This window comes from Pelomicrobium sp. P1, assembly GCF_052805615.1.
Window position 1 is genome coordinate 64,171 of record NZ_JBRBEM010000012.1, and the last position, 54,300, is coordinate 118,470.

The window sequence follows — 54,300 nt, forward strand, 5'->3', positions numbered from 1 at the left end:
TACGCCTCCGCGTGGGCCAAGGTCAAGGACAAGCGAGACCTGCTCGAGCGCTGAAAAGGTGGCGCGCGGAGAGGCGCAGGTCAAGGATCGGCGCGGCCGTTTCGCCCCCCCGAGTCGTCCTCCCGAGCCCCTCGTGACGTATCTGGGCTAGCCCCCTCCTGACCGGTCTTGGCCTCTTCCATGGGCGGTGCCGCGGATTTCCCTTCCCTTTCCCGGGAGGCGCTATGGGATCGGCTCGAGGCGGGGGGCGTCGGGCTCACCGTCAACCGGCGACTCGCCCGATTTCTCAAGGGCGAGTACGACCGCCGGCAGCGGGCCCGGGGCCTGGCGCTCTGGCCGACGCCCCAGATCCTTCCCCTGTCTGCCTGGCTGGAGCGGACCTATGACGAGGCCTCCCTGGACGCCGCCCTCCTGCCCCTCTCTCCCCTGCAGGAACAAGCCCTGTGGGAGCGGGTGATCGGCGAGTCCGAGGCGGCGAGCCCTTTGCTCGAAGTGGCCTCCACCGCGTCCCTGGCCCGGGAAGCCTGGCAGCTTGCCCATGCCTACCGCCTCTGGGAGTCCTTGCAGCGGCAGCCCCTCAACGAGGACGGCCGCGTCTTCCTGGGCTGGGCCAGCCGCTACCGGGAGCTGACTGAGGCGCTCACCGCCCTGGACGCCGCCCGGCTGCTGGACATGCTGGCGGCATGGATACGTGAAGGGCGCGCCACGGTGCCGCGGCAGGCGGTGTTGTGCGGCTTCGAAGAGGTGACGCCCCAGGAGCGGGAGCTGTTCGCGGCCCTCGCGGCGGCGGGGTGCACCCTGGCCGCGCTCTCCTCCCCCGCCCGGGCCGCCCGGGCGGTGCGCGTGGCTTTTCCCGGCACCGGGGAGGAGATCGAGGCGGCGGCCCGTTGGGCCCGGGCCCGGCTCAGCGCTAACCCGCAAGCGCGCATCGGGGTGGTGGTGCCCGATCTCGCGAGGCAGCGCCGGCGGCTGGAGCGGGTATTTGTCCAGGTGATGCGGCCGGCTTCCGGTTTGCCAGGGATTCCCGCTGGAGCGCTGCCGTTCAACGTTTCCCTGGGGGAGCCTCTTTCGGCCTATCCCCTGGTGGACACCGCGCTCGCCGTGCTGGAGCTTCTGGAGGGCGAAGCGGACCTGGAGCGGCTGGGCAGCCTGTTGCGCTCGCCCTTCATCGCCGGGGCAGAAGACGAGCAAGGGCCCCGGGCGGCGCTGGATGCTGCTTTAAGAAGCCGGGGGGAGCTGCGTGTGGATCTGCACAGGCTCCGCCGCCTCACTGGCGGGACGGACTCCCGGGGCGGACCGGCGCCCCATGCGCCGGTCCTCGCCCAGGGGATCGAGGCCCTTCGGGTCATGGCCGGGGAGAATGCGGGAGTCACCCGGACGCCCTCCCGGTGGGCGGAGGTTTTCTTCGCCGCCCTCGCCGCCCTGGGTTTTCCCGGCAGCCGCCCCCTTACCAGCGAGGAATACCAGACCCACGCAAAGTGGCGCGAACTGCTCGCCGCCCTTGCCGCCTTGGATGAGGTCACGCCGCACCTCTCCCTGGCGGCCGCCCTAGCCCGGGTCAAGGGCATGGCGGCCGGCACCCTGTTCCAGCCCGAGTCCCCCGAGGCGCCGGTGCAGATCCTGGGGGTGTTGGAAGCGGCGCCCCTGGCTTTCGACCACCTGTGGGTGACGGGGTTGACCGACGAGAGCTGGCCCCCTTCCCCCCGCCCCAACCCGTTCCTGCCGTTTTCCCTCCAGGCGCGGATGGGGCTGCCCCACGGCTGCGCCGAGCGGGAGCTCACCTTCGCCCAGGGGTTGACGGAGGGTTGGTTTCGCGGGGCAAAGGAGCTCGTGCTTTCCCATCCCCAGCGGGAAGGGGACCGGGACCTGGCCCCGAGTTCCCTGATCGCCGGTGTTCCTGCTATCGATCCTGGTAGTCTGGGACTGACCCGCATCCCCCTTTACGCCGAGGTGATCCACGCCTCGGGACGCTTAGAGCGCTTCGAGGACCTGACCGGGCCGCCCCACCCGCCGGAGCTGCCGGTGCGGGGCGGCACCCGGGTGTTTCGGGATCAGGCCTCCTGTCCTTTCCGCGCCTTCGCCGTCCACCGGCTGGGTTCCCGGGCCCTGGACGCGCCTCAGGCGGGCTTGAGCCCGGCCGAACGGGGCCGCCTCCTCCACGGGGTGTTAGCCCAGGTGTGGCGCACGCTGGGCTCCCGCCGGGGGCTGGAGGCAACGAGCCCGGAGGCCCTTTCCGACCTCCTTCGCGCGGCGGCGGACCAGGCGGTGGAGGCGGCCGCCCGGGAGCGGCTCCAGGCCCTCGGCGGTCGTTATGCAACCCTGGAGAGGGAGCGTCTCGCCCGCTTGGCGGGGGAGTGGCTGGAGATGGAGCGGGGGCGAGGGGACTTCGAGGTGGAGGCGGTCGAGGCCTCGCAAGAGCTCGCCGTCGGCGGGCTCTCCCTCCGGGTCACCCTGGACCGGGTAGACCGGCTGCCGGACGGCCGGCGGGTCATCCTCGACTACAAGACCGGCGAGACTCGTCCCGGCCAATGGGAAGGCGAGCGCCCCGAGGAACCCCAGCTCCCCCTCTATGCCTTAGGCATGAAAGAGCCGGTGGCGGCCGTGGCTTTCGCCCGAGTTCGTCCCGGGGATATGGGCTTTCGGGGCGTGGCGGAGGGGGAGGTGGGTATTCCGGGGGTCGTGGCCCATCCGGACTGGGAAGCCCTCCTGGACGGCTGGCGGCGCACCCTGGAAGCCCTCGCGCAGGCCTTCGCCGCCGGCTTCGCCCGGGTCGATCCCAAGCGCTATCCGGCCACCTGCCGGCATTGCGATCAGGGTCCGTTATGCCGCATCCACGAGCGGGTGGGTCTTGGGCCCACGGAGCCGGAGGAGGGGGATGACTGAGGCGCGACCCATCCCCGACCTCCCCCAGCGCACCGAGGCCCTGGACCCTCAGCGCTCCTTCATCGTCCAGGCCCCCGCCGGATCGGGCAAGACCGAGCTCCTGATCCAGCGCTACCTGGGGCTGCTTGCCGGGGTGGAGGCGCCGGAAGAGATTGTCGCCATCACCTTCACCCGCAAGGCCGCCGGCGAGATGCGCAGCCGGATCCTGAGAGCCCTGAGCGCCGCGCGAGGCCCCCAGCCGGACCCGCCCCACGAAGCCCTCACTTGGCGGCTCGCCCGGGAGGCCATGGCCCGGGACGCCCGGCTCGGCTGGCGGATCGAGGACCACCCCGCGCGGCTTCGCATCCAGACTATCGACGCTTTGTGCGCGTCGCTCACGCGCCAGATGCCCGTATTGTCCCGCTTCGGCGCGCCGCCCGCCATCGTGGAAGAGGCGAGCCACCTCTACCGGGAGGCAGCCCGGGCGACCCTCGCCCTGCTGGAAGAGGACGCTGAGGGCGCGCCCCTGGTGGCGCGGCTTCTCGTGCGCCTGGACAACGACGCCGCCCAGGCGGAAAAGCTCATCGCCTCCATGCTGGCCCGGCGCGATCAGTGGCTGCGCCATGTGGCCTCTGGCGCCCTGGACCGGGCCGGGCTGGAGGCGGCCCTGGCCCGGGCCCGGCTGGAGGGTTTGCGCCGGGTACGGGCCCTGGCCCCGGCGGCCTGGGAGGCGGCCCTTGCCGCCCTGGCCCGGGAAGCGGCGGCGAGTCTGGCGCAAGGGGGCGCCGCTTCCCCCCTCCTCGCCTGCGAAGGGTTGAGCGCCTACCCCCCCGCCGACGAGGTGGGGCTTCCCGCCTGGCTGGGCCTCGCCGAGCTCCTCCTCACCCAGCGGGGCGAATGGCGGCGAAAGGTGACGGAGACGAACGGCTTTCCCCCGCCCGGCAAGGGGAAGAACGCGGACGAGAAGGCGCGGCTGAAGGCGGCCAAGTCCCGCATGGAGGAGGCCCTCGCCGCCTTGGTCCCTTTCGAGGCGTTTCGCCTCGCCCTGGCCGATCTGCGGGCGCTGCCCCCGCCCCGCTACACCGATGCCCAGTGGGAGGCCCTGGAGGCTATCGCCCGGCTGCTGCCCTTGGCGGCGGGAGCCCTCAAGCTGGTCTTCCAGTCCCGGGGGGAGGTGGACTTCACCGAGGTGGCCCAGGCGGCCTTGCGGGCCCTAGGGGACGAGGAGACGCCCACCGACCTGGCCCTGGCTCTGGACTACCGGGTCCGACACCTGCTGGTGGACGAGTTCCAGGACACCTCCCTCGCTCAGTTCGAGCTCCTGCGCAAGCTCACCGCCGGGTGGGAACCCGGCGACGGGCGCACCCTGTTCGCCGTAGGGGATCCCATGCAGTCCATCTACCGTTTCCGGGAAGCGGAGGTGGGTCTCTTCCTTCGCGCCCGCCGGGAGGGGATCGGGTCCCTCATCCTCACGCCCGTCACCCTGTGCACCAATTTCCGAGCGAGCCCGGGTCTCGTGGAGTGGGTCAACCGGGCCTTCGCCCAGGTGCTGCCGGACGCGGAGGATCCGGCGACCGGGGCGGTGCCCTTGGTCCCTTCCGTCCCTCGCCCCGACTGGATCGCCGGCGCGGGCGGAAATGAAAACCGGGAGCCTGCGGTCACCGTGCACCCCTCCTTCAGCCCGGATCGAACCGAAGAAGCGGCCAAGGTGGTGGCACTGGTGCGCTCGGCCCGGACGGAGGATCCCGCCCAGACGGTGGCCATCCTGGTGCGCAGCCGGGGCCACCTGAACCGCATTGTGCCAGCCCTGCGGGAAGCGGGGCTGCGCTTTCGCGCCATCGAGATCGAGCCGCTGGGGGACCGGCCGGTGGTGCAGGATCTCTTCGCCCTGACCCGCGCCCTGGTCCATCCCGCCGACCGGGTGGCGTGGCTGGCGGTGCTGCGAGCCCCCTGGTGCGGCATGACTCTCTCGGATCTCCACGCCCTCGTTGGTGACGCTCCCGAAGCGGACGTGTGGTCCCTCCTCCAGGACCCGGCACGTCGAGAGAGGCTCTCCCCGGACGGCCGCCGGCGGCTGGAGCGGGTGCTCCCGCCTCTCGCCCACGCCAGGGCGAACGCCCGTCGGGGCAGGTTGCGGGACCGGGTGGAAGCGGCCTGGCTCGCCCTGGGCGGGCCGGCGTGTCTGGAAGCGCCGGCCGACCTGGAGGATGCCCAGGCCTACCTGGACTGCCTGGAGGGGCTGGAGCAGGGAGGTGATCTCCCGGACCTCTCCTCCTTGGCCGAGGCCTTGGACCGGCTCTTCGCCGCCCCTGACGTGGCGGCCGACGAACGGCTCCAGGTGATGACCATCCATAAGGCCAAGGGGCTCGAGTTCGACACGGTGATCGTGCCCGGATTGGGAGATCCTCCCCGGCAGGAGGAACGGCGGCTCATGCGGTGGATCGTGCGGCCCCAGCCCGCGGGCGGGGCGGATCTGCTCCTCGCCCCCATCCGGGAGGCGGGGGCCGAGCAGGACCCGATCTATGCCTACATCGCCCGGCTCGACCGGGAGCGAGAGCTGTTCGAGGCGGGCCGGCTCCTGTACGTGGCGGCGACCCGGGCGAAGCGCCGGCTCCATCTCCTGGGCCGGGCGCCGCTCAAGGGCCGGGAAGGGGTCTGGGAAGTGGGGGAGCCGGCCCAGGGGAGCCTCCTCGCCCGTCTCTGGCCGGCGGTGGCCCAGGAATACCGGCGTGCCGCGAGCCTCCTCCCGCCCCCGGCGCCGGGAGAGGACCGGACCCGAGAGGCAGGGGCTTCCGTGCCCATCGATCCCCTGTCTCGGCGGCTTAAGGCGGAGTATGTCCTGCCGCCGCCACCCCCCGCCGTGGCTTGGGAGCGGCGGCCGGCCGCCCATGCCGTGGTGGAACCGGTGGAATTTTCCTGGGCGGGGGAAAGCGCCCGCCACGTGGGCACGGTGGTGCACCGCTGGCTCCAGCGCATGGGAGAGGAGGCCCTGCAAGGCTGGAGCGAGGAACGGGTGCAAGGGCTCCTCCCCGCCTACCGGGCTGAGCTCGCGCGGCTCGGGGTGCCGCGGGAGGATCTGGATCGGGCCGCCCAGCGGGTGGCCGCCGCGCTCACGCAAACCCTCGCCGACCCGCGGGGCCGCTGGCTCCTGGGCCCCCACCGGGAGGCCCGCTGCGAATACCGGCTGACGGGTCTGCTGGACGGGGAGCTGGTGGACATCGCCATCGACCGCACCTTTGTGGACGAGGAGGGGGTGCGCTGGATCGTGGATTACAAGATCGGGGTGCACTTGGGCGGAGACGTGGAAGCGTTCCTGGACCGGGAGCGGGAGCGCTACCGGCCCCAGTTGGAGCGCTACACACGGCTTCTGGCGGCGGCAGGCCTCGCGCCCATCAGGCGGGGCCTGTACTTCCCCCTGCTCAAGGGATGGCGGGAGTGGTGAGCGGTCCGGAAAAAAGCCCCCTTCGCCCCCGGGGCATGCTCCGGATTTCCCGCGAGCTCGCCGTTCCTGAGCAGGAGATCGAGTGGAAGGCGGTACGTGCCCAGGGAGCGGGCGGGCAGAACGTGAACAAAGTGGCCTCCGCCGTGCATCTGCGCTTCGACATTCGCGCCTCTTCCCTTCCCGAGCCTTGCAAGGCGCGGCTGTTCCAGCTCGATGACAAGCGCATCACAAAGGAGGGGGTGATCGTGATCAAGGCCCAGCGGCACCGAAGCCGGGAAAAGAATCTGGAGGAGGCCCTGGACCGGCTCAAGGCCCTGATCCGCGGCGCGGCGGTCCCGCGCCGCCCCCGCATCCCCACGCGGCCTCCCTTGAGCGCCGAAGCGCGGCGCCTCGAAGCCAAGAAGAAGCGCTCCCTCGCCAAGGCGCTGCGGAAAAGAGTGACGGAGTGACTTTAGGCTTGGGCTCCAGCGCCGGCGCACCCATATAACCAAGTGGAAAGGAGCCAATTGCCATGAGAACCCATCTTTCCTTTCATCGCATCGGGGAGCCGAGCCGCCCCCGGTTGCAGCAGATGTTCGGCGAGCGGGCGGCGGAACTCGAGGGCCGCCTCAAGGATTTTCCTCCCGATCTGGTCCATCTCGAGGGGCGGGTCGAAAAGAACCCCAATCACCAGCTATACCGGGCGAGTTTGCGGCTCAAGCTGCCTTCCACGGTACTGGCCGTCGCGGAAGAGGGGCACGATCTTGCGGCCGTGATGGCCGAGGCGTTCGAAGAGCTTTTCCGTCGCACCGACAAGCACCTGGCCCGACTGCGACGGGAGCCCTTGTGGAAGCGTCCAGAGCGGCGCGAACGGCTGCGCTTGCTGGTCAAGAGCCCTCTGGAAGCCGAGGAGCAGGAGCGGCGACGACTATATTTTGACCTGATCCGATCCCACCTGGACGCCCTTTACGGCTTTGTCCAGCGGGAACTGCTCTACCTTGAGAGCACGGGGGCACTGGGGCCGGGAGAGCTGAGCGTGGAGGACCTGGTGGACGCGGTGGTCCTGCGGGGGCTGGAGGTGTTCGAGCAGCGGCCCCACCGCCTGACGGTTTCCCAGTGGCTCATTTCCCTCGCCGTGCAGGTCGTCGCCGAGGAGGTGGAGCGGTTGCGCCGGGAGCGGGCGGTGGAAACCTTGTCCCTGGAGGGGCCACCGCCCCAGCCGGCGGAAGAGCCGACCCGCCGGGACGAGGAGCGCTTCGATTACTGGGAGCCGGAAGAGCGGCTGCGGCTGGAGGACCTGGTGCTCCTCGAGGACGCGCCTACCCCTGAGCAGGCCCAGGTGCGCCGGGAAATGCAGCTTGCGCTGCAGCGGGCCATCGCCGCCCTGCCCCGGGCGTGGCGGCAAGCGGTGGTGCTCACCACGCTAGAAAGCTTGACCCCGGGGCTGGCCGCCGAGGTCCTGGGAATAAATGAACTCGCCCTCCAAGAGGGCCTCGCCCACGCTTACGCGTTTCTGCGGGAGAAGCTCAAAGACGCGGGTTTTTCTGCGGAGGACGCCGGTCCGACCCTGGAGGAGATGATCGCCCCTACCGCGCCGCTGCCCATGCCAGCGTCCCAGCGGGAAGCCATCGCCGAAGCCTTGACGGAGGAGGCGACCGGAGCCCCCGGGGCGGGTGAAGCCGGGTAGGACAGGCCGCTTCTCGAATCAGGGAAGCTGGATTTTCCCGCCACCAGGAAGACCTCCTGGGAAGCCGCCGGGACCAAGGCCGCCGCTTCCCAGCCCCCCGCCGCCGAGCCCGCCTGCTCCGCCCCGAGGAATGACCAGGGAAGAAGCGGCCTGGCGGCGCAGCTCTTCCAGCTCCCGCATGGCCTGCTCCAGGGCCTTCTTGGCCGCGGGTCCGTAGTGCTGGACGGCCTCGGCCAGGGTGGCCGCCTCGATCTCGAAGCTCAAGGGAAGGGCGCCCACCGAGGTGAGAAGCTGGGCTTCTCCCACGTAAGCCACTTTGCGTGCGAGATCCGTCGAACCGTCGCTCTTGATGGGGGTCAGCACTCGGATCGTTCCAACCTTGCGGTCGGTGACAATCTCTTCCCGGTAGAGGTTGGCCCCGTCCATTTTCGCTTCCGGGAGCCTGTCGTCGTGTCTATCAGCCATGGTAGTCAGATAAGATGTTGATCCAAGATGAAAGGTTAACAGAGAAAGCCTTCCGCTTGCGAGCTTGCATGCTGGCGCTTTTTGGCGACAAGGAGACTTCATGTGTCGTTGTTCGGCGACGGTTTGCGGGCGGCAGCGCTTCACCGAGTCGGGGAGACCTGGAAGTAACGATGTGTTCCAATAGAGAATTGTTTTCATCGGCACAAACATTGCATTCTTTCTTTCAAGCCGGCCCGTTACGCCCCACTTTTGGCGAGCGGAATCCGAGCGAGGAGCTTTGCCCAAGCGTAATTGTTAGCTGACCATCGGAGGAGTTGCCATGAGCAAGTCCCTGCAGCACAGACTCCTGCTTGCCACGTCCGCGAGCGCCCTTGCCTTGACCCTGAGCCTGGCGCCGCTTTCCTTCAACCTCTCGACCCTGTCCCTGGATCACGCCCTGGCCATCGCTGATGGTGGCGGAGGCGGTGGCGGTGGCGGCGGTGGCGGAGGCGGTGGCGGTGGCGGCGGTGGTGGAGGCGGTGGCGGCGGTGGAGGAGGCGGTGGCGGCGGTGGAGGAGGCGGTGGCGGCGGTGGCGGCGGTAGTGGAGCCGGCACCGGTGCCGGAAGCGGCTCCGCCGACGGAACCGCTGCCGGGGGTGGAGGTGGCGGCAGCGGGGGCGGTGCCGGCGGCGACGGCGCCACGTCTTAAGCCCATTTCCCGTCCCTCACCGATACGCTTGAAATCCCCAGAGTTCCGGGCGGGAAAGAGCCCCGTCCGGAGCGCTTTTCCTTCTTCGCCGAGGAGGCGTTTCGCATGGCGTTGCGCTCGGCAGTTTTCCTCTCGATCGTCCTGGCCGCAGCCGTCCCCCCCGGATTGGCGGCCGAGTTCCTGCTGCAAGTCACGGGCGGCGAGTCCACGAGTTTCAGCGGCGCCTACGAGCTGGTGGAGGCGGACGGGAGCGTCGCCTCCGTGCGGATCGAAGGGACGGTGCCCGCCCATTACCGTTTCAACGGGCGCGCCGTCTCCCTGCGCCTGAACGCGGCGGGCGGTTCGTTGACCGCCCACCTCTACCAGGATGGCCGCCTGGTGGGACAGGGCATGGCGAGCGGCGACCGGGGACACGTGGCCCTCTCCGCCGGGGCGGCCCCCGGAGGCAAGGGCCGGGGCTACGGCTACGGCGGAGCGCCCGGGCGCTGAGCGCGGCCGTCTTTTCAGCCCGCCGCCCGCCGGTAGGACACCAGCTCCTTGCGCCCCGGATCCTTGCCCGTGGTGATGCGCAACACGTACAGGTCGATGCTGGGGGCGTAGAAGTAGGTGCGCAACTGCCCCGCGCGGTAGCACATTACCCGGTAGGTATCGAACGTGCCCGCCGCCACGGTGATGCGCTCTTCGGAAGGCACGGTGCAGGTCCAGTGCACGGTCCAGCCCCCGGACTCCCGGGAGCTTTCCCCCCTGGCCGTGTAGCGCACCACGTTGCCCACCCGCAAAGGGAAGAGGCTTCCGTAGTTCCCCGTGAAGGCCTGACGGCCCGAGCCGTAAGCGGCGGTGTCGCTCCACTCCGCGGTGTTGAACATGGTCCCGCTCACCGTGGTCCAGGTGGCGCCGGTGGGCAGGCGCCAGGTCACCTGATCGCCCCGCACCTCCGTGACGGTCTCGCTCTGCTGGACGCCGGTCCCGAAGCGGAAGAGGTAGACGTCCCCCGGACGCAGCGACGGCGGCCCCGCCGCCGGCAGACGCTCCGTCAGGGGCGCCGCGTTGAGCTCGGGATTTCCTCCCAGGCCGAGATCGGTGCGCAGGGTTTGTACGGTGGCGCACCCGGCCAGGATGACCGCTAGCCCGTACGCGGGAACGAACATCAGGCGTTTCTTCGGTTTCACTGAGCCTTCCTTGCGTCGTAACCCGGTTTCCTGTCGTTCAGATTCCGGCTTTCGAGTCATGCATCAAGCGGGGAGAGCCGCTCCAGCAGGGTGGGTAGCAGTTCCGCCACCGTCGGATGGATGCCCATTGCCCGCTGAAGCGTCGTGTAGGGGATGCCTACGTTCATCGCCTGGATGAATACGTGGATGACCTCGTCGCCCTCGATGCCGAAGATGGCGGCGCCCAGGATCCGCTTCGACTCCGCGTCCACCAGCACCTTCATGAATCCGTCGGTCTCGCTCCGTTCCCGGGCCCGGGCGACCCGCTTCATGGGCATGGTGGCCATGAGCGCCCGGCGTTTCGAGGCGCGTACCTCCGCCTCGGTGGCGCCCACGCGCCCGAGGGGCGGGTCCACGAACAAGGCGTAGGCCGGCACTCGGTCGCTCACCCGGCGCCGCCCGCCGTCGAGTACGTTGGCGGCCACGATCTCGTAATCGTTGTAGGCGGTGTGGGTGAAGGCGCCCCGGCGGTTCACGTCGCCCAGGGCCCAGACGCCCGGGGCGGAGGTTTGCAGGCAGTCGTCCACCTCGATGTAGCCCTGGGCGTCGGTGCGAACGCCGGCCCGCTCCAGCCCGAGATCGTCCGTGTTAGGACGCCGCCCGGCGGCCACCAACAGGTGGGAACCCGTGATCCGGGGGCCCTCCCCTTCGCAGCGCACGCCGAGCTGGACGGCGGCCCCGCGCTTCTCGACCGCGACGCATTCCGCCCCGGTGTGGATCGTGACACCCTCCCGCTCCAGCACGGCGCGGATCGCGTCCGAGACATCGGGATCTTCCCGCGGCACGATCCGCGGCGCCATCTCGATCACCGTCACTTCGGCGCCGAAGCGCCGGTGCACTTGGGCGAACTCCAGGCCGATGTAGCTTCCGCCCACGATTACCAGGTGCTCGGGCAGGAAGTCCACGTCCATCATCGACGAGCTGGTGAGATAGGGGACCTGGTCGAGACCTTCGATCGGCGGCGCGGCGGGGCGGCCTCCCACGTCGAGGAAGACGCGCTCCGAGGCCAGGCACTCGCCGTTCACTTCGAGGGTGCGCTCGGCGACGAATCGCGCGTGACCCCGGATCACGGTGAGCCCTTTCGTTTCCCCCAGCCACCCGGCGAGCCCCTGGCGCGACTGCCCCACGACCGCGTCCTTGCGCGCTTTTACCGCCTTCATGTCCACGCCGATGGGGCCGGCCTGTACCCCGAAATCGGCGGCCCGCCGGGCGAGGTAGGCGACCCGGGCGCTCGCCACCAGCGTCTTGGTGGGCGTGCAGCCCGTATTGACGCAGGTACCGCCCAGGTGGCCCCGTTCGATGATGGCGGTTTTGTATCCCGCCTGGGCGAGGCGCACGGCGAGGGACGGGCCCGCCTGGCCGGCCCCGACCACGATGGCGTCGAAATGGGTGGACATGGTCTTTCCTCCCTGTGGGACCGAGGCGTTTCCTTGGACAAAACCCGGGCAAAAAAGGGCGCGCGCCGGGCTCATCCGGGCGGAAGCGCCCGGGCGTCATAGGCGGCCCGTGTAAGCGGAGGGCCGCGACCTCCGCCTCGTCTAGAAGGCCGCCGTGGAGAAACGGGCGTAGCGGGCGTGGGGCAGGAGCCGCATGAAGTCCTCCCGCCGCACGTGGATCAGCTCCTCGTGGTCGCCCGCTTCGAAATAGATGTCCGATTCGCCCATCAGCTCGTCATCCACCACCACGGTGAGGCCGTAGGCTTCGCCCAGGGGCGGGATGGCGCCCACGTCGCAATCGCGGAACAGGTTCGCGATCTCCTGCTCCGTGGCGAGCCCGAGCCGGCGGCCCAGCTCCCGCCGCAGAGTTCCCAGGTGCACGTGCCGGTCGGCGGGCAGCACCGCCATCACGTAGCCTTGCTCGTCCTCCAGCAGGACCGCCTTGGCGACCCGGTGGGGGGATACGTGGGCGGCGGTGGCGGAGCGGATGCTGGACCCGGTCCGCATGTGAGGCAGCACGTCGTAGGGAACATGCTGCTCTTTCAAGTACTTCTCTACGGTCGTGGCGATAGCCATGGGGGGTCCTCCTCTCGGGACTCGGATGCTCTCAATATAGCCCGGCCGGCGGGCCTTGGCAGGGTCCCGGGCTTAAACTAGGGCCCCCGCCGGGGTTCTCATTGGGATTAGAATTGGGAAAATCGCCACTGCAGGTTCTTTCCCCCGGCCCGTTTTGGGCCCTTTGTCCGTTCACCGAGACCGACTGGAAAGGAGGCTCCCATGGCAGGAAAAAAGATCCTCATGATCGTGGGCGACTTCAGCGAGGATTACGAGGTGATGGTGCCGTTCCAGGCCCTCAAGATGGTGGGCCATGAGGTCCACGCGGCCTGCCCCAACAAGAAGTCCGGAGAGACCATCGTCACCGCGATCCACGACTTCGAAGGCCAGCAGACCTACAGCGAGAAGCGGGGCCACAATTTCGCGCTGAACGCCACTTGGAGCGAAGTGAAGCCGGAAAGCTACGAGGCCCTGCTGCTCGCGGGGGGACGGGCGCCGGAGTACCTGCGGCTGGACCCGAGCGTGATCAAGGCAGTGCAGCATTTCGCCCAGGCGGGCAAGCCCATCGCTGCCATCTGCCACGGCATCCAAATCCTGACCGCCGCCGACGTGGTGAAGGGTAGAAAGCTCACCGCCTACCCGGCGGTGAAGCCGGAGGTGGTGAGCGCCGGCGGCACTTGGGTCGATACCAGGATCGACGGCGCCTGCGTGGACGGGACCCTGGTAACCGCGCCGGCATGGCCAGCTCATCCGGCCTGGCTCGCCGAGTTCTTGAAAGTACTAGGTACCCGCATCGAGCACGGCGAGCTGAAAGCGGCGGCGTAGCCCTTGCGCGGTTTTTCCTCCTCGAGGCGCTCTCCTGGATTGCGCCGCGGAAGGAGAGCACCGACCGGGAGCCGCTTCTAGGATGGAAGACTGCGCTACGCACGTCGCGGGTAAACCTATGGCCGTGAGGGCGCGCTCTTGTCCGGTATGGCGAGGGCGCGGGACAGTTGGCCGCGCGAGACGTATCCTGCCCGAGGCTGAAGGATGCCAGGCTTGCCTCCGCTATGGAACGCTTTGTCCTTGACACCAGCGTTTTTACCAACCCGGAAAGCTACGCCCAGTTCTCGCCGGAACCGGGGGAGGCGCTCCGGTTGTTCCTGGCCCTCGCGCGCCGGACTGGCGCCGAGTTCTACATGCCGGTGTCGGTGTACGAAGAGTTGCGTCACCTGCGCGCCGTCGACGCGATCGCGCCCCAGTTCGAACTGGCGGTGCGCATCCGTAGTCCGCGCAAGCACGAGCTGCAGATTCCGGCCAACGTGCTCTACGAGTTCATCGACGAGGTGCGGCACCGCATCGACCGGGGTCTGCGCATCGCCGAGGAGTACACGCGGCGCGGTCGCGAGGCGCTGACCGCCGAGGACGCGGGTCTCATGATCGCGCGGCTGCGGGAGCGTTACCGGGAGGCGCTGCGCCGGGGGATCATCGACAGCCGGGAGGACGCGGACTGCCTGCTTCTTGCCTACGAGCTGGATGCCAGGCTGGTCTCGGCGGACGAGGGCCTGAGGACCTGGGCCGACAAGGTGGGTGTCAAGTTGGTGCTGCCCCAAAACCTGCGGGGCATTCTGGACGCCTTAATCGAAGGCGAGTCTCCCGCCTAGCAGGTTGTTGAGCGTGCCGCTAGTGATCGGGTAGATCCGGTCGAACTCCAACACCCAGTAGACTCCTTCCCGGCGCAGTTCCCGCGCGAGCACCTGGACCTGGCGGCCCGACTCGCGAGCCAGGTGTTCGATCAGCCGTTCGGCGACGTCGGGGCTGCGCAGGCGGCAGCGGTAGCGGCGCAGCACCTTCTGCTCGCTCCGCTGCAGGCGGATGGCTTCTTGAAGCCCGTCGAGCAGCGACGCGCCGACGGCTTCGCCCAGGCGCTTCGCCTGCTCGAGCCCGTGTTCTTCAACGAATACGGCGAGTTGCAACAGGCGGTTCACGAAATACTCAGGCGGCAGATCGAGCAGCACCCGGGCGCCAAGGCGCAGGTCCTGGATACAGGCGGCGGCGGTGGTGTACTTGGCCCGGTGATCTCGGGGGGAATCCTCCTTGAACACCACGCCTTCGCGCCCTTCCTCGCTCAGGCGCACCAGGATCGCGCCGATTGCCTCCAGGTCGCCAGCGGTGTAGCGCCCGAAGCGTTCTACCGCCGGTAGCCCATAGTGCTCGATAAGGGTCTGCTTTTCCCCGTAGGGGACGAAACCGGGCGAGCCGACCCGCATCAGGTCGAACACGAACAGGCGCACGTCCTCGCCGACGAACGGCGGGCTCGCTTCGTTATATGGGTTTTCCGGGCCGGCCACTTCGGCGCACACCACCAGCTCGGGGTGATCCTCGAACACGGCGAGGCTCATGAGGTCCGGCAGGCGATCGGTGGTGAACGGGCACACGAAGCCACCTCGGGTCAGGGCGACGACGCGATCCCGCACGCGCACGATCCGCACGTTGTAGCCGTCGATTTTTTCCTCGATCCAGAAGGGCGCCTGGAACTGCTGTCCCAAACCGGGGCCCAGGGCCACGACCCGGCCGATATGGGGATAGCCATACACCACGATGTTCCCGTCGAACATCACGGTCCCGCGCGGTATCCCTTTCAGGTCGTCGTAGACCCGAAGGTAGCTGAGTTCTCCGGTGCTCACCTCGACGGCTTTGCCTTCATCGAGGGCTCTTTGGATCTCGGGATTGGACATGACGCGACCGATACGGGCTTCAATGGGATTTTAGGGCAGGGCTCGGTCCCCGCGCTGTCCCTCGCTTGCCGGACTACCAGTCGCTGCGTCGGTTCAGCGCCCGGAGCCAGGGGGCGAAGGCGGCGCTCCAGGGATTTGGGTTAGACTTCTAAGCTTGCGCAGCCCCCGGGGCTTCCCTGGGTTTAAGAGAACGGTCTTATTGCCGTGTTCATTCCCGTCGGCGATTATCCCAATCCTCGCGGCTTGCCGGTGATGACGATCCTGCTCATCGCCGCCAACGTGGCTGTGTTCGTCCTGATCTCCCTGCCCCTCTCTGTCTCGCCGGTCTCCCTCCACGATCCGCGCCTGCCCGAGTATCTCGACCTGGTGGCGAGGGCCATGCCAGGCGGGGTCTCCCTGGAGGCCTTCGCGCGCCGGATCACCGCCTACGATCTCCTGGTGTTCGAGTACGGTTTCCGCCCGGATCGCCCCAGCCTGCTCACCCTATTCACCTCCATGTTTCTCCACGGCGGATTCTTCCACCTGGCGGGCAACATGCTGTTCCTGTGGATCTACGGCGACAACGTGGAGCATCGCCTGGGGACGGTTCCGTTCCTGTTCTGGTACCTGGTCACAGGGGTCGCCGCGACCCTCACCCATGCTCTCATCGCCCCCGGTCCCCCGCTGCCCCTGGTGGGGGCCTCGGGCGCCATCTCGGGGGTGCTGGGCTTCTATTTCCTCCTGTTCCCGGGCCATTTCGTGCGGGTGTTGCTGCTGCTCTTTCCCTTTTACGTGGGAACGGTCATGATCCCGGCCCGCATCGTGCTCGGGCTCTACCTGGTGGTGGACAACCTGCTGCCCCTGATCCTTACGCCCGCCGGGCCGGTGGCCCACGGCGCCCACATCGGGGGTTTCGTCGCCGGGTTGGCGGTGGCGGCCTGGTTGCGCTTCGGGAGAAAGTAAAATGGCGCCGCGGCTATCCAAAGGGGAAAGACCATGACCGAGATCGACGCCCGCACGGGCACCCTGGCGCCCAGCGACAGCCTGGTGCGCCTGACCCACGTGATCTACGCCCTGCACGCCTTCAGCGCCGTGACCGGGCTCGTGGGCGCCGCCTTCGTCGTCACCGCATTTCTCACCGGCTGGCCCTCCATCATCGCGGTGATCATCAATTACGTGAAGCGGCCCGACGTGCGGGGGTCCTACCTGGAATCCCACTTCCGCTGGCAGATTCGCACCTTTTGGTTTGCCCTGCTCTGGGTGCTGGTGGCGCTGTTGCTCTGGGCGACCCTGCTGGGCATCCCCCTGGCCCTGGCCATCCTGCTGATCACGGGGCTGTGGGTGCTCTACCGCATCATCCGCGGCTGGCTGCGGCTCGTGGACCGCAAGCCCATGCCTTTGTGATGGGGGAAACGGGCACCGTCCCCCGGGTGGAAAAAATCGTCTCCGGGGGGCAGACGGGCGCGGACCGGGCGGCCCTGGATTGGGCCCTGGCCCGCGGGGTGCCCTGCGGCGGCTGGTGCCCGAAGGGACGGCGGGCGGAGGATGGCGTGATCGACGCCCGCTATCCCCTCACCGAGACCCCTTCGGCCGACTATGCCCAGCGCACCGAGTGGAACGTGCGCGACGCCGACGCCACGGTGATCTTTTCCCTCGCCCCGGTTCTTTCCGGCGGATCCAGGCTTACCCAGGAGCTGGCCGAACGGCTGGGAAAACCTTGCCTGCACCTGCACCCCGGCCTGGGCGCGCCGGCGCTCCTCGCCGATTTTCTGCGCCGGCACCGGGTGAGGGTGCTCAACGTAGCGGGCCCTCGCGCGTCCAACGAGCCGGGGGTGTACCGCTACGTGCAACAGGTCCTCGATGCCAGCGGCATCGCAGGCGGGAACGCGGCGCCGGCCCCGGGCGGCGAAGGAACGACCAGGAGAAAAACCACCACGAGAGCGCGGCGATGATCGACCCCCGCTTCAGCTTGGCTTCGCCTGCCTGCGCCGGTGGGCGGGAATGCCAGCGCGGGCGCTCGCGCGCGCCTGCGCGGCGATGAAGTCGGCCAGCAGCTCGAAGTCCCGGCGCCGCGGGGTGGTGCGGCGGGCCGCCAGCGCCACCGTGCGGGAGGGCACTTGGGCGGCGAAGGGCCGGGCGGTAAGCCGCGTGCCCTTGAGCAGGCCCGCCTTGAGGGTCATCTCGGGAAGCAGGGTGACGCCGAGCCCGCCTTCCACCATCTGGATGAGGGTATGCAGGCTGGTGGCCTCCACCCGGGAGCCCGAGCGGGCGCCGCGGGCGCCGCAGGCTTCGATGGCGTGGTTCCGCAGGCAGTGGCCTTCCTCCAGCAGCAGCACGGCATCGGGATCGATGTTTTTCACCGCCACTGCCTCCGCCCGGACGAGGGGATCGTCCTCCCGGGCGACGAACCAGAACTCGTCCACGAAGAGTTCCCGCACCAGCATGTCCCCGGTGTCGTAGGGCAGGGCGATCAGGGCGAAATCCAGCCTTCCCGCCTGCACCTGCTCCAGCAGCCGCTCGGTGAGGTCCTCCCGCAGGTAAAGCTTGAGGGACGGGTAGGCCTTGCGCAGGGGCGGCAGCAGCCTGGGCAGGAGAAACGGGGCGATGGTGGGGATGGCCCCGAGCCGCAGGGGACCGCCCAAGGGCTCCCCCGCCCGGCGGGCGATGTCCGCCAGGTCCTGGGCGGCGGCGAGCAGCGCCCGGGCCCGGGCCACCACCTCCTCGCCCACGGCAGTGAGCCGCACGTGGCGCTTGTCCCGCTCCACCAATTGCACCCCCAGGACGTTCTCCAGTTCCTTAAGGCCGGCGGACAGGGTGGACTGGGTGACGTGCTGGGCCTCCGCCGCTTCGCGGAAATTGAGCCGGTCGGCGAGCTCCACCAGGTAGCCCAACTGGCGCAGGGTGGGGAGGGCAGGCATGGAGGCACCTTTAGATCGATTTACACGATCAGTGTAAACGAATTTTATCATTGGATCGATCATAAAGGATGGGGCACACTGGGCGCCGTGTTCAACCGACAACCGCTCAAGGAGGTCATGACATGCTGACGATTGGCGACCGCATTCCCCCGTTCGACGTTCAGGCCGTCGTGTCCATCGAGGATGACAAGGCCTTCGCCCGCGTGACCGACCAGTCGGACGAGGGCAAGTGGAAAGTTATCTTCTTCTGGCCCAAGGACTTCACCTTCGTATGTCCCACCGAGATCGCCGCCTTCGGCAAGCTCGCGGGCGAATTCGCGGATCGGGACGCGGTGATCTACGGCGTATCCATCGACAGCGAATACGTGCATCTCGCGTGGCGCAAGTCCCACCCGGATCTCAAGGACCTGCCGTTCCCCATGCTGGCGGACGTGAAGCGGGAGCTGTCCCAGGCGTTCGGCGTTCTGGACAAGCGGGAAGGCGTGGCGCTGCGGGCCACCTTCATCGTCGACCCGCAAGGCGTGATCCGCTTCGCTTCGGCCCACGACCTGAACGTGGGCCGTAACGTGGACGAAGTGCTGCGCACCCTGGATGCCCTCCAGACCGACGAGTTGTGCCCGTGCAACTGGAAGAAGGGCGACCCGGTGCTCAAGGCCGCATGAAGTGCGTCGGGACCTTCGATCGAAGAAAGGAGTCTTCCATGACGATTCAGACCCTGAAAGACCGGCTGCCGGATTACGCCAAGGACCTGAAGCTGAACCTGGGCACGCTGGCCGCCGAGACGGCGCTCACCGAGGCCCAGAAGGCCGGCGCCTTCATCGCCACCGCCCTCGCCTCACGGGAGCCTCAGGTGATCGAGGCCGTGGCCGCCGAGTTCGCCCCGAGGCTCACCGCTCGGGAGCTCGCCGCGGCCAAGGCCGCCGCTGCCCTCATGGGCATGAACAACGTGTATTACCGGTTCCTGCACCTGGTGGAAAACCCGGAATACGGGAGCCTCCCGGCGAAGCTGCGCATGAACGCCATCGCCACCCACGGGATCGCCCGGGAAACCTTCGAGCTTTGGTGCCTGGCGGTCTCCGCAGTGAACGGCTGCGGCGCCTGCCTCGCCGCCCACGAAAAGGTGGTGCGGGAGGCGGGGCTCACGCCCGAGCAGGTGCAGGCCGCGGTGCGCATCGGCGCCGTGGTGCACGCCGTGGCGGTGGTGTTGGAGGGAGAGGCGGCCCTGTCCAAGAGGGCGTTGGCCCAGGCCGCTTGAAGGTGCACGAAAGACTCCCCGGGGCGGCCGCAGCGGTACGGCGCTCCGGTTTTTTTTCTGGGCAATGGGCCGGCGCCGCGGCGGGGCGAGGGTGAAACCCTGGGCCCGAAGCGCAACGGGACCGCCGTCCGTGCTGTCTAATTTGATGTGAAGAAAAAGGTATTGGATGAACGGGAGGGGAAAAGCCGGATGGCGTGTCCGGCCCGACGGTGACGGCCCGCGAGCCCGGGCTTTCGCTTCTCTCAGCCGAGCCCTATGCAAATCCATGACATCCCTTTGATGGTCCTTTCCGAACGCCAGGAGAATCGTGTCGGCGGCCCGGAAGCGCCCGACGCACCGCCACCGGGGGCGCCCGGCGACCGGGGGAGCGGCAAGTGGCCCGCCGATCCGATCCTGGGGGAGGCCATGGCGCGGATCCGGGGCCTGGCGGAAGACGAGCTTGCTCGGGGCGGGGAGCCCAAGGCGGCGACGTATTACGACGTGCTGGCCACGCGGCTCGAGAACGAGGTGGCCCGGGTGATGCTGCACAGCCGCCTGGCGCCGGGGGCGGACGCCGCCTGGAAGGCGGTGCTAGCGGAGCTCATCCAGGGCATCGATGCGCTGGCGGGCAAGGGGCCGCCCGCCGAACGGCAGGCGGGCCTCCGGCACGTGCTGCGCGGGGTGGAGGTATACGAAGCCCGTTTCGAGCACCCCGCCTGGCGCTCCGACGACCCTGAAGGCCCTCGCCAACCGGAGCGGGATCGAGTATAAATCGCGGCTCCGTCCCGCGGAGCGCGCGTGACCGCCGCCATCCTCGCCGTCTTCGTCTTTGTGTACCTGGGCATGATCCTGGGCGGGCTGCCCTTCTTGCAGCTCGATCGCACCGGGATCGCCCTGCTCGGGGCGATCGCCCTGATGGCCCTGGAGGCGGTGAGCCTCGAGGAGGCGTGGGCGGCGGTGCACGTGCCTACCCTGATCCTGCTCTTCGCCTTCATGGTCATTTCCGCCCAGCTCCGGCTCGGCGGCTTCTACACCTTCGTCACCCGGCGCTTGACCGCGCTGCCCCTTTCGCCGCCGGCGCTGCTTGCCCTGCTGATCGTGACGGTGGCGGTGCTTTCTGCCGTGTTCAGCAACGACATTGTCTGCCTGGCGGTGGCGCCGGTGCTGATCGATGCCTGCCGCGAGCGGCGCCTGGATTCCGTCCCTTACCTGCTGGCGCTGGCCTGCAGCGCCAACATCGGCTCGGCCGCCACCCTGATCGGCAATCCCCAGAACATGTTGATCGGCGAGCGGCTGGAGCTGTCCTTCGCCGGCTACCTGCGGGATGCGGCCCTGCCGGTCGGCGCGGGGCTCGCCATCACCTGGGCCGTCATCGCCCTCGCCACCCGGGGGCGGTGGGGGCAGGCGGCGCCCCCGGCGCGCTCCGGCGAGCGGCGGGAAGAGGGGCACCCGACCTTCAACCCCTGGCAGGCGATCAAGGGGCTCTCGGTGGCGGCCTTCCTGTTCGCCGCGTTTCTCCTCACCCCGTGGCCGCGGGAGCTACTCGCCCTGGGCGGCGCAGGGCTGCTCCTCATGAGCCGCAGGCTCCACTCTCGCCACATGCTGGGGCTGGTGGATTGGCAATTGCTGGTGCTGTTCATCGGCCTCTTCGTGGTGAACCACGCCCTGGAAAAGACCGGCCTGCCGGCCGAGCTGGTGGCGGAGCTGGCCCGGGAGGGAATCGACCTGCGATCCCCCATGCCCCTTTTCTTCACCACCTTCGTGCTCAGCAATCTCGTTTCCAACGTGCCCGCGGTGATGCTGCTGCTGCCGCTAGCCTCCCATCCCATGGCCGGGACGCTCCTGGCCCTGGCCAGCACCCTGGCGGGCAACCTGCTGATCGTGGGCAGCATCGCCAACATCATCGTGGTGGAGGCCGCCGCCCGCCACGGCATCGTGATCGACTGGCGGCGCCACGCGAAGGTGGGGGTGCCCGTGACCCTGCTTTCCCTGGTCTGCGCGGGCGCCACCCTGGCGTGGTGGGGCGGGGGATAGGCCCTGGGGGCCTCCAGGCTGCCGGCACGGGCCGTTTTCCGGGTGTTCCAGGTCAACGGCTAGCCGGGGCCGGGCGTTAAAAATCACTTAAAAAAGTCCATCAGACAAATCCGCTGGAGGGGCTCACATGAAGACGGTTGTTAAGCGCAGCCTCGGGGCAGCGCTTGCCGGGCTGGGAATCGTGGGGATGTGGGGGAATGGCGTGTCTTTCGCCGATACGGCCGTGGTGCTCAATTCCCGGGACGGCACTGTGAGCCTGGTCGACATGGGCGCGCTGAAGGAATCTACCCGTCTGTACGTGGGCAAGGAACCTCACCACCTGATCCGGGCGCTGGCGGGGCCCGACATCCTGATCGCCAACGCGGCCGGCAACGACCTGGTGCTGCTGGACGCCCGGCGCCGGGAGATCCGCGCCCGCATCCCTGGGGTGAGTGATCCCTACCACCTGGCCTATAGCCCCGATCAACGCTGGTTGGTGATCAACTCCCTGCGCCTTGACCAGGTGGATCTGTACGAGGCATCTACCCTTAAGCTGGTCAAGCGCCTGGCCCTGGGCAAGATGCCGAGCCACCTGGCCTATACTCGGGATTCGTCCCTGGTGTTCGTCACGCTCCAGGGCGAGAACCGGCTCGCCGCCATCGATCTCGTTACCCAGACGGTCAAATGGAAACATCCGGTGGGGGAAGCGCCCGCCGGGGTATGGATGACGCCGGACGAGCGCTACCTACTGGTGGGCATGACCGGCGCGGACTATCTGGAGGTGATCGACTGGCGCAAACCCGCCACGGTGGCGCGCATCCCGACCGGGAAAGGGGCGCATAACTTTCTGGCGCTTCCCGGAGGAAAAAGGGTGCTTGTCTCCAACCGCATCTCCAATACCGTGTCGGTTGTAGACGTGGATCGGCTCGCCGTGGTGGAGCAGATTCCCGTCCCCGGGGGCCCGGACTGCATGGAGCTCACCCGGGACGGAAAGCAGTTGTGGGTTACCTCCCGCTGGGCAGCCAGGGTGTCGGTGATCGACATGGAAACCCGCAACCTCATCAAGCAGATCCCCGTGGGCCGTTCGCCCCACGGCATCTTGCTCGCTTACGCTGCTTCCAGCGAGTAGCCGCGGGTGAGGGTGAAGGTGCGGCTTTTGCTGTGCGTCCTGGGCCTCGCCTTGGCGGGCGCGGTGGAGGCCCGGTGCGTAAAGCCCCTCTATCTCACCTTTGACACCGGCAATATGCGCCACGCGGAGCTGATCGCTCAAACCCTTGACAAGCACGGCGTGCGCGTCACCTTCTTCCTGGCCAACGAAAAGACGTTTCGCGGCGATTACGCGCTGGATCCTTCCTGGGCGGACTACTGGCGGGCCCGGGAGGCCGAGGGCCATGCCTTTGGCAGCCATACCTGGCGCCACTGGTATTTCCGCCGGGACGTGGGCGAAGGGCAAGTCGCTTACGTAAGCGGAGACGGAGCGCATAAGGAAGCCCTCGACAGGGAGGGAGTGTGCAGGGAGATTTCCCGGGTGGACCAGGTCTTCAGGGCCATGACGGGCCGGGGGCTCGATCCCTTGTGGCGGGCGCCGGGGGGGCGCACCACTCCCAGGACGTTGGAATATGCGAAAGCCTGTGGTTTCCGGCACGTGGGCTGGAGTCCAGCGGGCTTCCTGGGGGACGAACTGCCTTCCGACCGCTATTCCAATCAGGCGTTGCTCGACAAGGCTCTCGCCGGGGTGCGGGCGGGCGATGTCCTCATGATGCACCTCGGCATATGGTCCCGACGCGAGCCCTTCGCCCCCATGCTCGATCCCCTGCTGGCAGGGTTGAAAGCGCGCGGGTTCTGCTTCGAGACGCTGGATTAGCCCCATGGAAGCGCTGCTCTCCGATCTCCAAGGCTTCCTTTTCCAGCAGTGGGTGCTGCCGCTGCTTTACGCCTCGGGTCTCGCCGAGTACGCAGAGAGCGCTTTCGACGCGCTGGAGAGTGTGCTCCTTGGCGCAGCCCAGGTCCTGGTTGCCTTCGCCCTGTTCGCTCCGCTGGAGCGGTGGCGGCCGGTGGAGCGGTGGACGGACCGGCGGGAAGCTCGGGTGGACGTGACCTACACCCTGCTCCAGCGGCTCGGGCTAGTGCCCCTGTTCCTGTTTCTGGTGCTGACGCCTTTATTTCAGGCATTGGAAGCGTGGCTGCGGCTACGGGGATTCACGCCCCTGGAACTGGAAGCCCTGATCCCACCTCTCGCGGCCCATCCGTTCCTGGACTTCTTCGTCTATCTCCTGGTCCTGGACTTCGCCGATTACTGGATGCACCGGCTGCAACATCGAGTAGGGGCTTGGTGGGCGCTGCACGCCCTGCACCACAGCCAGCGGCAGATGACCTTCTGGACCGACGACCGTAACCACCTACTGGACGACGCGCTGCGCTACAGCGGTTTCACCGCGGTGGCCCTCGCCGTCGGTGTGCCGCCCGACGCCTTCCCCTGGCTCCTGGTCGTCATCGCCCTGGTGCAGAGCCTGTCCCACGCCAACGTGCGACTTTCCTTCGGTCCGATCGGCGACCGGCTCCTGGTAAGCCCGCGCTACCACCGTATCCACCACGCCATAGGCCTTGGCCACGAAGGTCCCGCCCGCGGCTGCAATTTCGCTGCCCTGTTCCCGGTGTGGGATCTGCTCTTCGGTACGGCTTGCTTCGCGCCGGTCTACCCCGCCACCGGGGTGAGGGACCAGCTTGTGGGGCGGGATTACGGACACGGGTTCTGGCACCAGCAGTGGCTGGGACTCAAGCGCCTCGGCCGGGCGCTGCGGCCGCTTCGCCCGGGAAACTGAAGCGAGAAGGCGCCGGGACGATCGGCGCCCCGGTTCAGCTCAGGTATCATATCGTTTTGCGCGCTCTCGCTTCCTGCAGCGGTGATCGCGCCGACCCGGCATGAGAACCCTCAACATCATCGGTTGCGGCAAAGTGGGCCGGACCCTAGCCCGGTTGTGGAGCGAAGCCCACATCTTTCGCGTGCAAGAGGTGGCGAACCGCACCGAGGAGAGCGCCGAGGGGGCGGTCAACTTCATCGGCGCGGGGCGGGCCGCGGCTTCGGTGGAAACCATGAGCCCCGCCGATCTGTGGCTGGTGGCCACCACCGACGGCGCCATCGTGCCGGCCTGCCGCCGGCTCGCCCAGGCCAGGAAGCTCCGGCCCGGGGACATCGTGTTCCACCCCAGCGGATCGCTGCCCTCATCCGAGTGCGCGTTCCTGCGGGAGCAGGGCGCGGCGGTAGCGAGCGTCCATCCGGTCAAGACCGTGCCCGATCCAAAGGCGGCGGTGGCCACCTTTGCCGGCACCTATTGCGCCATGGAGGGGGACGCGGCGGCCCTTTCGGTGCTGCGCCCGGCCTTCGAAGCGATCGGCGGGCGGGTGTTCCACGTGGAGACGACCTACAAGGTCATCTATCACGCGGCGAGCGTGTTCGCTTGCAACTATCTCACCGCGCTGATGGAGGTGGCCCTCTCCTGCTACGAGAAAGCGGGCCTGCCCCGGGAGCAGGCCCTCAAGGTGGCCGAGCCCCTTACCCGGGAGACGGTGGAAAACCTCTTCCGGCTGGGGCCGGTGGAGGCCTTGACCGGACCCGTCGCCCGGGGCGACGTTGCCACCGTGGAACGGCAGTTGCAGGCGCTTGCCTCCTGGAGAGGGGAGATGGCCGAGCTATACCGCCGCCTGGGCGCCGTGGCCGTCACCCTGGCGGAGCGCAAGGGCGTGGCGGGGCCTGCGGCCCTGGCCCGGCTGCGGGAGGTGCTGGACACCCCCTGCGGCAACGGATCCGCCGGTATGGAAAGGAAATGAGTTGAAGGCATGACGATCCTGGGGCTTAATCACTTCACCGTCCTCACCGATGACCTGGAGGCCACCCGCCGGTTCTATGCCGAGGTGCTAGGCTTGACCGAAGGCGAACGGCCCCCTTTCGGCTTTCCCGGCGCTTGGTTCTATTGCGACGGCCGGCCGGTGCTCCACGTGATCGCCGGCCGCGGGCTGCCCGCGCAGCGCTCGGGGGTCATCGATCACATGGCCTTCACGGCGACGGACCTGAAGCAATGGAAGGCGAAGCTGGAACGCTACGGCATCCCTTTTGACCTGCGCCTGCAGCCGGGGACCGGCGTGTGGCAGATGTTTTTTCTCGACCCCAACGGCGCCAAGGTGGAGCTGGACTTCGGCGAGGAGTCCGGGCAAGCCCCGGCGGGAGTTCTTTGATGGCTGAAGGCGCGCGCGACATTCCCGTAAAGGTCGGTGGGCCGGGGCAGGCGCCCCAGGACGAGGGACTCGCCCGGGGGAGCATCGCCCGCCTCGCCATCCTGAGGGAGCTACTGCGCTTCATCGGGCCTTACAAGGGGCGCGCCGCCTGCGCCACGGTGGCCCTGGTGGTGGCGGCCAGCGCCTTCCTGGTGGTGGGGCAGGGGCTCAAGCAGGTCATCGACCGGGGCTTCGTCGGCGACGACCCCAGCGCCCTCAACTACGCCCTGGCGCTGCTCCTGGTCGTGGTGGTGGTCATGGCGGCCGCCACCTACGTGCGCTACTACCTCGTCTCCTGGATCGGCGAGCGGGTGATCGCCGACCTGCGGCGCAAGGTGTATTCCCATCTGCTCACCCTCTCCCCGGGCTTCTACGAGTCCACCCGCACGGGGGAGATGATCTCGCGCCTCACCGCCGACACGGCCATGCTGGAGACGGTGATCGGCACCAGCGTCTCCATGGCCCTGCGCAACACCCTGATGGGCCTCGGCGCCCTGGTGATGCTGGCCGCCACGAGCTGGAAGCTCACCGCCCTGGTGCTCCTGGGCGTGCCGGTCGTGGTGGGGCCCATCGTGCTCTTCGGCCGCAAGGTGCGCCAGCTTTCCCGGGCGAGCCAAGACCGGGTGGCGGACTTGGGCGCCCACATCGACGAGTCCCTGCACGAAATCCGTACCGTGCAGGCCTACGGCCACGAGGCCGAGGACCGGCGCCGCTTCGAGGAGCGGCTGGAGGCGGCCTTCGCCGCCGCCGTACGCCGCATCCGGGCCCGCGCGCTCCTCATCGCTGCTGTGATCGTGCTGGTGATGGGGGCCATCGGCGTGATCCTGTGGATCGGCGGCCACGACGTGCTGGCGGGACGGCTCACTGCGGGGGAGCTGTCGGCCTTCGTCTTCTATGCCGCCGTGGTGGCGGGCTCCGCCGGGGCCATCAGCGAGGTGGTCGGCGACCTGCAGCGGGGCGCCGGGGCCTTGGAGCGGCTGATGGAAATCCTCCGCACGGAACCGGAGATCCAGCGGCCGGCGCGGCCGGTGCCCCTGCCCGAGCCGCCGGTGGGGCGGGTGGAGATGGAGCGGGTCACCTTCTTCTATCCGTCGCGGCCGGAGCACCCGGCCCTGTACGACTTCACCCTGCGGGTGGAGCCGGGTAGCCGCCTGGCGCTGGTGGGCCCGTCCGGGGCGGGCAAAACCACGGTGTTCCTGCTGCTCCTGCGCTTCTATGATCCCGCCGCCGGCTCGATCCGCGTGGACGGGGTGGACCTGCGGGCGGCCGATCCGGCGGAGGTGCGCCGGCGGCTCGCCACGGTGCCCCAGGAGCCGGCGATTTTCGCCGCCAGCGTCCTGGAGAACGTGCGCTACGGCCGGCCGGAGGCCACCGACGCCGAGGTGCGGGCGGCGTGCGAGGCGGCCTTCGCCGCGGAGTTCATCGAGCGCCTGCCCCAGGGTTACGAGACCCATTTGGGGGAGCGGGGCGTGCGCCTTTCCGGCGGCCAGCGCCAGCGCATCGCCATCGCCCGGGCGATCCTCGCCGACCGGCCCATCCTGCTGCTGGACGAGGCCACCAGCGCCTTGGATTCGGAGAGCGAGCGCGTGGTGCAGAAGGCCCTCGAGCGCCTGATGCAAGGCCGCACCACCCTCATCATCGCCCACCGGCTCTCCACCGTGCGCAGCGTGGACCGCATCGCGGTGCTGGACCAGGGCCGGCTGGTGGGCATCGGCCGCCACGACGAGCTCCTGCGCTCGAGCCCCCTCTACGCGCGCCTGGCGGAGCTGCAGTTCGGCCTCGCATTCCCGCCCTCGGGCCGCTGACCGCGGCGCAAGGACGGATACGGCGCCGCCGTCCTCCATCGCGGGGTTTGAGCCCGGCGGATTCCATGCTCCGTACGCCCGCTCGCGTCGATGCCTCCCCCGGTCCCGGCAAGGGGGCGCGGGCGAGCGCGCCTCGCCGGCGAGCCCGGTCACAGGGGTCCCGTCATCCTGGCCCGTGGGTGAGCGCCGCCCATTCTTGGTCGGTGTAGAGGCGCGAGCGGGTGATGAAGCGCAGCCCGGTGGCGCTCTCCAGGGAAAACATGCCGCCGTTTCCCGGCACCACGTCGATGATCAGGTGGGTGTGTTCCCAGTACTGGAACTGGGCGCGGCTCATGTAGAACGGCGCTCCGCCGATCTCGCCGAGGAGGACGTCGGAGTCGCCGATCGGGAACTCGCCTTGAGGAAAGCACATGGGGGCGCTGCCGTCGCAGCATCCCCCCGACTGGTGGAACAGGATCGGGCCGTGGGCCCGCTGGAGCCGTTCGATGAGCGCAAGGGCGGCGCCGGTCGCGGAGACGCGGGAGGCCTGGGTCATCGCCGTCGCCTGGCGACCCGGCGCCGGATCCTCAGAAAAAGCCAAGGGGCTTGGGGTCGTAGCTCACTAGGATGCTCTTGGTCTGCTGGTAATGGTCCAGCATCATCTTGTGGGTCTCGCGCCCGATGCCCGACTGCTTGTAGCCGCCGAAGGCGGCGTGGGCGGGATAGAGGTGGTAGCAATTGGTCCATACCCTTCCCGCCTGGATGCCGCGGCCCATCCGGTAGGCTTTTGCGATATCCCGGGTCCAGACGCCGGCGCCCAGCCCGTAGAGGGTGTCGTTGGCGATGGCGAGGGCCTCGTCCTCGTCCTTGAAGGTGGTGACCGACAGCACCGGGCCGAAGATCTCCTCCTGGAAGATGCGCATCTTGTTGTGGCCCCGGAATACGGTGGGTTGGACGTAATAGCCCTGCTTCAAATCGCCTTCCAGGACACTGCGGCCGCCGCCCGCCAACAGCTCCGCTCCCTCCTGTTTCCCCAGGTCGATGTAGGACAGGATTTTCTCCATCTGCTCGCTAGACACCTGGGCGCCGATCATGGTGCCCTTGTCCAGGGGGTTGCCCTGCTTGATGGCGCCGACCCGCTTCAGGGCCCGCTCCATGAACGGGTCGTAGATGGATTCCTGGATCAGCGCCCGGGACGGGCAGGTGCACACCTCGCCCTGGTTGAGGGCGAACATGGCGAAGCCTTCCAGGCACTTGTTCAGAAAAGCGTCGTCGCGCTCCATCACGTCGGCGAAAAAGATGTTCGGGCTCTTGCCGCCCAGCTCCAGGGTGACGGGGATGAGGTTCTGGGAGGCGTACTGCATGATCAAGCGCCCGGTGGTGGTCTCCCCGGTGAAGGCGATCTTGGCGATGCGGGGACTTGAGGCCAAGGGCTTGCCCGCTTCCAGCCCGAAGCCGTTTACCACGTTCACGACACCCGGCGGCAGGAGGTCGCCCACCAGTTCTATCAGCACTAGGATCGAAGCGGGAGTCTGCTCCGCGGGCTTCAGCACCACGCAGTTGCCGGCCGCCAGGGCGGGGGCGAGCTTCCACGCCGCCATCAGGATGGGGAAGTTCCACGGAATGATTTGCCCCACCACGCCCAGGGGTTCGTGGAAATGGTAGGCGATGGTCTGGGAGTCGATTTCGCTTACGCCGCCTTCCTGGGCGCGGATGCAGCCGGCGAAGTAGCGGAAATGGTCGATGGCTAGGGGGATGTCTGCGGCCAGCGTTTCCCGGATGGGCTTCCCGTTGTCGATGGTCTCGGCCACCGCGAGCCGCTCCAGGTTCTGCTCCATGAGCTCAGCGACGCGATAGAGGAGGATGGCCCGCTCGGCCGGCGAAGTGCGGCCCCAGGCGTCCTTGGCCCCATGGGCGGCGTCCAGGGCGTCGTGGACGTCTGCCTCCCGGGAGCGCGGCACTTCGCAGAAAGGCTGCCCGGTGATGGGGGTGATGTCGGGAAAATATTCCCCGCCCCGCGGCTCCACCCACCGGCCGTTGATGTAGTTTCCGTAGCGGGTCTTGAAGGGATTGCTCACCCCGAGGGTTTGCAGGTCGAACAGATTCATCCTTGCCTCCAGTCGAGCGTCGTTGACCGCATCTTCCATCGAGCGATCGGTCGCCATTTCCAGCAAGGAGCGTTCCAGCCAGATAAGGTACGGTCGCGCTAGGGCGGGTGCCTCGAGGGGACCCTCGTCTTGCGCTCCAATTTGCAACAACTGTTTTGTCCTGTGGCAGAGGAGCCCTGGGCGGCGACTTCCCCGAAAAGGGATCTATCCCTGCGGCATGCCGCCAATGGGCGTGGGTGGCACGCGAATTGCCAACGCCCGGGCGGGAGAGGGCCTGGCAAAGGGGCCCCATCGTGCGGGAGTGACAGGAAAGGAGATCGAAGAATGGCGAAGGGCTGGAAAAGGATCGTCGTCGCAGGCGTCGGGGGCGCCATCTTGGCGGGCATGGCGGTCACCGTCCAGGCAAGGGGGGTGACCGACGAGGACATCCTGGACGACGCGAAAACGCCGGGGGACATCGTGTCGGCCGGCATGGGGCCGTGGGCCCAGCGCTACAGCCCGCTGGTCCAGATCAACACGGAGACGGTGAAAGACCTGGTGCCGGTCTGGGCCTTTTCCTTCGGCGGAGAGAAGCAGCGGGGCCAGGAGGCGACGCCCCTCATCCATGACGGAAAGATCTTCGTCACCGCGTCCTACTCCCGCCTCTTTGCCCTGGACGCGCGCACCGGCAAGAAGTTGTGGAAGTACGAGCATCGGCTTCCCGACGGCATCATGCCCTGTTGCGACGTGGTGAACCGGGGGGCCGCGCTCTACGACAACCTGGTCATCTTCGGCACCCTGGACGCCCAGCTCCTGGCCCTGGACCGGGACACGGGCAAGGTGGTGTGGAAAGAAAAGCTGGCGGACTATCAAGCGGGGTACTCCTACACGGCAGCGCCCTTGATCGTGAAGGGCATGGTGGTGACCGGCGTCTCGGGGGGCGAGTTTGGCGTAGTGGGGCGGGTGGACGCCCGCGACGCCAGGACCGGCCGGCTGATCTGGACCCGCCCCGTGTGCGAAGGCCACATGGGTTACCTCAACGGCAAGGAGAACGGGATCACCGGATCCCCGAATGCCACCTGGCCGGGGGATCTGTGGAAGACCTGCGGCGCCGCCACCTGGAACAACTTCACCTACGACCCGGAGACCAACCTGATCTACGCCGGCACCGGCAACCCGGCGCCCTGGAACAGTTGGGTGCGTCCCGGGGACAACCTCTATTCCGCCGCCACCGTGGCCATCGACGCCGATACGGGCAAGATCGTCTGGCACTACCAGAGCACGCCCCACGACGGGTGGGATTTCGACGGAGTGAATGAGTTCGTGCCCTTCGACCTGAAGATGCACGGAAAGCTCGTCAAGGCGGGGGGCAAGGCCGACCGCAACGGCTTCTTCTACGTGAACGACCGGGTGACGGGAAAGCTCATCAAGGCTTTTCCCTTCGTGAGCAAGATCACCTGGGCCAAGGGCATCGACGAAAAGAGCGGGCGGCCCCTTTACGTCCCCGACAACCGCCCCGGCAACCCGGCGCACAGCGCTGGCGGCAAGAAGGGCCAGGTAGTCTATAGCTGCCCTTCATTCCTGGGCGGCAAGAACCAGCAGCCCATGGCCTACAGCCCGGATACCGGCCTATTTTACGTGCCGGCCAACGAGTGGTGCATGGACATCTGGAACGAGCCCATCGCCTACAAGAAGGGCGCGGCCTTTCTCGGCGCCGGCTTCACCATTAAGCCCCTCTATGACGATTATATCGGCGCGCTACGAGCGGTGGACCCGGCAAGCGGAAAAATCTTGTGGGAGTACCGGAACAACGCACCCCTCTGGGGAGGAGTGCTGGCGACCGGCGGCGGCCTGGTATTCGCCGGGACGCCCGAGGGCTATCTGAAGGCCTTCGACGCCAAGACCGGGAAGGAGCTTTGGGCCTTCCAGACCGGCTCCGGAGTGGTGGCGCCGCCCGTCACCTGGGAGATGGACGGCGAGCAGTACGTCGCCGTGGCTTCCGGCTGGGGCGGCGCGGTGCCCCTGTGGGGCGGAGAAGTGGCCAAGCGGGTTGCCTACCTGGAGCAGGGCGGCATGCTGTGGGTCTTCAAGCTGAAGCGCTAGCCCGAGGAGTCACGAAGCGTGCACGGAACGGTGCGCCAAAGGCGCACCGTTCGCCGTGCTGCCGGGTGCGCCTCGCTTCGCCCCGCGCAGACCGCGGCGGGGCTTAGCAACGATCCCTGCCGCGCAGGGCTGCCATCTTACGGTAGATGGTGTTGCGGCTGATGCCCAGCCGCCGGGCGGCAGCGGAAACGTTGCCCCCGGTCTCGGCGAGCACCCGCTGGATGGCGCTTGCTTCCATCTCTTCCAGCTTTTCCACCGTGGGTCGCCCGGACGCGGGTCCTGCATCCTGGAAGGAAGTGCCGGTGGCCATCTCCTCCAGGAACTCTTCCGGCAGATGTTCCATGGCGATGAGGCGCGAAGCACCGGCCATGGCCACCGCGGCGCGCAGCACGCTGTGAAGCTCCCGCAGGTTGCCGGGCCAGGCGTGCCGGCGGAAAGCCGCCATCACCTCCTCGGAGACCTGGGCCGAAGCGCCGGCCGGGTGTTCCCGGGCGAGGAGAAAATGGACCAGTTTCTCGAAGTCGGCCCGCTCCCGTAGGGGAGGGAGCTGGAAGCGGATGCCCCGGATCCGGTAATAAAGGTCCTGGCGGAACTTGCCCTTTGCCACTTCCTCGTGCAGGTTGCGGTGGGTGGCGCAGATCAGGAAAAAATCCACCGGACAGGACTTGCCGCTGCCCAGCGGGGTCACGCTGCGCTCCTGCAGGACCCGCAGCAGGCGGGCCTGGAGCGGCAAGGGCATGTCCCCGATTTCGTCCAGGAACAGGGTCCCGCCGTCGGCCTGCTGGATTTTCCCTACGTAGCCTTTGCGCCGCGCCCCGGTGAAAGCGCCTTCTTCGTAGCCGAACAGCTCGGACTCGATCAACGTTTCGGGGATCGCCGCGCAATTGACCGCGACGAAGGGCTGGTGCCGGCGAGGGCCGCTGCCCCATAGCGCCCGGGCGAAGAGCTCCTTGCCCGCGCCGGATTCACCCTGGATGAGCACCGGGATGTCCCGGTCCACGATCAACTTCGCCCGCTCCACCAGGCGGTGCATCCTCGGATCCCCCAGATCCAGGGCGTCGAGGGTCAACGAACAGTCCCGTCCCCCGCGGGCGGCCGGCGTTTCCGCCTTGGGGAAAGCGCGGCCTTCCTGCACGAAAACAAGGGGCGGGGAAAGCCTGGGTCCGCCGGCCCTCAACCGCAGGAAGACTCGCAGCCCGTTCCTCAGGTAGACAGGGGTGGTGGGCGGTCTGCCGGAATACGCCCGTTGCAGCAGGCCTTCCAGGGAGGAATCGAAGAGGGACTCCCAGGTGTGGGCGTGCAAAGCGTCCCGCGACAGGCAGAGCTGATAAAGAGCGCTCCCGTTGGCCGCCAACAGTTGACCCGTATAGGAAAAGACCGCGATGCCCTCGCACAGGGTCCCCAGGAACTCGGGACGGGGATGGAAGTAGGCGATGATCTCCTTGTCGAACCGGGTATTGATCAGCCGGTTCTCGATGATCTGGGCCGACATCCTGACTAGGGCGAGGGTGTGGGCGTGATGGCTTCGATAATCGCCCGAGATGTCCAGGACCCCGGCGACGCGGCCGCTGGGATCGAAGATGGGTGCGGCCGAACAGGTGAGAAAGGCATTGCGCTCCAGGTAATGCTCCGGGCCGTGCACGGCCACCGGCGAGCGCTCCGCCACCGCCGTGCCGATGGCATTGGTGCCCTTGGATTCTTCCGCCCAGGAGGCTCCGGGCTCCAGGGCGACCCGCTGGGCCTTTTCCACGAAGTCAGGATCCCCCAGAGAGTGCAGGATGAAGCCTTGCGGATCGGCCAGAAGGACCATGCTTCCCGTGTTGCGTATCTCCTGGTACAGGGTTTCCATCACCGGCTCGGCGTGGGAAATCAGGACGAGGTGCTGTTCCCGCTTCTCCGCCAAAACCAGCCGCTCGAGCCGTTCTGCTTCCCGCGAGCGCTGCTCCGCGGGGAGCCCCGCCTGGCGGCAGCGCTGCCATGAACGGATGATGGGTTCCCGCAGGAGCCCGTCGGGCGCCTCGGCTTTATGGAAGAAAAGATCCCGCGCCGCCTGGATGGCGCGGCCCGGCTCATGGGCGGGCGCTTTCATGCTTCCTCCTCTCCAATCGCCGCCGGAACCACTCGCGCGGGAGCTTTTCGCCGATTGTGTACCAAAATGGGACAGTCGCACTGGCGGCAATTCTTACTGTAACAAAAAGCGGGCCATTCGGCTCCTGGCAAACACCACGGGCGTCTTCTTTCATGGCGCGGGTTGTCCCCTTGCCACCACGCTGGCATGAATGCTGCTCCATGGCCGGCTTCGGCAGGCTTCGCTTCGGTATGACGATTGGGAAGAGCACGATGGGAAAGGAACGAAAGACTGGACGGATGTATGCCCGGGTCCTGGCGGTACTGCTGGGGCTGGGCCCTGTGATGGCCCGTGCCCACGGAGACGTGACCCCGCAGCCGGTGGATGTCTCGGGACTGCAGCCCCTCGGTTCGGAGTGGCGCTCCACCAACCCGTACCGGGGCAACCCCCAGGCCATCGCCATCGGCGCTTCCGCGTACAACCAGAACTGCGCCCGCTGTCACGGGCTGGAGGCGGTCTCGGGCGGCATCGCCCCGGACCTGCGCCATCTGCCCAAGGGCGATGAAGGAGACGAGATCTATGTCATGCGGGTGCGCAAGGGCTCATCCCGGGACGGGCGGGTGTACATGCCGCCTTTCGAAGGAATTCTGAGCCAGGAGGCGCTTTGGGCGATCCGGGCGTGGCTGGAGTCGGTCCATGGGGAGGAATAGGACGGCCCTGGTTCTGTGGGCGTGGTTCGTCATGGGCGCGGGCGCCGCGCTGGCGGTGCAGGCCGAGACCCTCGCCGAGCTGCAGCAGCGGGGGAGCCTGCGCCTCGCGGTGTACAACGATTTCCCGCCTTTCTCCCAGGCGGGCCGCGGCATCGACGTGGACCTGGCGCAAGCGCTAGGGGAAAGACTGGGGCTCGGGGTCGAGCTCGTCTGGTTCAACGCCGACGAGGACATGAACGACGACCTGCGCAACATGGTGTGGAAGGGCCATTACCTGGGCGGACGGATCGCCGACGCGATGCTGCATGTGCCCGTGGACCCTTATCTCGCGCAGAAGAACCCTCAGGTCAAGATCCTCGCGCCTTATCACCGGGAGCAGATGGCCCTCGCCCGGGATACGCGCCGCATCCCCCGGGTCGAGGACGTGGCGGGCCTGGAGGCCTTCGCCCACGAAAAGATCGCGGTCGAGTTGGCAACCCTGCCGGACGACTTCCTGAGCACCGTATGGAACGGCCGCCTGCGGGAGAACGTGGTGCGCTACCGAACCGCGGCCGACGCGGTGCGGGCCCTCGCGGCGGGAGAGGTGGCGGCGGTGCTCGCGCCCCGCTCCGAGATCGAAGGGGTTCTGGACGGCACCCACACCCACATCGCGGTCACCCCGTTCGAAGCGCGGAGCGCGGGTCTTTCTCTCACCGGCTGGGTGTTGGGGCTCGCGGTCAAAGCGGAGGCCACCGAGCTTGCCTTGGCGCTGGAGGAGGCCATGGACGCGCTGCGCCGCGACGGCACGGTGGAGCGTATCTTCCGCAGCCACCGGGTGACCTACCGAGCCCCCTGAGGCGGGCGTCGGAACTCGCAGGGAGCGGGCAGGGTGTGTTGAGCGAAGCCTGCCTGGGGTGCCCTCGTCGCGGCAGGCGAGCGAAACGCGCCGTCAGCGGTACAAGGGGACCTGCCTCAGGCGGTGCGCTGAAGCGCACCCTACAACGATGCGGCCTCTCGAGGTTCAATCCCCCGCGCGGCGGACCCAGAACTGGTACATGTGGGCGAAGGTGGTGGGATGGCACTTCTCGAAGGCGGCCCAGTTCTCTAGGGACTGCAGCGCCGGGTCGCCGGGGAACTCGGCCCGGTAGCGGGCGGCGAGCCCGGGCGCGTCCAGCTCGAAGCCCAGGAACTCAAGCCCCAACGCATCGAGCATTGTCGCGATCTGGGGAAGGGTGAAGCGGTGCTCCTGGACGTGGAACAGAAGATCGCGGCAGCCCGAGAGGGTATAGAAGTCCAATGAGCGCGCCACCGCCTTGGCGGGATGGTCGTCGGGGAGGGCGAGAATCTCCTGGCGGCAGGCCCGAATGCCCGCGGCCTGCCTGCCGGCCAGGCAGGCATCGGGCGCGAATCCCCGCTCGGCGATGAGGCTGCGCGCCGCCACCACCGCCGCGCGCCCGGCCTCGCTATAGAGGGCGACCTTCATGAAGCCCTGGGGCGCCAGCCGGCCGAGCAGTGCCCGCCAGCCGTCCAGGGGCCTCTCCAGATGATGGAGCACGCCGGCCGCCTCGATCACGTCGAAGGACTCCTCCAGGTTTGCCAGGTCGAGGAGATCCGCCTGGGCGAAGGCGAGGTTGCCGAGGCGGAGCTTCCGCGCCTGGCGCATCCCGTGGGCGAGGCTCGCCCGGCTCAGGTCGATGGCGATGACTTTGGCATTGGGGTTCAGCATCGCGGTGATGGCCGCGTGCCGGCCGGTGCCGCAGCCGGCGACCAGGATGCGCGGCCGCTCGGGCAGCGCCAGGTCGGCCTCCGCAAGCCGTGGACATACCGCCCGCAGCCGCGCCGCCAGGGGATAGGCGCCGACGAAAGCGGGCAGGGCGGACCAGCGCGGGTAGGGGTTCTCCTCGTACTGCCGCTTAACCGCCAGGCTGACCGGGCCCGCCGGCGGGGAGAGGGTGGGCAGGACCTCCCACAGGCGCAACTCCTCCCGCGGCTCCTCCAGTTGCTGCGCCACCAGAGGCTGGACCAGGGGGTGCTTGGCTCGCGCCGCGAGGGCGTCAACGCCGGGAACGGTAAAGAGCGGGCGATAGCAGGCGATGAGGGCGAGCCGGGTGCCGGCCGTGAGGGCGTCCTCTTCGGGTGGCGCCGATGCCGTCGCCAGCAGGGCTTCCACTTGGTCGCGCTCCTCGTCCCTCTCCCCGTAGAGGTACTCGTTGAGAAAGCATTGGGCTGCCAGGGCCGCCAGGAGCCGCAGCGCCTGTTCGGACGCCAGCCGGCGCGCCGGATCGCTCCAGCAGGCGAGGGCTTGCGCCCGCAGCCCAGCGCAGAGGGCTTCCATCTCGGGATCGGGTATCGGCGTGCGGGCGAGGAGGTGCAGGAACAAGGGCCGGTCGAAGGCCTCCAGGTGGGGCTCGATCGCCTCTTGCCGCCGGGCCGCCGCCAGGGCACCGGCGAACGCGGCATCGCGGCGGAGCACGTGAAGCGCCGCCTGGGCGAGGGGAGCCGCGTCCACGTCGGGCCGGGCGAGGCAGGCCACCAGGTCCGGCTCGAGATCCTCGGGAAGGGCTGCGGGGTCGAGACCTTCGACGGCATCCGCCACGAGCTGCCAGTGGCCCGGGTTCCCGGGCGTGAGCCGTGCCGCCTGGCGGGCGGCGTGCAACGCCGGCAGGCCCACCCCGCCCTGGCGCAGTTGCCGCGCCAGGTTATGCCACGCCATGGCGAAGCCGGGCTGCAGGGTGACGGCCTGCTCGTAGCAGCGGATCGCCCCGGCCCCGTCGCCCAGATCCCCCAGCACATTGCCCAGATTGTTGTGGGCCATGGCATTGCCCGGGTCCAGAGCGATGGCCCGGGTCAAGGCGGCGCGGGCCGCCTCGAACCGGCCCAGGCTGTATAGCGCCTGGCCCAGGTTGGTGTGGGCGGCGCTGTCCTGGGGGGCGAGGTTGACCGCCCGGTCAAAATGGGCGAGGGCCTCGTCCGCCCGCCCCTGGCGCTGGAGCACGCCGCCCAGGAGGCCGTGGAGGTTCGGATCCTGGGGCCAGCGCTCGAGCCCGCGGCGCAGCACCTGCTCCGATTCGGCGAGGCGGCCGGCTTCGGCGAGCAGCAGGCCCAGGTTGGCCTGGAATGCTCGTTGCGTGGGAGCGAGGGCCGACGCTCGCGCCATGGCCTCCACCGCCGCTTCGCCGCGTCCCTGGTGATGGGCGCACAAGCCGAGCAGATTCCAGACGGCAGCATCCCCGGGACGCTCGGCGGCCATACGCCGCAGGAGGGGCTCCGCCTCGGCGGCACGGCCCGCCTGCAGCAGCGCCCGGGCGCGCTCGAGGGGCTGCGCGGGAGGTGTCGCGCCGGCGGCACCGCAGCAGTGCTTGTACTTCTTTCCGCTGCCGCAGGGGCAGGGGTCGTTGCGGCCGGGCGGCATGGATCGGGAGGCGGGCGGGTAGGAGGTTTCCGGGAGCGGGCGGTCATTATACGGGACCGATGCAGACCCCTGGACTGCGTCGCCCCGGCTCCGGAGCGCCCGCTAGGGACTCCCGTCGGCCAGATCGGCGACCACGTGGGCCAGACCGCTTACCACCCGCGCCATGGATTCGTAGTCCACCTTGTCCGGCGTGTCCTGGGGGGAGTGATAATAGGGATAGCGGAACAGGGCGGTGTCGGTCACCATGATGGCCCGGTAGCCCTCCTCCCAGAAGGACCAGTGGTCCGACCAGCCCGCCCCCATCACCCAGCTTGGCACGGCTCCGCCTTCGGAGGGAAAGGGCGTGCTTTCGCGGAACGCCCGGATCGCTCGGCGTAGCAACTCCCGGGAAGAAAGGTTGCCCACGAAAGCGATGAAGTTTCCCGTGCCGGGATAGAAGAGGCCGAGCCCAGCGGGGTAGGACTGGCTTCCGGGGCGATCGGTGTAGTAGCCGATCGTCTCCAGCGAGAGCATGGCTACGACGTTTTCGTTCCTCTGCCGAGCGCGCCGGGCATAGACCCGGCTCCCCATGACATCGGTATGAAAGAAGGGCGGCTCTTCGTTGACGAAGGCCACCAGGCGCAGGGTGCGCGCCAGGGGCCGCCCCTTGAGCAGCCGGGCGAGCTCGAGCAAGGCCGCCGTGCCGGTGGCGTTGTCGTTGGCGCCCGGCGTGCCGGCGAGGGAATCGTAGTGGGCGCCTACCAGGACGATCTCCCGGGGTCTGGAAATACCGGGCTTGGCCGCTTCGACGTTCCTGACCTGGATCCCTTCCACCCGGTACGGGTGCTCGGTCACCTGCCAGCCCTCCCGCTCGAAAGCGTCCCGGACGTAGCGGGCCGCCGCTTCCAGGCCGGCGGGGTTCCAGAGGCTCCGCTCCCCGATTTCCCCCGCCAGGGTCCCGACGTGCCGCTCAAGCCGGTCGCGGAGGAGCCTCTCTTCCGCCGAGAGGGGCGGATGAGGGCCCGTGTGGGATTTTCCCGGCATGCCGGTCATGAAATGCACGGCGAAAGCGGCCGCCAGGGCCGCGGCGGCGAGGCCCAGACCGAGTCGCCACCAGGCCGCGGGCCCGATCGGCAGAGCGCTCATTCATCAATCCGGTGAAGGGTCGATTAAAACGTATCTCAAAAGGGAGTAGGGTGCATAGAGCGCAGCGAAACGCACCACGCATCCGGAAGCGCCGCCAGGGCGCGCTAAAGCACGCCTTACCGTGCGCGCGATTTCGGGATAGGTTCCAGCCATTTACCGCTTAGCGCCTAATGGAAGGATGCTCGCCAAGTCTCGTTTGCCCCCTGTTTTCCCCGTCTTGTGACAAGGAGGCGCCATGCCGGAACAGATCTCCAAATACCCCGAGGTCACGATCCAGGTGCTCCAGAGCGCCGGCGCCCGCTGCGGGCCCGGCGTGGAAAAGAACATTCTCACCCGATGCCCGTCCGAGCGCTTCTGCGCCCTGCCGGGCGGGGAGATCTGCGTCTACGGGCTCGACCAGATCCCCCACATGACCCAGATCACCCGGGAGGAGCTGGCCCGGGTGGCGTGTCCACCCCGCTCCCTCTCCGGGGTCGGGCTCGAGAGCGCTTTGCTTCCCGAGGCGGGCGCCTTGGGGGCCGCGTTCGCCCTGGGGATGGTGGTCGGCGCCCTGTCCCGAAGGCGGCGGAAGCCTTGACGGCATTGCTTTGCGCCACCTCGGGGACGCCAGAGCGGACAATGCGCCCCGCAAGCATGAGTGCGTGGGTCACGGAAGGCCGTCGCGGCTCCCCCGCAGCTCGGCTACCAGGGCCTTTAACGCCGCGACTTCGGCTTCGAGCTGGGCGAGGCGCTCGGCGAGGGCGGAGAAATCCATCGCCGCGGGGCCGCGGTCGCTGGCCATGGGGGGCGTGGCGGGAATCCATTCCCTTGACGCCGGGGTCCCGCAGAGCAGGTGAGTCCAGCGGCTTTCCCGTGCGCCGGGCTGACGGGGCAGCTCGGCCACCAGGGCCCCCGCCGGTCGCTGGGCCAGCTCCTGCAGGAAACCCTCCACCGCCGAGATGTCGGCGAACCGGTGCAGGCGCTCGCAGTTGAGGCGCAGCTCTCCGGCGGTCTGGGGGCCGCGCAGCATCAGCACCGCCAGCAGGGCCGCCGATTGGGACGGGATCTGCCACGTCTTTTCCATGTTCTGGGCGTAGCGCATCACCCGCCCGCCGCTCGATTCGATGACCAGGGTTTGCGCCTTGAGACGATCGAGGGCTGTCTGCACCTCGGCTTCGTCCAGGGCCATAACCGGGTCGCGGCTGGTCTTCTGGTTGCAGCCGGCCACCAGGGCGTTGAGGCTCAAGGGGTAGGTGTCCGGCACGGTGCGCTGCTTCTCTACCAGCACCGCGAGAACCCGGGCTTCGATGGGGGAAAGCAGGGGAGTCGGGGCGTTCGGCATGGTCGCGGAGGGACCCTGGCGCAATTGGATGGATCAACGAGGGCGCAGACCCGGCGCGGCGATGGGTGGCGTGGTTTCGCCGAGCCTGGCGAGGGCGGCCTGGCGTTGCCTGTCCAGCTCGGCCAGGTCGGCGATGGTCACGTCCAGGTCCCGCAACAAGCCGTCCTGCAGGGCGTAGATCCAGCCGTAGACCATGAGCGGCTGCCCTCGCGCCCAGGCGTCCTGGACCACGGTGGTCTCGCACACGTGCCGCACCTCCTCGATGACGTTCAGCTCGCACAACCGGTCCGCCCGCGCCGAGTCGTCGAGCGCCGCCAGCAGCGCCCCGTGCTGCCGCTGCACGTCCTGCACGTGGCGCAGCCAGTTGTCGATCAGCCCAAGCTTCGCGTTGGTCAGCGCCGCCCGCACTCCGCCGCAGCCGTAATGGCCGCAGACGATCACGTGGCCCACCTTGAGCACGTCGACGGCGTACTGGAGCACCGAAAGGCAGTTGAGGTCGGTATGGACCACCACGTTGGCGACGTTGCCGTGGACGAAAAGCTTCCCGAGCGGGAGATCCACGGTCTCGTTGGCGGGAACCCGGCTGTCGGAGCAGCCGATCCACAGGTATTCCGGCGCCTGCTGGGCCACAAGCCGCTGGGAAAAGTCCGGCTGCGCCGCGTGACCCGGGCCGCCCAGCGGCGGTTGTTGGAGAAGAGATGGGCGAGGGAGCGCATTCTATGCCTCGACGAAATGAAAACGTTCAGCTTTCTCGTAGGTCCCGGGAACCCGGGCGAGCACTTGTGTCACGGGGAGGTCAGGAGGCATGGGTGAGCTTGAGGCCGAGAATGCCCCCGAAGATGAGGGCCGCGCACAAGATCCTCCCAACCGAGGCGGGCTCGTTGAACAGCACGATGCCGAGGGCGAAGGTCCCCACGGCGCCGATCCCCGTCCAGACGGCGTAGGCGGTGCCGACGGGGAGCGTCCGGACCGCAAGCCCCAGCAGAACCACGCTGGCGATCATGGCGAACCCGGTGGCCAAAGAGGGCCAGAAGCGGGTGAAGCCGTCCGTATATTTCAACCCGATGGCCCAGGCGATTTCAAACAAACCTGCAACGATCAGAATGGACCATGCCATGACGTTTTTTTCCGACTTGTCTTCCGTGGACCCCCACGGCGGCGCCTCGCCGGGAAGGGCCACCCACAGGCCGTGAGGTGCGAGGAATTCCGCGCCAGGTTCGCTGCCGTTTCGCCGGCCCGCGCCGAGTGGACGATCGTAGCACAAGACCGACTTGCGCTGCTGCCGGATCCGGCGCCATCGACGAAAAGACCGTACGCCTCTCTATGTCTCGATGAAATCCTTGCGCATCACCGTCGCTGTGTGCGGCCGGTACCCCAAAGCGGCGTAGAACGTCACTGCGTCTGCCCGGCTGTCGAGAAAGACCGCGTTGAGCCCCTGTTCCCGGGCGTACCCCTCGGCGTAGGCAAGCAGCCGCCGGCCGACGCCGCGCCGGCGGGCGCGGGCAGAGACCACCAGGTCGTCGATGTGCAGGTGCGGCCCGCGCGCCATGGTCTCCAGCGGCCGCATGCCCATGACCCCCACCAGCTCCCCTGACCGGAAGGCGCCGACCAGCGTGTAGCCGTGGGCCCGTTGCTGCCTGGCAAGGCGCTCGAGAAACGGCTCCCAGGTCATATGGGCGCTCAGCTCCCGCAGAACGGCGTAAGCGGCCGGCAGGTCTCGCTCCGCGAGCGACTGTACGTGGACAGCGCTTGCGTCCTCGTTCATAAATGGGCCTCGTTTATTTCCACGGCAAAAGGCATCTGTCCTCGCTTGAAGAGCCCGAGCTGTATGCGCCGGAGGAAATGTCGGCGCTTGTTAATCAAAGACGTGGATTCCGGGTGCCGGCCGGCATGCTGGACTGCGGTGGGTGTAGTGTGATGAGCCCAAGTGGAGGCGGCACCGCGAAGGCATTTGCAGACGGCATCCTGCTTTAGTAGAAGCATTGTAGACACATGACTATGAGGGCAGGTGATGAGCACTCAAAGAGTCGTGAAATGGAGGCACAGTCTCGCCGTCCGGCTTCCGGCGGCGTTCGCGAAGACCCTCAATGTGACCGATGGGACGAGCGTGAAAATTTCCATCGATGATGGCCGCATCGTTATCGAACCCGTCACAGAGGAAAGCCCGAGTCTGGCAAGCCTGGTTAAGCGCATTACGCCGAAGAACCGCCATCGGGAGCCGGAAATTGAAGGCCCTGTAGGGCGCGAAGCGTGATGACAAGTTGGCGTACGTGCCCGAAAGAGGCGATCTGGTCTGGGTGCAGTTCAATCCCCAGGCAGGGCATGAACAATCCGGACATCGTCCGGCGCTGGTCATATCTCCATCAATATACAACCGCAAGGCGGGCTCGGCATTGATGTGTCCCATTACAAGCCAAATCAAGGGCTATCCGTTCGAGGTCGTGCTGCCACAAGGGCTCAAGATTGGTGGAGCCGTGCTTTCTGACTACGTGAAGAGTCTCGATTGGCGCGCACGCCGGGCAAAATATATCGACCGACTGCCGCCCCAGGCGCTGGCCTAGGTCATCGGCCGGCTGATAGCGCTCATTCGGGTTGCGTGACGGCACGGCGTCGGCTATAGCCAACGCGATGAACGATGCCAGTCGACGCGATTCGGATAACCACGATCATGACCGAAGCCGCCCGAGCCCCTTAGCCGGGGGCGCGATTGGCGCGCTCCTTTACAACCACGTCTTCCCGCTGGACGAATTCCAGAAACGGCCGCCCGATGACCTCGGCCGGCAGGTAACCCATGACCCGAGTGATAACGGAATTGACGTACTTGATGACGCCGGAAAGATCGATGACCGCGACTAAATAAGGGGCGAGCTCCGTTAGCACGTGGGACCCATTGCCCCCGTGGTGAGCGAGGGAAGCCGGATCCGAGGGAAGCCGGATCGTTAGGCACGGCTGGGCAGTAACCGCAGGGTTACCCCGTAACATTTCCCGTTCGGCGGGTAGCCGTGATCGCCTGCAGCCGCCCGTTTTACGGGATGTCCGGAAATTTGTGTCGTCATCGTCTCTTTGCCCAGACTTCTCATCGTTCTCTGCCCTTGAATACCGGCACGGAGGTTGTTACAGCGGCTTCCGCCGTCTTTTCGAATCTGTCGCCCAAAAGTTAGACCAATTCACTCGCTTTCAAACAGAATGGCGGACCTCCCTGCTGCTCGCCGTAGACAAAGAAGCCGATAAGCTTGCCTCCTGGGCGGAGCAGCTCCCCCAAGCGATGCGCGTAGTCGGGCCACATCCTACGCGGCAGGTAAGCGAGAAAGGCGCGCTCGTAAACGAGATCGAAGGGCCTTCTACCGAAATCGTACGAGAAGAAATCTCCGAGCACCACGGCGTCTTGCAACGCACCCAACAGCCCTTTCGCTCTTTCCACGGCCGCCACGCTGAAATCGATCGCGACCACTTCGTAGCCTTTTTCAAAGAAGGTGCGGAGCTCGTAGGCTAAACCGCATCCCGGAATCAATACTCGACCGCTGCCGCTTTCTCTGACCAGGTGGCGCTCGAGATCCAGCGGCGTGGACCCGGCATCTCAGGGGGCGCGTTTGTCGCGAAAGCGAGCGTCCCAGAAAGCGGGAGTCGCGAGATCTTCTTTGGTGCTCAAGGGATCGCTCCGTGATGGCCCTGAAAAGCTGTGTAGCCGCTTGGGCCGTCAATTGGCGGACTGTGCGATCGGCCGGCTGATGGACCTCATTCGGGGTAAGCAACGGCTTGCGCCGGCTGCAGCGGCTTGTTAGGCATACAGCAGCCTCGGTTGCAGCTCGTGGCCCATCCTGACCCGATAGTGCCGATCCTGGCTTTGGCCATAAGTACCTCCTGTCGCCAGCCGATCACGAGCCTAACGCCTGCGGTGAAGCGCGCGGACGCTCTTCCCGCGCGTCGCTTTCGACCACGCGGTTAGAGCGCCCTTTCACTTGAGATCCTCCAGCTTCACGCCGCGCCCGGCGCGCAAACTGCTGCGTGCCGACTCAATTCGTTTCAGGAAACGCGAATCGTGCTCGAGCCGATAGTCGAACCAGTCGTCCTCGGACGCGAAACCGATCAGCACACCGGCCGGCTTGCCGTGGCGGGTGATGACGATTTCCCCCTTCTCCGCTTCGCGAAGAAAGCGCGACAGGTCGTCCTTCAGCTCGGACAGGGGGACCTCCTTTACTCGGGACTTCCGAATTGCGCCAGCCATGACTCAGCCTCCGATTTGGCCACGATCGCCAGTACCTCGACAGTCGAGCCTGAAACGTCGTAGAACACTCGAACCTCTTCGACCCGTAGCCGGTATTGCGGCCTGGATAGGCCGCGCAAGCGCTTAATACGGCTGCGGCTGGTCTTCGTCGGCTCGTGCCTCAGGTGCGTTTCGAGCGCCTCTTTCACCTTGGCACGGAGGTTTGCCTTCAGCCTTCGGAGGTCTTCGGCGGCCTCCGGGGCGAGGATGATCGAGAATCGCATTCTGGCCAGATTATAGCCAGAAGTTTATTGGCATGGAAGTGCGTGCGCTCTAACGCCACGCTTCGGGCGTCGCTTGCAAGCGATTGTTAGGCCGTCGACGGGGGTACGGTCCAGACACATAGGTAACAGATTAGAACTTACTTGGTCTCAATCTACAAGTGCAACACTAGAACCTATATCAAAATTGTTATCTGCGCGCGTATGAGTTTCTAGAATTGGGTTCATGCTGCGTTTGGGCGACGAACGATGGGAGCGAATTCGGGAGCATTTCCCTGAGAAGAACATCCCCGAAGGTCGCGCAGAGCGCAAGCCCGTGCCGGCGCGCGAGGTGCTCGAAGCGGTGCCTTTGGATTCTGAACACTGGCGCGCAGTGGCACATGCTTCCGCAGTGCTACCCGAACTACAAGACGGTGCATCGGCGCTTTCAGCGCTGGTGCGAATGCGAGATACTGCGCGAGATCCTGAAGGACTTGGCCAACACGCTTCGCGAGGAAGGCGAGATCGACGAGCGCGAGAGCTTTATCGATGCCGCCTTTGCCTCGGCCAAGGGCGGAGGCGAAGAGGTTGGCAAGACCAAGCGCGGCAAGGGCGTGAAGATCCTGGCGATCGTGGATCGCCATGGACTGCCGCTGTCGGTGAGCACGCATGCCGCGAACCATCACGAGGTCACGCTGGTGCAGTTGAGCTTCGACTTCTACATGATCGAAGCAAAGCCCGAGAATCTTATTGGTGATCGCGCCTGCGACAGCGACACCCTGGACCAAGAGCTGAAGAAGGAGGGCGTGGAAGTAAGCGTCCGGCCATCACTGTCTTGATTGAGCAACCCGGATCGACGAAGGTGTCCACCCGATTTGAGGGTGGACACCATGCAGGCTCAAACGAGCATTGAGAACGAAGCGCGCCTTGGTCGCGGCCCGTACCGGCGCCGCTCCCTCACCGAGAAGCGCAAGATCGTCGAGCTGTGCCTGAGGCCGGGCGCCTCGGTCGCTGGCGTGGCCCTGGCCCACGGGGTCAATGCCAACCTCGTGCGCAAGTGGATCGCCAAGTACCGGGCTGGCGAATGGGGCGAGTTGGGCGCGACGCTGCTGCCGGTGGCCGTGCGCCGCGAACCCCAGGCGCCGCGCCTGCCGGCCGAAGCCCATCCCAAGGGATACATCGAGATCGAGCTGGCGGGCGCGCGCCTGCGCGTGGTGGGGCGCGTCGAGACAGAGGCTCTGCGCGCCGTACTCGGCGCGCTGCGATGATCGGGTTGCACGCCGGCACGCGCGTGTGGCTGGCGGCCGGGGCCACCGACATGAGGAAGGGCTTCGACGGCCTCACCGCCCTCATCCAGGAGAAGCTCGCCGCCGATCCCTTCTCGGGGCACGTGTTCGTCTTCCGCGGCCGGCGCGGCGATCGCGTGAAACTGCTTTGGTGGGACGGCGACGGCCTGTGCCTCTTGGCCAAGCGCCTGGAGCGTGGCCGCTTCGTCTGGCCGCAGGCGACGGAAGGGACTGTGCATCTCACCCCGGCGCAGCTCGCCATGCTGCTCGAAGGCATCGACTGGCGCCGCCCGCAAAGGAGCTGGCCACCGCAGCAGGCCGCGTAGCGCGGCTCTACCAGGCATCATCCCGAGGGGCTGTTCACAGTCGACGGGTTCGCGTAGACTCCCGCCATGCCTGCGCACGCCGCCCTGCCCGACGATCCCGCCCTCTTCAAGGGCATCGTCGCCGCCCAGCAGGCCGAGATCGAACACCTCAAGCTCGTCATCGCCAAGCTGCGCCCATGCACTTCGGCCGCCGCTCTGAGCAGCTGGACGATACCCTCGCGCAGATGGAGCTGGCGCTGGAGGAACTGGAAACGGCCCAGGCCGAGCGCCCGGCTCCGGAGGGGGTGAGCAAGCCGGCCGAAACGGCCAAGCCCGTGCGCAAGCCCCTGCCGACGCATCTGCCCCGCGAGGAGCTCGTGCTGGAGCCGGCGCACGCCTGCTGCCCGGATTGCGGGGGCGCCCTGAAGCAGCTAGGCGAAGACGTCTGCGAGATCCTGGAGCGGATTCCCGCCCGCTTCAAGGTGATCCGCCAAGTACGCCCCAAGTTCGCCTGTGCCCGTTGTGACACCATCGTGTAGGCGCCGGCGGCGAGCTGGCCGATCACCCGGGGCCTGGCCGGTCCCGGCCTGCTCGCCCATGTGCTGGTGTCCAAGTTCGCCGATCATCCGCCGCTGTACCGCCAAAGCGAGATCTACGCCCGCGACGGCGTGGAGCTGGAGCGCTCCACGCTCGCCGACTGGGTCGGCCAGTGCTCGGCCCTGCTCTCGCCCCTCGTTGCGGCGCTGCGCCACTACGTGCTGGCCGGCGACAAGCTGCACGCCGACGACACCCCGGTGCCGGTGCTCGCGCCAGGCGAAGGCAAGACGAAGACCGGGCGGTTGTGGACCTATGTCCGGGATGATCGGCCGGCTGGCGCGCAGGCGCCGCCCGCGGCCTGGTTCGCCTACTCGCCCAACCGCCGCGGGGAGCATCCCCAGGCTCACCTAAAGTCCTTCGCCGGCATCCTGCAGGCCGACGCCTATGCGGGGTTCGACGCGCTCTACGAGGGTGGCCGGATCATCGAGGCCGCCTGCTGGGCGCACGCCTCGCCGATTGCCGCCGAGGCGCTCAAACGGATCGGCGCGCTCTACGCGATTGAAGAGGAGATTCGCGGCGCGCCCCCGCATGCGCGAGCCCAGGTGCGGCAGGCTCGCGCCTCGCCCCTCATCGAAGACTTCCACGCCTGGCTCATCGACACCTTGCGCAAGCTCTCGCAGAAACCGGCGCTCGCCGAGGCGATCCGCTATGCCACGACCCGCTGGCCGGCGCTTACCCGCTACGTGCACGACGGGCGCATCGAGATCGACAACAATGCCGCCGAACGCGCGCTGCGGGCGGTGGCCATCGGCCGGAAGAACTATCTCTTCGCCGGCTCGGATGCCGGCGGCGTGCGCGCCAAAACGCTCTATAGCCTGATCGGCTCGGCCAAGCTCAGCGGGCTTGATCCCGAAGCCTATTTGCGCTTCGTGCTCGAGCGCATCGCCGAGCACCCGGTCAGCCGCGTCGCCGAGCTGCTGCCCTGGGCGGTCGCTGAGCAGCTCACACCCACCTCAGACCTTCCCCTCGCTGCCTGAGCGTTCCGCCGCCGTCAAGGACGGTGTTCGGCGGACGCTTACGAAGAAGGAGGGCGTGGAACTCATTGCGCCGCATCGCTCCAACCGCAAGCTCAAGACCCAGGACGGGCGACGGCTTCGGCGCTACGAGCGGCGTTGGATCGTGGAGAGGTCCTTTGCCTGGCTGCAATGGAAGCGCCGCCTCTTGGTTCGCTGGGAATACTACGCCGCAAACTTTCTGGGTTTCGTGCAGTTAGCGTGTATCACCATGCTGCTAAGGCAATTTTGAGATAGGTTCTAGATATTTGATGCGATCAGCCATGTTTTCTCCTCCTTTACACACATTACACCGCGCTGCTTCCTGATTCCCCTCTCGTGCGCGTTAAAAGAGGGGGGACTCCTGCCGCATAACGACGCCAATGAGCGGCCGAAGCAAGCGGCGAAGTCTACTTGCGAAGGTCCGTCTCGATTGGCAAGTTAGGCATCGTTTTCATCTGACAAGTACGTTCGCAATGCCTCTATCGTCAGAGGCGGATCTTCACGATGAAGCATTGCATGGCAATTAGGACAGACAGGCCTCAAGTCATTAATGGGATCGACAGCATGGTTGGCGCCGACCGATGAGACAGGAGTAAGGTGATGGACGTGTATGAAGCCGCGACCGAGCTCGCCGAACGTTGCCTCGAACGAAAAGCCGCAGACGAAGCATGCGGTACCGTAGTGTTCAATGCATGCACGACGTGCGGCAGGATTGCGTTCGTATTCTGAGCTCATCACCCGACGCAATGCACCTTCCATCAGCTCTGCGCCGACTGCGATGTTATTTTGAGACACCACCGCAAAATTGGGGGATGGAAGTACCCTTCCCACGTGGGCGGCCAAAGCATCGACAACCTCTTGTCGATGACCTTCCCTTACCCCACGCCCGGCGCGCCGACGAGCTGCAAGGCTGACGGCTTTAAGGAGAGCCGGACGAAGAGCCTCAATCGACCGCTCAAAGACCTCGCTCGGCTCGTAAGGAATTTTGGCCTTCAATGAACCCGGAACGGTCGGATAGTAGCCTCTGCTGTCCTTACCCTCGATGAGGGAAACAGCGTCTGGCAACTGGAGCTTCCGTGCACGAACACCGTCAACGATCAGATGAATGAACTTGGGGCAGGCAGTGAGAATCTCTGTCCACCCGACGTTAATACGAATTCCGTCGGGGTACGGCGTGACTCCCCAGCGTTCGCTTCCGAACGAGGCTGCACGCTCTATCACCTCGGCAGCGAGCTGCGCTACGTAGGGCAAAGCAGCCGACGGGAGCTTTTGAAGCGACGGATGTGTCATCTGTGGTCGTCCGGTCGGGGATGCTTAACTATAAATAGCCATCCTATCTCACTCTTGTCCAAAACAGCCCATGACGACGGGCCATTCGAAGGTGTAGGGTATGGGTGCATCGCCAAACCCACCCGCACCCGACCGAAGGAGGCCCGTCGTGAATGCATCATGCAGCATGTTCAGCCAGATACTCAAGTTGATTCCGCGCATCGAGTTCGAGCGCATGGTCAAGGAGACCGGCTCTGAATACGCCGCGAAGGGCCTGTCGAGCTGGAGCCAGTTCGTCGCCATGATGTTCTGTCAGTTGGGCCGCGCCCACTCGCTGCGGGAGATTGAAGGGGGCCTCAAGAGCTGCGAAGGCAAGCTTGCCCACCTGGGCATCGAGGCGCCAGCGAGGTCGTCGCTTTCCTACGCCAACACGCACCGCCCCTGGCAGTTGTACGAACAAGTCTTCTACCGGCTCTTCGAGCGGCTCTCGGGCAGTATCCGCTTGCCCAGAAAGTTTCGCTTCAAGCACAAGCTCGTGAGCCTCGACTCGACGGTGATCGATCTGTGCCTGTCGGTGTTCGACTGGGCAAGATTCCGCCGCACCAAGGGCGCGGTGAAGCTGCACCTGGTGCTCGACCATGACGGCTACCTGCCCTGTTACGGGGTGATCACCGAGGGCAACGTCCATGACGTCAAGGTCGCCTGGCGCATTCCCTTCCCGGCCGGCACCGTCGTGGTCGAGACCCAAGGCTACAACGACTATCGGCTGTTTGCCCACTGGACGGACTCCGGCGTGTTCTTCGTCACGCGCATGAAGGACAACGCCCAGTTCGAGGTTGTCGAGGAGCATGCCATCCCGAAGAACCGTAACATCCTCAGGGATCAGACCATCCGCCTGACCGGTATGGGCGCCCAGGACAAGTGCCCGCACCTGCTGCGCCGGGTGGAGGTCGTGCGCGAGGATACCGGCGAGAGGCTGGTGTTCCTGACCAATCATCATGGCTTGGGCGCTTCCACGGTGGCCGCCATCTACAAAGAGCGCTGGCAGGTGGAACTGTTCTTCAAGGCACTCAAGCAGAACCTGAGACTCAAGACCTTCGTCGGCACGGAGGCCTTCGCAGTGAAGATCCAGATCTGGACCGCCTTGATCGCCATGCTGCTCCTGCGCTACCTGCAACTGATCTCGCGCTTCGGCTGGAGTCTGTCCAATCTGGTGGCGCTGCTGCGCATGAATCTGTTCACCCATCGTGATCTGCACGCCTGGCTGAATCAGCCCTTCGCCCCGCCACCCGACCCGATGACACAACCCCAGGCGGCGCTGGCCTTTACCTGATCCTGGACAGCACAAGGAGGCACCCTCTTGAATTCCCGTCATGACCCGTCCGAAACCCGCATCAAATCAAGGGGCCGCCCAGCCAGATCCGGCTGTTTTGGACAGCAGTGATCCTATCTGACGCTTTACAAAGCGTCAGATAAGTGTATATTAATACAGTAACCCGTATTTCTGCATTAAAGAATCAACAGCTTGCTTTGATTTATAGACTCCTAGAGCCAAAAATCAAACCCGTCATCGTCGAGGCTTGCATGGAACCCGCACAACCCAAGTTGCTGGATCGGCTGCACAACCGGATCCGCGTCAAGCACTATAGCATCCGGACCGAAGAGCAGTATGTCCATTGGGTGAAGCGGTTCATCCATTTCCACGGAAAGCGGCACCCCGAGACCATGGGAGCGCGGGAGGTTGAGGCTTTTTTGAACCATCTTACCGTGGAGGGACGTGTCTCCGCCTCGACCCAGAATCAGGCTAAAAGCGCGTTGCTGTTCCTGTACAAGGAGGTTCTCGGCAAGGAGCTGCCTTGGCTCGAGAACGTGGCGAGCGCAAAGCGTCCGGCGCGTGTGCCGGTGGTGCTGACCCGAAAAGAAGTGGATGCCGTTCTCTCGAGGCTCGAGGGCGTGGCAGCTTTGGCCGCGTGGCTTATGTACGGTACCGGAATGCGGGTCATGGAATGCCTGCGCTTGCGGGTGAAGGACGTTGATTTCGCGCGGTGGGAGATCGTGATTCGTTCGGGCAAAGGGTCCAAGGATCGGGTGACGGTACTTCCGACGACGCTAGTCGCTCCCCTTACGGAGCACTTGGCGCGGGTCCAGCGGCTTCACGAGGAAGACCTCAAGGCGGGCCACGGTGAGGTCTATCCGTCACCATGCGGACGAGCAGCGGCTGCAGCGCGCGATCAGAAAGGCTGCCCGAGACGCAGGAATCGCCAAGCCGGTAACCCCCCACACCTTGCGCCATTCGTTCGCGACGCACCTATTGGAGTCCGGGTACGATATCCGCACGGTGCAGGAGCTGCTCGGGCATAAGGACGTGTCCACGACAATGATTTATACGCACGTCCTGAGCCGGGGAGGGCGAGGGGTGGTCAGCCCGCTGGACAACAATAGCAGCGCGGGCGCTTGGCCCGGTTTGTTCGCTGTCCCGCGGGTCGAGGAACACGCGGCATCGCCTTATGGAGCGGAGTTCGATCGCCAGGTCAAGCATGAACAGATCGGGCTATGAAACCCATTGTCCCTAGGAAAGGCCGCGGTGCTCCCAGTAATCTCCAGGGCCGCTTCGAGCGGTGGGGACGGGAGGCGTTCGACGACGGCTGGTCAAGCGAGGAGGAAGAGCTTCCCCCGCTCAAGACCGAGGTGACGCTCGTCCAGGCGAAGAGCATCCTTACCCGCAACGCCTCGCCCGACATCCCCTTCGACCGCTCCATCAACCCGTACCAGGGCTGCGAGCATGGGTGTGTGTACTGCCTGGCCGGCGACACCAAAATCCTCATGGGAGACGGCAGTTTCAAGCCGCTGGCTGAGTTGGAGGCCGGCGACGAGATCTACGGCACGAAAAAGCGCGGACATGACCGGCGCTACGTTAGGACGCGGGTTCTCGCTCATTGGCGAACCGCCAAACCGGCCTATCGAATCCGTCTCGCCGATGGCGCCGAGCTGGTGGCTAGCGGCGATCACCGCTTCCTCACCGAACGCGGATGGAAGTTCGTGGCGAGAAACGCTGGCCCAAACCAGCGTCCCTACTTGACGCTCAATAACACGTTGATGGGTTTCGGAACGATACCTTCGTGCTTGCCTTTGCGCGATGCGGTCGCCTATCGGCGCGGGTATTTGTGCGGGCTGATCCGAGGCGACGGCCACCTCGGGGTCTTCCGCCATACGCGATCGGGACGTACCCGTGCGGCTCTGCACCGGTTTCGTCTTGCGATGGAGAACTCGGAAGCACTCGAACGGGCCGCGTCTTTCCTGTCAGAGTTCGGAATCGGCACCGACCGGTTCACGTTCCAGCCTAAGACGCCGGCCCGGCGGCGAATGGAGGCGATCCGAACGAGCTCCAGCGCGTCGGTCGCGGCGATCGGCCGGTTAATCCAATGGCCGTATGCGGTGGAGGGCGACTGGCTGCGCGGGTTCGTCGCCGGAATGTTCGACGCCGAAGGGTCGTTCTGCGACGGGGTGATCAGGATATCGAACACCGATCTCCAGATGATCGAGGTGTTGACGCACGCCCTGCGGGGATTCGGTTTCGATACAACCGTCGAGATACGACGGCCACATACAGAAAAGCCGGTGCGCCACGTCAGGATCCGAGGTGGATTGCACGAGTACCTTCTGTTCTTCAACGTATTCGATCCTGCGATTGAGCGAAAGCGCAACATCGAGGCTCAGGCCCTGAAATCTGAGGCCAGGCTCGAGATCGTCGAGATCGAGCCGCTCGGACGCCGTCAGGAGCTGTACGACATCACGACCGGCACAGGGGATTTCGTCGCCAACGGCGTGATCAGCCACAACTGCTATGCCCGCCCGTCCCATGCCTACCTGAGCCTGTCGCCCGGCCTCGATTTCGAAACCAAGCTCTTCGCCAAGGCGAACGCGGCGGCGCTGTTGCGCAGTAAGCTTTCAGCGCCCGGTTACCGGCCCGACGTCATTTCCATAGGCGCGAACACGGATCCCTATCAGCCCGTCGAGCGGGAGCTGAAGATCACCCGCTCGATCCTGGAGGTGCTCGCAGAGTGCGAGCACCCCTTCAGCATCATCACCAAGAACGCCTTGATCGAGCGGGACATCGATCTCCTCGCGCCCATGGCGGAAAAGAACCTGGTCCGGGCGTTCGTCTCAGTCACCAACCTGGACAACTCCCTCGCCCGGCGGCTGGAACCCCGCACCTCCGCCCCGATGCGGCGACTGGAGGCGGTCCGGCGCCTCGCTGCGGCCGGGATCCCTGTGGGCGTCATGGTGGCGCCGGTGATCCCGTTTCTCACCGACCGGTTCATGGAAGAGGTGCTGGAGCGGGCCCGGGAGGCGGGAGCTACCCTGGCGGGCTATGTGCTGCTACGGCTGCCCCACGAAGTGGCGCCCCTCTTCAAGGCGTGGCTCGAAGTCCATTACCCGATGAAGGCCGAGCATGTCATGAGCCTCATCCACCAGATGCGGGGCGGGCGAGACTACGACTCCGACTTCGGCACGCGCCATCGGGGCACTGGCATCTTCGCCGAGCTGATCGCCAGGCGTTTTCAGCTCGCGTGCGAGCGTCTGGGCTTTAACCGGGCCCAGCCGCCTCTCGATACCGGCTGCTTCCGGCCGCCCCGAGCAGGCTCTCAGCTCGACCTCTTTTGACGGGGGACAGGGATCAGGGGGGACTTCCCCCGATCATCCACCCCCTTGAAAATTTCAGCCGTCGACCCCAATGCAAGGCTGGACCCCGCAGCGGGTCCCCAGATGGCCGTCTGAATGCCCGCGCTGACACTCCCCCGGGAGAGGGCGGGGGCGTACGCCTTTCGGGTCAGCAAGGCGATGGCGCGCTCAACGGCATTAGTTTCGTCTACCAGGGAAGTAGCAGTTCAGCGAGCGCCTGGCGAGCAAAAAAAGGAGGTCAGTCTCATCCCGTCATAACGCCGCATCGAAGGCCGATTTCGCAGCACTTTTGTGACGTTGGATTCCCGCAGGAGTCCGTTTCATGAGGATTGCGCAGATCGCCCCTTTGATCGAAAGCGTTCCGCCCCGGCTCTACGGAGGCACCGAGCGCGTCGTGCACTATCTGACCGAGGAGTTGGTCCGCCAAGGCCATGACGTGACCTTGTTCGCGAGCGGCGACTCGGCAACCTCTGCAAGGCTCGTGGCCTGCGTGCCGGAGGCGCTGAGGCTTAATCCCCGGGTCAAGGAGCCGCTGCCGTACATGGTCTTGCAGCTCGAGCAGGTTCGGCAGCGGGCCCGGGAATTTGATGTCCTGCACTTCCACATCGACTTCGTCCATTTCCCGATCTTCCGGGACATGGCCCGCAGGACGGTCAC

The 54,300-nt window shown here is 66.9% G+C and carries 52 protein-coding genes and 6 pseudogenes (1 of these 58 only partly in view); 37 read left to right on the forward strand and 21 right to left on the reverse strand.

Features of this window, described 5'->3' with window-relative positions; all coding sequences use genetic code 11:
* Window positions 1-180: 180 nt before the first annotated feature.
* The 4 genes from ACUVYZ_RS12520 to ACUVYZ_RS12535 all read left to right on the forward strand — a co-directional run bounded on the left by ACUVYZ_RS12520 (window position 181) and on the right by ACUVYZ_RS12535 (window position 7,970).
* Window positions 181-2,883: a PD-(D/E)XK nuclease family protein gene (locus ACUVYZ_RS12520; RefSeq protein WP_439934779.1), complete on the forward strand. Its 2,703-nt coding sequence runs from the start codon at window positions 181-183 to the stop codon at window positions 2,881-2,883.
* Window positions 2,876-6,304, forward strand: coding sequence for a UvrD-helicase domain-containing protein (locus ACUVYZ_RS12525; protein ID WP_439934778.1), 3,429 nt, complete (start codon window positions 2,876-2,878; stop codon window positions 6,302-6,304). The genes ACUVYZ_RS12520 and ACUVYZ_RS12525 overlap by 8 nt, the downstream gene beginning before the upstream one ends.
* Before the next feature lie 35 nt (window positions 6,305-6,339).
* Window positions 6,340-6,753, forward strand: a complete 414-nt coding sequence (gene arfB, locus ACUVYZ_RS12530) for an alternative ribosome rescue aminoacyl-tRNA hydrolase ArfB (protein WP_446033070.1) — start codon at window positions 6,340-6,342, stop codon at window positions 6,751-6,753.
* Window positions 6,754-6,815: 62 nt separating this feature from the next.
* Window positions 6,816-7,970, forward strand: a complete 1,155-nt coding sequence (locus ACUVYZ_RS12535) for a hypothetical protein (RefSeq protein ID WP_439934776.1) — start codon at window positions 6,816-6,818, stop codon at window positions 7,968-7,970.
* Window positions 7,971-7,988: 18 nt separating this feature from the next.
* Here ACUVYZ_RS12535 and ACUVYZ_RS12540 read toward each other — a convergent pair whose 3' ends face one another.
* Together ACUVYZ_RS12540 and ACUVYZ_RS12545 are read right to left on the reverse strand one after the other, a co-directional pair.
* Window positions 7,989-8,396 carry a hypothetical protein gene (locus ACUVYZ_RS12540; RefSeq protein ID WP_439934775.1) on the reverse strand — a complete coding sequence of 136 codons (408 nt, stop codon included), beginning with the start codon at window positions 8,394-8,396 and terminating at the stop codon, window positions 7,989-7,991.
* Between the two features lie 262 nt (window positions 8,397-8,658).
* Complete coding sequence (locus ACUVYZ_RS12545) at window positions 8,659-9,129, reverse strand: hypothetical protein (protein WP_439934774.1); 471 nt, start codon at window positions 9,127-9,129, stop codon at window positions 8,659-8,661.
* 99 nt (window positions 9,130-9,228) lie between these two features.
* On the opposite strand from ACUVYZ_RS12545, the gene ACUVYZ_RS12550 reads away from it, so the two are divergent.
* Window positions 9,229-9,612: a hypothetical protein gene (locus ACUVYZ_RS12550; protein WP_439934773.1), complete on the forward strand. Its 384-nt coding sequence runs from the start codon at window positions 9,229-9,231 to the stop codon at window positions 9,610-9,612.
* A 14-nt stretch (window positions 9,613-9,626) separates the two neighbouring features.
* Here ACUVYZ_RS12550 and ACUVYZ_RS12555 read toward each other — a convergent pair whose 3' ends face one another.
* From ACUVYZ_RS12555 to ACUVYZ_RS12565, 3 genes are all read right to left on the reverse strand, one after another.
* Window positions 9,627-10,292, reverse strand: coding sequence for a hypothetical protein (locus ACUVYZ_RS12555; protein ID WP_439934772.1), 666 nt, complete (start codon window positions 10,290-10,292; stop codon window positions 9,627-9,629).
* Window positions 10,293-10,348: 56 nt separating this feature from the next.
* The gene (locus tag ACUVYZ_RS12560; protein ID WP_439934771.1) at window positions 10,349-11,728 is read right to left on the reverse strand and encodes an FAD-containing oxidoreductase; all 1,380 of its coding nucleotides are present in this window, start codon (window positions 11,726-11,728) and stop codon (window positions 10,349-10,351) included.
* Between the two features lie 141 nt (window positions 11,729-11,869).
* Entirely contained in the window at window positions 11,870-12,343 is a 474-nt protein-coding gene (locus tag ACUVYZ_RS12565; RefSeq protein WP_439934770.1) for an aminoacyl-tRNA deacylase, read from the reverse strand.
* 201 nt (window positions 12,344-12,544) lie between these two features.
* On the opposite strand from ACUVYZ_RS12565, the gene ACUVYZ_RS12570 reads away from it, so the two are divergent.
* Together ACUVYZ_RS12570 and ACUVYZ_RS12575 are read left to right on the forward strand one after the other, a co-directional pair.
* Window positions 12,545-13,147 carry a DJ-1/PfpI family protein gene (locus ACUVYZ_RS12570; protein ID WP_439934769.1) on the forward strand — a complete coding sequence of 201 codons (603 nt, stop codon included), beginning with the start codon at window positions 12,545-12,547 and terminating at the stop codon, window positions 13,145-13,147.
* Window positions 13,148-13,371: 224 nt separating this feature from the next.
* Complete coding sequence (locus ACUVYZ_RS12575) at window positions 13,372-13,965, forward strand: RNA ligase partner protein (RefSeq protein WP_439934768.1); 594 nt, start codon at window positions 13,372-13,374, stop codon at window positions 13,963-13,965.
* Here the strand turns inward: ACUVYZ_RS12575 and ACUVYZ_RS12580 are convergent.
* A complete protein-coding gene (locus ACUVYZ_RS12580; RefSeq protein WP_439934767.1) occupies window positions 13,939-15,039 on the reverse strand; it encodes an RNA ligase in 1,101 nt (366 codons plus the stop codon). The two genes, ACUVYZ_RS12575 and ACUVYZ_RS12580, sit on opposite strands and share 27 nt — an antisense overlap.
* Before the next feature lie 252 nt (window positions 15,040-15,291).
* On the opposite strand from ACUVYZ_RS12580, the gene ACUVYZ_RS12585 reads away from it, so the two are divergent.
* From ACUVYZ_RS12585 to ACUVYZ_RS12595, 3 genes are read left to right on the forward strand one after another with little or no spacing between them, the layout of a single operon-like run.
* The gene (locus ACUVYZ_RS12585) at window positions 15,292-15,981 is read left to right on the forward strand and encodes a rhomboid family intramembrane serine protease (protein ID WP_439934766.1); all 690 of its coding nucleotides are present in this window, start codon (window positions 15,292-15,294) and stop codon (window positions 15,979-15,981) included.
* A gap of 33 nt (window positions 15,982-16,014) precedes the next feature.
* Window positions 16,015-16,422 carry a DUF4870 family protein gene (locus ACUVYZ_RS12590; RefSeq protein WP_439934765.1) on the forward strand — a complete coding sequence of 136 codons (408 nt, stop codon included), beginning with the start codon at window positions 16,015-16,017 and terminating at the stop codon, window positions 16,420-16,422.
* A complete protein-coding gene (locus ACUVYZ_RS12595; protein ID WP_439934838.1) occupies window positions 16,422-16,970 on the forward strand; it encodes a putative molybdenum carrier protein in 549 nt (182 codons plus the stop codon). Before ACUVYZ_RS12590 ends, ACUVYZ_RS12595 begins: the two co-directional genes overlap by 1 nt.
* A gap of 12 nt (window positions 16,971-16,982) precedes the next feature.
* On the opposite strand, the gene ACUVYZ_RS12600 is transcribed toward ACUVYZ_RS12595, so the two are convergent.
* Window positions 16,983-17,936, reverse strand: a complete 954-nt coding sequence (locus tag ACUVYZ_RS12600; RefSeq protein WP_439934764.1) for a hydrogen peroxide-inducible genes activator — start codon at window positions 17,934-17,936, stop codon at window positions 16,983-16,985.
* A 122-nt stretch (window positions 17,937-18,058) separates the two neighbouring features.
* On the opposite strand from ACUVYZ_RS12600, the gene ACUVYZ_RS12605 reads away from it, so the two are divergent.
* The 10 genes from ACUVYZ_RS12605 (at window position 18,059) to ACUVYZ_RS12650 (ending at window position 27,260) form a co-directional block, all read left to right on the forward strand.
* Window positions 18,059-18,598, forward strand: a complete 540-nt coding sequence (locus tag ACUVYZ_RS12605) for a peroxiredoxin (RefSeq protein ID WP_439934763.1) — start codon at window positions 18,059-18,061, stop codon at window positions 18,596-18,598.
* A gap of 38 nt (window positions 18,599-18,636) precedes the next feature.
* Window positions 18,637-19,191, forward strand: coding sequence for a carboxymuconolactone decarboxylase family protein (locus tag ACUVYZ_RS12610; protein WP_439934762.1), 555 nt, complete (start codon window positions 18,637-18,639; stop codon window positions 19,189-19,191).
* 279 nt (window positions 19,192-19,470) lie between these two features.
* Window positions 19,471-19,941 (forward strand): hypothetical protein, encoded by a 471-nt coding sequence (locus ACUVYZ_RS12615; RefSeq protein ID WP_439934761.1) that lies wholly within the window; start codon window positions 19,471-19,473, stop codon window positions 19,939-19,941.
* Between the two features lie 27 nt (window positions 19,942-19,968).
* Complete coding sequence (locus ACUVYZ_RS12620) at window positions 19,969-21,204, forward strand: anion transporter (protein ID WP_439934760.1); 1,236 nt, start codon at window positions 19,969-19,971, stop codon at window positions 21,202-21,204.
* A gap of 127 nt (window positions 21,205-21,331) precedes the next feature.
* A complete protein-coding gene (locus ACUVYZ_RS12625; RefSeq protein ID WP_439934759.1) occupies window positions 21,332-22,312 on the forward strand; it encodes a YncE family protein in 981 nt (326 codons plus the stop codon).
* 6 nt (window positions 22,313-22,318) lie between these two features.
* Window positions 22,319-23,047, forward strand: coding sequence for a polysaccharide deacetylase family protein (locus ACUVYZ_RS12630; RefSeq protein WP_439934758.1), 729 nt, complete (start codon window positions 22,319-22,321; stop codon window positions 23,045-23,047).
* Window positions 23,048-23,051: 4 nt separating this feature from the next.
* Complete coding sequence (locus ACUVYZ_RS12635) at window positions 23,052-24,005, forward strand: sterol desaturase family protein (RefSeq protein WP_439934757.1); 954 nt, start codon at window positions 23,052-23,054, stop codon at window positions 24,003-24,005.
* A 100-nt stretch (window positions 24,006-24,105) separates the two neighbouring features.
* Window positions 24,106-25,011 carry a Rossmann-like and DUF2520 domain-containing protein gene (locus ACUVYZ_RS12640; protein ID WP_439934756.1) on the forward strand — a complete coding sequence of 302 codons (906 nt, stop codon included), beginning with the start codon at window positions 24,106-24,108 and terminating at the stop codon, window positions 25,009-25,011.
* Between the two features lie 9 nt (window positions 25,012-25,020).
* On the forward strand, window positions 25,021-25,416 hold the full coding sequence (locus tag ACUVYZ_RS12645; protein ID WP_439934755.1) for a VOC family protein: 396 nt from the start codon (window positions 25,021-25,023) through the stop codon (window positions 25,414-25,416).
* Window positions 25,416-27,260 (forward strand): ABC transporter transmembrane domain-containing protein, encoded by a 1,845-nt coding sequence (locus tag ACUVYZ_RS12650; protein ID WP_439934754.1) that lies wholly within the window; start codon window positions 25,416-25,418, stop codon window positions 27,258-27,260. The genes ACUVYZ_RS12645 and ACUVYZ_RS12650 overlap by 1 nt, the downstream gene beginning before the upstream one ends.
* 163 nt (window positions 27,261-27,423) lie before the next feature.
* On the opposite strand, the gene ACUVYZ_RS12655 is transcribed toward ACUVYZ_RS12650, so the two are convergent.
* Entirely contained in the window at window positions 27,424-27,795 is a 372-nt protein-coding gene (locus ACUVYZ_RS12655; RefSeq protein WP_439934753.1) for a DUF779 domain-containing protein, read from the reverse strand.
* 31 nt (window positions 27,796-27,826) lie between these two features.
* Window positions 27,827-29,347: an aldehyde dehydrogenase gene (gene adh, locus ACUVYZ_RS12660; protein WP_439934752.1), complete on the reverse strand. Its 1,521-nt coding sequence runs from the start codon at window positions 29,345-29,347 to the stop codon at window positions 27,827-27,829.
* Between the two features lie 324 nt (window positions 29,348-29,671).
* Between adh and ACUVYZ_RS12665 the strand changes: the two genes are divergently transcribed.
* Window positions 29,672-31,429 carry a PQQ-dependent methanol/ethanol family dehydrogenase gene (locus ACUVYZ_RS12665; protein ID WP_439934751.1) on the forward strand — a complete coding sequence of 586 codons (1,758 nt, stop codon included), beginning with the start codon at window positions 29,672-29,674 and terminating at the stop codon, window positions 31,427-31,429.
* 103 nt (window positions 31,430-31,532) lie between these two features.
* Here the strand turns inward: ACUVYZ_RS12665 and ACUVYZ_RS12670 are convergent, their stop codons facing one another.
* Entirely contained in the window at window positions 31,533-33,518 is a 1,986-nt protein-coding gene (locus tag ACUVYZ_RS12670) for a sigma-54-dependent Fis family transcriptional regulator (RefSeq protein WP_439934750.1), read from the reverse strand.
* Window positions 33,519-33,769: 251 nt separating this feature from the next.
* Between ACUVYZ_RS12670 and pedF the strand changes: the two genes are divergently transcribed.
* Window positions 33,770-34,207 (forward strand): cytochrome c-550 PedF, encoded by a 438-nt coding sequence (gene pedF / locus ACUVYZ_RS12675; protein ID WP_439934749.1) that lies wholly within the window; start codon window positions 33,770-33,772, stop codon window positions 34,205-34,207.
* Window positions 34,194-35,042 carry a substrate-binding periplasmic protein gene (locus ACUVYZ_RS12680; protein ID WP_439934748.1) on the forward strand — a complete coding sequence of 283 codons (849 nt, stop codon included), beginning with the start codon at window positions 34,194-34,196 and terminating at the stop codon, window positions 35,040-35,042. Before pedF ends, ACUVYZ_RS12680 begins: the two co-directional genes overlap by 14 nt.
* 165 nt (window positions 35,043-35,207) lie before the next feature.
* On the opposite strand, the gene ACUVYZ_RS12685 is transcribed toward ACUVYZ_RS12680, so the two are convergent.
* Window positions 35,208-37,598, reverse strand: coding sequence for a tetratricopeptide repeat protein (locus tag ACUVYZ_RS12685; RefSeq protein ID WP_439934747.1), 2,391 nt, complete (start codon window positions 37,596-37,598; stop codon window positions 35,208-35,210).
* 102 nt (window positions 37,599-37,700) lie between these two features.
* Entirely contained in the window at window positions 37,701-38,723 is a 1,023-nt protein-coding gene (locus ACUVYZ_RS12690) for a M28 family peptidase (RefSeq protein WP_439934746.1), read from the reverse strand.
* A 235-nt stretch (window positions 38,724-38,958) separates the two neighbouring features.
* Here ACUVYZ_RS12690 and ACUVYZ_RS12695 point away from each other — a divergent pair, with 235 nt between their 5' ends.
* Window positions 38,959-39,300, forward strand: coding sequence for a hypothetical protein (locus ACUVYZ_RS12695; RefSeq protein ID WP_439934745.1), 342 nt, complete (start codon window positions 38,959-38,961; stop codon window positions 39,298-39,300).
* Between the two features lie 69 nt (window positions 39,301-39,369).
* On the opposite strand, the gene ACUVYZ_RS12700 is transcribed toward ACUVYZ_RS12695, so the two are convergent.
* From ACUVYZ_RS12700 to ACUVYZ_RS12715, 4 genes are all read right to left on the reverse strand, one after another.
* On the reverse strand, window positions 39,370-40,044 hold the full coding sequence (locus ACUVYZ_RS12700) for a YceH family protein (protein WP_439934744.1): 675 nt from the start codon (window positions 40,042-40,044) through the stop codon (window positions 39,370-39,372).
* Between the two features lie 33 nt (window positions 40,045-40,077).
* Window positions 40,078-40,674 carry a carbonate dehydratase gene (gene can, locus ACUVYZ_RS12705; RefSeq protein ID WP_439934743.1) on the reverse strand — a complete coding sequence of 199 codons (597 nt, stop codon included), beginning with the start codon at window positions 40,672-40,674 and terminating at the stop codon, window positions 40,078-40,080.
* Between the two features lie 166 nt (window positions 40,675-40,840).
* The gene (sugE, locus tag ACUVYZ_RS12710) at window positions 40,841-41,161 is read right to left on the reverse strand and encodes a quaternary ammonium compound efflux SMR transporter SugE (protein ID WP_439934742.1); all 321 of its coding nucleotides are present in this window, start codon (window positions 41,159-41,161) and stop codon (window positions 40,841-40,843) included.
* A gap of 204 nt (window positions 41,162-41,365) precedes the next feature.
* Window positions 41,366-41,809, reverse strand: coding sequence for a GNAT family N-acetyltransferase (locus ACUVYZ_RS12715; RefSeq protein WP_439934741.1), 444 nt, complete (start codon window positions 41,807-41,809; stop codon window positions 41,366-41,368).
* Window positions 41,810-42,073: 264 nt separating this feature from the next.
* Here ACUVYZ_RS12715 and ACUVYZ_RS12720 point away from each other — a divergent pair, with 264 nt between their 5' ends.
* Together ACUVYZ_RS12720 and mazF are read left to right on the forward strand one after the other, a co-directional pair.
* Window positions 42,074-42,298 carry an AbrB/MazE/SpoVT family DNA-binding domain-containing protein gene (locus ACUVYZ_RS12720; RefSeq protein ID WP_446033071.1) on the forward strand — a complete coding sequence of 75 codons (225 nt, stop codon included), beginning with the start codon at window positions 42,074-42,076 and terminating at the stop codon, window positions 42,296-42,298.
* Window positions 42,299-42,305: 7 nt separating this feature from the next.
* Entirely contained in the window at window positions 42,306-42,605 is a 300-nt protein-coding gene (gene mazF, locus ACUVYZ_RS12725) for an endoribonuclease MazF (protein WP_439934740.1), read from the forward strand.
* 130 nt (window positions 42,606-42,735) lie between these two features.
* Here the strand turns inward: mazF and ACUVYZ_RS12730 are convergent, their stop codons facing one another.
* From ACUVYZ_RS12730 to ACUVYZ_RS12745, 4 genes are all read right to left on the reverse strand, one after another.
* Complete coding sequence (locus ACUVYZ_RS12730) at window positions 42,736-42,924, reverse strand: PAS domain-containing protein (RefSeq protein ID WP_439934739.1); 189 nt, start codon at window positions 42,922-42,924, stop codon at window positions 42,736-42,738.
* 277 nt (window positions 42,925-43,201) lie between these two features.
* On the reverse strand, window positions 43,202-43,603 hold the full coding sequence (locus ACUVYZ_RS12735; RefSeq protein WP_439934836.1) for a methyltransferase: 402 nt from the start codon (window positions 43,601-43,603) through the stop codon (window positions 43,202-43,204).
* Window positions 43,604-43,999: 396 nt separating this feature from the next.
* Complete coding sequence (locus ACUVYZ_RS12740) at window positions 44,000-44,269, reverse strand: type II toxin-antitoxin system Phd/YefM family antitoxin (RefSeq protein ID WP_439934738.1); 270 nt, start codon at window positions 44,267-44,269, stop codon at window positions 44,000-44,002.
* Window positions 44,239-44,532, reverse strand: a complete 294-nt coding sequence (locus tag ACUVYZ_RS12745) for a type II toxin-antitoxin system RelE family toxin (RefSeq protein WP_439934737.1) — start codon at window positions 44,530-44,532, stop codon at window positions 44,239-44,241. Before ACUVYZ_RS12745 ends, ACUVYZ_RS12740 begins: the two co-directional genes overlap by 31 nt.
* Before the next feature lie 377 nt (window positions 44,533-44,909).
* Here ACUVYZ_RS12745 and ACUVYZ_RS12750 point away from each other — a divergent pair, with 377 nt between their 5' ends.
* The 5 genes and pseudogenes from ACUVYZ_RS12750 to ACUVYZ_RS12770 all read left to right on the forward strand — a co-directional run.
* Window positions 44,910-45,347: a transposase gene (locus ACUVYZ_RS12750; protein ID WP_439934736.1), complete on the forward strand. Its 438-nt coding sequence runs from the start codon at window positions 44,910-44,912 to the stop codon at window positions 45,345-45,347.
* A gap of 51 nt (window positions 45,348-45,398) precedes the next feature.
* Entirely contained in the window at window positions 45,399-45,776 is a 378-nt protein-coding gene (gene tnpA / locus ACUVYZ_RS12755) for an IS66-like element accessory protein TnpA (RefSeq protein ID WP_439934735.1), read from the forward strand.
* Window positions 45,773-46,120, forward strand: a complete 348-nt coding sequence (gene tnpB, locus ACUVYZ_RS12760) for an IS66 family insertion sequence element accessory protein TnpB (RefSeq protein ID WP_439934734.1) — start codon at window positions 45,773-45,775, stop codon at window positions 46,118-46,120. Before tnpA ends, tnpB begins: the two co-directional genes overlap by 4 nt.
* A gap of 66 nt (window positions 46,121-46,186) precedes the next feature.
* A pseudogene (gene tnpC / locus ACUVYZ_RS12765) lies at window positions 46,187-47,673 on the forward strand (IS66 family transposase).
* A gap of 52 nt (window positions 47,674-47,725) precedes the next feature.
* A pseudogene (locus tag ACUVYZ_RS12770) lies at window positions 47,726-47,941 on the forward strand (IS5 family transposase); the annotation flags it as partial.
* A gap of 188 nt (window positions 47,942-48,129) precedes the next feature.
* Here the strand turns inward: ACUVYZ_RS12770 and ACUVYZ_RS12775 are convergent.
* The gene (locus tag ACUVYZ_RS12775; protein ID WP_439934733.1) at window positions 48,130-48,981 is read right to left on the reverse strand and encodes an HNH endonuclease; all 852 of its coding nucleotides are present in this window, start codon (window positions 48,979-48,981) and stop codon (window positions 48,130-48,132) included.
* A gap of 148 nt (window positions 48,982-49,129) precedes the next feature.
* On the opposite strand from ACUVYZ_RS12775, the gene ACUVYZ_RS12780 reads away from it, so the two are divergent.
* From ACUVYZ_RS12780 to ACUVYZ_RS12805, 6 genes and pseudogenes are all read left to right on the forward strand, one after another.
* A complete protein-coding gene (locus tag ACUVYZ_RS12780; protein ID WP_439934732.1) occupies window positions 49,130-50,293 on the forward strand; it encodes an IS4 family transposase in 1,164 nt (387 codons plus the stop codon).
* Between the two features lie 251 nt (window positions 50,294-50,544).
* Window positions 50,545-51,517: pseudogene (locus tag ACUVYZ_RS12785) on the forward strand (tyrosine-type recombinase/integrase).
* A pseudogene (locus ACUVYZ_RS12790) lies at window positions 51,514-51,969 on the forward strand (hypothetical protein); the annotation flags it as partial. The pseudogenes ACUVYZ_RS12785 and ACUVYZ_RS12790, both read left to right, overlap by 4 nt.
* 354 nt (window positions 51,970-52,323) lie before the next feature.
* Window positions 52,324-52,800 (forward strand): annotated as a pseudogene (locus tag ACUVYZ_RS12795) (LAGLIDADG family homing endonuclease); the annotation flags it as partial.
* Window positions 52,801-53,625: pseudogene (locus tag ACUVYZ_RS12800) on the forward strand (PA0069 family radical SAM protein); the annotation flags it as partial.
* Between the two features lie 340 nt (window positions 53,626-53,965).
* On the forward strand, window positions 53,966-54,300 hold the beginning of the coding sequence (locus ACUVYZ_RS12805; RefSeq protein WP_147799728.1) for a glycosyltransferase family 4 protein. 715 nt of this gene lie beyond the right edge of the window; 335 of the gene's 1,050 nt are visible here — the first part of the coding sequence; its start codon is at window positions 53,966-53,968; its stop codon lies beyond the right edge, outside the window.

What these genes read in the sequence shown, in the direction of transcription:
- tnpA (WP_439934735.1), top strand. Translation starts at nt 45,399, where the DNA reads ATGCAGGCTCAAACGAGCATTGAGAACGAAGCGCGCCTTGGTCGCGGC.
- ACUVYZ_RS12605 (WP_439934763.1), top strand. Translation starts at nt 18,059, where the DNA reads ATGCTGACGATTGGCGACCGCATTCCCCCGTTCGACGTTCAGGCCGTC.
- ACUVYZ_RS12775 (WP_439934733.1), bottom strand. Translation starts at nt 48,981, where the DNA reads ATGACACATCCGTCGCTTCAAAAGCTCCCGTCGGCTGCTTTGCCCTAC.
- ACUVYZ_RS12625 (WP_439934759.1), top strand. Translation starts at nt 21,332, where the DNA reads ATGAAGACGGTTGTTAAGCGCAGCCTCGGGGCAGCGCTTGCCGGGCTG.
- ACUVYZ_RS12650 (WP_439934754.1), top strand. Translation starts at nt 25,416, where the DNA reads ATGGCTGAAGGCGCGCGCGACATTCCCGTAAAGGTCGGTGGGCCGGGG.
- ACUVYZ_RS12520 (WP_439934779.1), top strand. Translation starts at nt 181, where the DNA reads ATGGGCGGTGCCGCGGATTTCCCTTCCCTTTCCCGGGAGGCGCTATGG.
- ACUVYZ_RS12590 (WP_439934765.1), top strand. Translation starts at nt 16,015, where the DNA reads ATGACCGAGATCGACGCCCGCACGGGCACCCTGGCGCCCAGCGACAGC.
- ACUVYZ_RS12535 (WP_439934776.1), top strand. Translation starts at nt 6,816, where the DNA reads ATGAGAACCCATCTTTCCTTTCATCGCATCGGGGAGCCGAGCCGCCCC.
- ACUVYZ_RS12575 (WP_439934768.1), top strand. Translation starts at nt 13,372, where the DNA reads ATGGAACGCTTTGTCCTTGACACCAGCGTTTTTACCAACCCGGAAAGC.
- ACUVYZ_RS12655 (WP_439934753.1), bottom strand. Translation starts at nt 27,795, where the DNA reads ATGACCCAGGCCTCCCGCGTCTCCGCGACCGGCGCCGCCCTTGCGCTC.
- ACUVYZ_RS12715 (WP_439934741.1), bottom strand. Translation starts at nt 41,809, where the DNA reads ATGAACGAGGACGCAAGCGCTGTCCACGTACAGTCGCTCGCGGAGCGA.
- ACUVYZ_RS12595 (WP_439934838.1), top strand. Translation starts at nt 16,422, where the DNA reads ATGGGGGAAACGGGCACCGTCCCCCGGGTGGAAAAAATCGTCTCCGGG.
- ACUVYZ_RS12635 (WP_439934757.1), top strand. Translation starts at nt 23,052, where the DNA reads ATGGAAGCGCTGCTCTCCGATCTCCAAGGCTTCCTTTTCCAGCAGTGG.
- ACUVYZ_RS12570 (WP_439934769.1), top strand. Translation starts at nt 12,545, where the DNA reads ATGGCAGGAAAAAAGATCCTCATGATCGTGGGCGACTTCAGCGAGGAT.
- ACUVYZ_RS12545 (WP_439934774.1), bottom strand. Translation starts at nt 9,129, where the DNA reads ATGGGCTTAAGACGTGGCGCCGTCGCCGCCGGCACCGCCCCCGCTGCC.
- ACUVYZ_RS12645 (WP_439934755.1), top strand. Translation starts at nt 25,021, where the DNA reads ATGACGATCCTGGGGCTTAATCACTTCACCGTCCTCACCGATGACCTG.
- ACUVYZ_RS12550 (WP_439934773.1), top strand. Translation starts at nt 9,229, where the DNA reads ATGGCGTTGCGCTCGGCAGTTTTCCTCTCGATCGTCCTGGCCGCAGCC.
- sugE (WP_439934742.1), bottom strand. Translation starts at nt 41,161, where the DNA reads ATGGCATGGTCCATTCTGATCGTTGCAGGTTTGTTTGAAATCGCCTGG.
- ACUVYZ_RS12580 (WP_439934767.1), bottom strand. Translation starts at nt 15,039, where the DNA reads ATGTCCAATCCCGAGATCCAAAGAGCCCTCGATGAAGGCAAAGCCGTC.
- ACUVYZ_RS12565 (WP_439934770.1), bottom strand. Translation starts at nt 12,343, where the DNA reads ATGGCTATCGCCACGACCGTAGAGAAGTACTTGAAAGAGCAGCATGTT.
- ACUVYZ_RS12690 (WP_439934746.1), bottom strand. Translation starts at nt 38,723, where the DNA reads ATGAGCGCTCTGCCGATCGGGCCCGCGGCCTGGTGGCGACTCGGTCTG.
- ACUVYZ_RS12670 (WP_439934750.1), bottom strand. Translation starts at nt 33,518, where the DNA reads ATGAAAGCGCCCGCCCATGAGCCGGGCCGCGCCATCCAGGCGGCGCGG.
- ACUVYZ_RS12540 (WP_439934775.1), bottom strand. Translation starts at nt 8,396, where the DNA reads ATGGACGGGGCCAACCTCTACCGGGAAGAGATTGTCACCGACCGCAAG.
- ACUVYZ_RS12680 (WP_439934748.1), top strand. Translation starts at nt 34,194, where the DNA reads ATGGGGAGGAATAGGACGGCCCTGGTTCTGTGGGCGTGGTTCGTCATG.
- ACUVYZ_RS12600 (WP_439934764.1), bottom strand. Translation starts at nt 17,936, where the DNA reads ATGCCTGCCCTCCCCACCCTGCGCCAGTTGGGCTACCTGGTGGAGCTC.
- ACUVYZ_RS12665 (WP_439934751.1), top strand. Translation starts at nt 29,672, where the DNA reads ATGGCGAAGGGCTGGAAAAGGATCGTCGTCGCAGGCGTCGGGGGCGCC.
- ACUVYZ_RS12750 (WP_439934736.1), top strand. Translation starts at nt 44,910, where the DNA reads ATGCTTCCGCAGTGCTACCCGAACTACAAGACGGTGCATCGGCGCTTT.
- ACUVYZ_RS12700 (WP_439934744.1), bottom strand. Translation starts at nt 40,044, where the DNA reads ATGCCGAACGCCCCGACTCCCCTGCTTTCCCCCATCGAAGCCCGGGTT.
- ACUVYZ_RS12695 (WP_439934745.1), top strand. Translation starts at nt 38,959, where the DNA reads ATGCCGGAACAGATCTCCAAATACCCCGAGGTCACGATCCAGGTGCTC.
- arfB (WP_446033070.1), top strand. Translation starts at nt 6,340, where the DNA reads ATGCTCCGGATTTCCCGCGAGCTCGCCGTTCCTGAGCAGGAGATCGAG.
- ACUVYZ_RS12525 (WP_439934778.1), top strand. Translation starts at nt 2,876, where the DNA reads ATGACTGAGGCGCGACCCATCCCCGACCTCCCCCAGCGCACCGAGGCC.
- ACUVYZ_RS12685 (WP_439934747.1), bottom strand. Translation starts at nt 37,598, where the DNA reads ATGCCGCCCGGCCGCAACGACCCCTGCCCCTGCGGCAGCGGAAAGAAG.
- pedF (WP_439934749.1), top strand. Translation starts at nt 33,770, where the DNA reads ATGGGAAAGGAACGAAAGACTGGACGGATGTATGCCCGGGTCCTGGCG.
- ACUVYZ_RS12560 (WP_439934771.1), bottom strand. Translation starts at nt 11,728, where the DNA reads ATGTCCACCCATTTCGACGCCATCGTGGTCGGGGCCGGCCAGGCGGGC.
- ACUVYZ_RS12615 (WP_439934761.1), top strand. Translation starts at nt 19,471, where the DNA reads ATGGTCCTTTCCGAACGCCAGGAGAATCGTGTCGGCGGCCCGGAAGCG.
- adh (WP_439934752.1), bottom strand. Translation starts at nt 29,347, where the DNA reads ATGAATCTGTTCGACCTGCAAACCCTCGGGGTGAGCAATCCCTTCAAG.
- tnpB (WP_439934734.1), top strand. Translation starts at nt 45,773, where the DNA reads ATGATCGGGTTGCACGCCGGCACGCGCGTGTGGCTGGCGGCCGGGGCC.
- ACUVYZ_RS12745 (WP_439934737.1), bottom strand. Translation starts at nt 44,532, where the DNA reads ATGCGATTCTCGATCATCCTCGCCCCGGAGGCCGCCGAAGACCTCCGA.
- ACUVYZ_RS12585 (WP_439934766.1), top strand. Translation starts at nt 15,292, where the DNA reads ATGACGATCCTGCTCATCGCCGCCAACGTGGCTGTGTTCGTCCTGATC.
- ACUVYZ_RS12740 (WP_439934738.1), bottom strand. Translation starts at nt 44,269, where the DNA reads ATGGCTGGCGCAATTCGGAAGTCCCGAGTAAAGGAGGTCCCCCTGTCC.
- ACUVYZ_RS12640 (WP_439934756.1), top strand. Translation starts at nt 24,106, where the DNA reads ATGAGAACCCTCAACATCATCGGTTGCGGCAAAGTGGGCCGGACCCTA.
- ACUVYZ_RS12610 (WP_439934762.1), top strand. Translation starts at nt 18,637, where the DNA reads ATGACGATTCAGACCCTGAAAGACCGGCTGCCGGATTACGCCAAGGAC.